We start from the raw sequence: 57,130 nt of genomic DNA on the forward strand, positions 1-57,130 counted from the left end.
ATGAATTCCCTGACCGGTGCCGTGTCGCTTCCGATGATCGGGCATCCTGTCGCCATGGCTTCGCGCAAAGACCAGGACGCGACGAACGGATAAGTCAGATACAGATGGGCCTCCGACCGCCGCAGCAAAGCCCGGAAATCATCGTACTCGACCTTGCCGACAAAATGGACGCGATCGAGATCCAGCTTGCCTTCCAGTTCGCGCAGCATAAACTCGCGCCAGCTTCCGCCGCCGGGAGGAAGCGTGCCGTAGCTGACCTTGTCGCCGCCCACGAGAATGATCTGCGCGTCTTTGCGTTCGGCCAGAATGCGGGGCAGCGCACGCATGACCACATGAAAACCACGATAAGGCTCAAGATCACGGGCGACATAGGTGACGAGCGCGTCTTTCGGCGTGATCCGCACCCCGTTGATGACAAGATTGCGCCGTCTGGCCTGCGGCTCGGGAGAGCAGAGGTCCAGATTGACGCCTTCCCGCAGCAGCGAGATCTTTTCCTGCGCCCATGCCGGATAAGTGCCGAGCTGAAACTGCGTCGGGCTCTGGCCGTATCCGTTTTTCAGACAAAGAGCCTGCAGATTAATTGAATTCTTGACCCTTACCGCGGCCGCCAGTTCCGGCGAAGGCGGGAATTCGGGATCGAAACCCACGTCATTCTGATCCGCGTGGTAGAAAAACTCGAAATATCCGAGGATCGGGCAGTCAGGAAAAACGTCGCCCAGATTGAGCAGTTCGCCCCAGCCGTGATGTCCGACGATGATATCCGGCTCATAGCCCAGCCCCTTGAGCGTACGCGCCGCGGTTGCGACGGCTTCGGCACGGAGCAGGCCATATTCGAACTCCCTCAGATGAGGGTGCGTCTCCATCGAAGGCAGACGCGGCACGCGGTAGATGGCGCGTCTGACGCCGGGAATATGGTTGTTGTTCGCCTCCGAAATGAAGACGATCTCATGATCCTGCGCGAGAAGATGCCGGACAAAATGCAGGAACTGTCCCGGGAAATTCTGATGGACGAAGAGATAGCGCACGACGTCTCCGGAGCGACTGAAAGCCTCCGTGAAGTCCTGTTCGCGCACGGAGAAGACAGCAGATGGCGGCAGTTTTCAAAAAATCCGGGAAAGAAAATCTTCTTCCCCGGTCACTGTGTCAGACCTGAACGGATCAGGAGGCTTTGACGGATTTGCGCTTTCTGGGCGTGGCAGGTTTGGCCGGAGCATCAGCCGCTTTTGCAACGCGGGGCTTGGGCGCAGCCTTGGTGGGGGCCGTCGGTGCTGGTGCCTCTTCTCCTGCGGGCACGATCTCCAGCAGAAAGGCTTCCAGAGGGGCGAGGCTTTCAGCTTCCAGCGCTTCGGTTCCATCCACGGGGCCAAGACGCGTCCCGTCGATGAAAGATGCGGTAAGACGGATCTTGGACGTCTTTGCGGACTCGCCCTTCAGACGGACGCGCAGTCCAAGGATCGGCAGAGCCATGCCGCGCGATCCACAATACTGACCACCTTCAGCCCAGGGAGACAGCCAACCTTTGCCCAGAACGGCCTGATATTCGATGTCCGACGCAGGAACGCCCGTCTCGGGAGCAATGCTGAAGCCCTCGATCCAACCCTGACTGCCCGGAACGCCCATCCAGTGTCCGATACCGCTCGTTACGTCACCACGACGCTGGATATGCGCGGAAATGTCTTTCGAAGCGGCGGCTTCGACAGGAGCGGCCACAGGCTCGGCCACGGCTTCCGATGCCTTCGGCACTGGGGACACAGGTGCAGAAGACACAGGCGCAGCTTCCGAGACAGCCGACTGCGCCGGGGATGCGGTGACGGGGCCAGCCAGTTGTGCAACCTGCAGGCGTGGGGCGGCATGTGTGCTGCCCGGTTCCTGATAGGTCGTTACAAGAACGGCGGCCGGGCCGCGCATAACCCGGACGAGCGCCGCGCCGTTCGAACCGCCGATCCAGCCATCCTCTTCAAAGGTGCTGACGGTCACGATCCCCGGGGGTGTTCCCGGCGCACGGGAAATTCTGACGCCGGGCAGTCCGGCGGGGCCGGCAGGAGCCTGACCGGCTGCATGGAAAATGCAGAAAATCCCTGCATCCAGCACCATCATATGCGCACCGGCCTTAAGGTCGATGACCCGGTTCTGTCGTGATGCTTCGGCGGCGTTAGACATTCCCTACTCCCAATTGCGTCCGTTCTTGCGGGCAATAATACTGGCATGTTCCATGAACTGTCACGAATGGTCGTCACAGTTATGAGCGGTATCCCGACGATGTGTTACAACAGTCTTCGACAAATACCGGTTCCTGTTCAAACAGCATAATGGACTGTTTCGTTAGAAAAGGTAAACCACCCCTCACCGCGCATCTCCCCAGCGTCTGAGCAGCAGCATGGCAAGCTGAAATGGCGGCATTCCAAGCGGTACGGCCAACCCGGTCCCGCTGCGATTGACCCGTTCTCCCTGCGCGCCCAGATCGAAGCAGACAGCCTCCAGACCGCTGCGCCAGATCTGTCCCAGGGCGTAGCACCAGGTCTCGGGCGCAATGGAAGGAATCAGCCCGACATCCGGCTGCTGCTGGCGGATGAGAGCCTGCACCTCGTCTTCGCGATATTCCCCCGTCACCCGCACCCCGAGCGCCATCAGAGCATCGTCGTCACGTGTGTGCCCGACCAGTGAGAGTTCAATTGGCAGGCGGTGTGTCTGGATTTCCGTCGCCAGTGCGAGCAGTGCGTCATACCCCTTCCACTGGCTGATCCCGCCCACCACACACACACGGAGCGGCTGTGCACTGACAGAGTGACGGCCTGTCCGAATGAACTTACGGAGCGCGCTGTCATCTTCCAGCGCGACAGCCTCGATCGCCAGGCCGGGAAAATGCCTCCGAATCCGTCGCACGGTGTCCTCACACGGTGCCATGAGCCGACGGGCGCGGGACAATTCCCGCCCTGAACGGGCTACAAGATCGGGGACCGAAATGTCTTCCCCAAGATAACCGCCCCAACGTGTCACACACTGTTCACATCCGGCGATGTCAGGTTCACCGCAATAACGACCGTCTCCATCACAAAGCGAAATACGCGGGCAGAACCAGACGTGATCGTGAATGAACACGTCATACGGGACACCTAGCCGTTCATGCAGCATTCTGATGCAGGGCGCATGACCGATCAGATGATGCCACTCGACGGCTTCAACATGCACGTCCCGGAGCACGTCCAGCAAAAGCGGCAATTCGTCGGGAAGGCGAAATTTAAGGTTGGGGAAGCGCTTGCTGTCCAGAGCATCTTCCAGTCGGCAGCCCTGTTCATGGGGACGCAATGCCAGCGCAAATCCACCCTCGGATCCGAACGCTTTCGAGCGCTCACGCACCACGCGCCCCACGCCGCCTCCGGCGTCATGCTGCACCATCAACATCGTAGCCCTGCCCTGAGCCACACGGATCAGACGGGCAATATCCAGCCTGCGTCGCGTGTCGTGCAGCGGATCGGCCTCAATGAAGCGCTGCACCAGCCGGTCATAACCGGGATGCAAAGCATTGAGAATCTTCAGGTTGCGAGCGCCAAGAGACTTCCGTGCCGTTCCGAACGACGCCGACCCGACATGCGCGACAAACAGTTCAGGCGCAGCGACATGCCGAAAACCGCTCGCAGACGCGCGAAGGCAGAAATCGTTTTCCTCGCCATAGCCCTGCGCGAACAGATCTTCCCGGAACAGGCCGACCTCGGCCAGACACTCCGCAGAAATCGCCATACAGAATCCGTGAGCCGTCGGCAGCTCCAGCCCGTCGCGGGATGCCGCATCATCGTACCTGAACGTCGCCTGACACAGCCGGTCCAGAGCCCGCATCTCCACAAGCGACGGGACAGGATTGGGACGGTCCACAGCGGGATAAGACAGGATCGTCGCATCATTGGAGAAGGGAGTGACTGTCCCGACATCCGTAAAGGCCAGCCTCGCCCGCAATCGCTCGACCCAGCCTGCGGGAACGAGCGTATCGCTGTTGAGAAGGAGAATATCCCGCCCCTCAGCCGCCCTCATGCCGTCATTGGCGGACATCGGAAAGCCGCAGTTCCGGGAGTGACGGATCAGAGTAATCCGACCCTGCTCAGCCAGTTGGTCGAGCTCTCGCGCCAGAAGGGGTTCTGGAGTGGCGTCATCTACGACAATTACCGGGACATCGACCGAGCATGTCGCCAGCACGGTGCGCAGACAATCCATCGTTCGGCGCAGATCTGCATAAACCGGGATCACGATCGCGCAACCGGGGCTGGCACAGGGCCGATGCGGGCGTATCTTCCACGCTCTGACCTTTGTGGGACGTAACCGGACGGGAAGAGTGTCAGTAAGCCCTGAAACCAGTTGCCCCACGCGCGGATCGACGGGGGCACCCGTCAGAAGACGTCCGTTCTCGTCACGCAGTTCCAGAAGACCCGTGCCCTCTTCGGGGAGGCGGCTGGCCGGAACATGAAAGGCCCTCGTGCGCGCAAGAGGAATATCGCTGTCCACGTCCTCCGAAAACGCCTCAGCCCCCACAGTGGAGCCATCCCAAAGCAGGATACGAGGACTATATTCAGGTTCAGCGGGCGTCCAGATCCAGCCTCTCAGTCCGTCAGTGGCAGCTTCAACAAAGGATTCACACCGCGTCAGGGCGGCAATATCCAGTGGACTGCCCAGAACATGCCGACGTCCCACCCTGATTTCCAAAGAACGGGCTGAGCGCCAGCCTTGCGGCAGGTCATATGTGCCGCTGCCCGCGCCCTGAAGATGCTCCTGCCCATCCAGAAATAACCTGAACGTTCGGGCAGTCTCGACAAAGACGGTGCCTGTATTGGACGCCGTCATCCAACCCGGACGCCCTGCCGCAGACGCGATCTGTCCTGCCAGCGGATATGTCTGCAGTGTAGCGTGAAAGCGCGAGAGGGCCGCCTGCGTCCTGCGTGCGGCGTCCTCCATCCGCTGAAGTCGTACGAGACAGATGACTTCCAGAAATGCCGCTTCCCGCAGATCGAAATCCTGTCGCAATTCCTCCATTCGCATGAGGCAATCAAAGACGCGCCCCGCAGACAGGCAAGCCAGACCGACAGACCATTTCAGATTGGGATTATGCCGGGACATTCTCTCGGCGCGCTCAAGCCAGAACAGGCCGAGGGATGTATTGCCGGCCTGAAGTGCCGCCTGTCCCCGGGCGAAAGCATCCTGTGCCCGGCGGCTCATGGCTTCCCGCCACCGGCGCCGGTCTTCTGCACTGACAATCCGGCCAAAACCCGCGAAGGATGCGTCCGGTTTGCGTCCGCTGGACGCGGGAGGATCAGAAGACACGCAGATCAGTCATCGTCGTCAGGCTGCGCTTCGTCCAGAAGGGCCAGTTCCGCTTCGGCATCCTTGATGTTCTGCGCTTTCGCCCGTTCCAGCCAGATGCGTCCCTCCACCGGGTCCGTCACGCCTGCCAGCCCGCGGCAGAGATAACGACCCAGCATCATCTGAGCCAGACCGTTGCCGCGCTGGGCGGCCTTACGAAACCATATCTGTGCCTGAGGCCGGTTCTCGGGAACATCATGACCGCCGCCGTAAAGCGCAGCCAGCGAGAACATGGCATCCACATTGCCGCTTTCCGCCGCCCTGCGATACAGTGTCAGGGCTTTTTCATGGTCCCGGCGCCCATTGATGTTTCCATCAACCAGTAGCCCGGCAACCATAACCTGAGCTTCAGCCATGCCGGCATCCGCCGCTTTTTCCATCCAGTACAAGGCCTGTGTCGGATCCGGCTGAACGTCACGACCTTCCAGCAGCATCCTGCCATACCAATACTGGGCATTGACCACACCATCCGCGGCCTTCTGCATCCAGCGCGCAGCCTCACGGCCATTCTGCTCGCCAGTAACACCTTCGGCGTAGCAGACGCCGAGATTGTAAGCTCCGATCAGATCACCTTTTTCCGCTGCTTTCTCAAACCGGGTGTGCAGAGCCTGCTTCTCGTCAGGGGTCGCGGATGCGCCTGCAAGGATCAGGTTTCCAAAATCGGCATCGGCATGCGCATCGCCTGACTCGGATGCAATTTTGAACCAGTGCGCTGCGACATCCGGGTCCTGATGCACCCCGTTCCCCGTCAGATACAGCAGCCCCAGAGCCCGTGCCGCGCCCGCATGTTTCTGTTCGGCTGCCAGGCGATACCACTTGGCCGCTTCAACAAGATTGGGCGGCAGGTCGCCCCCGTTGGCACACAAATCGCCAAGGAGGGCCGCAGATTGCGTATCACCATTCGTCGCAGCGCGCTTCAGCCAGGTTTCCGCACGCCCGTAATGTCGGCGGATCCCGGTCCCTTCCAGAAGCATCAAACCGTAGCGGGCCTGCGCGGTGACGATATTGCGCTCGGCCGCTTCATGGAAATATGTGGCGGCCTTGCCAAGATCACGCGGCACGCCCGAACCCGACTCATACATCCGGCCAAGAATGTCGAACGCTGTTCCAAGACCGCCTTTCGTCGCTTCCGTCAGATGTTGGGCAGCAGACGCAAGCGCCTCACCTGTCCGCGCATCATCGAGAATGGAAAGCGCTACTCCCAGATGACCCTGCGAACATCCGGCGGCGGCAGAACGGTCATACCAGGAACGGGCCTGTGAAAGATCGCGCAGATCGTCTGGCCCGTTCGTCAGGATATAGCCCAGCAGCGCCTGTGCGTCGGGCGATCCGGCCTCCGCAGCGATCCGGGCCCAGTGAAGGCCAAGATGAAAATCCGGGCGTCTGGGGCCTGCTGAGGGAACGTGAGAGAGATCAAGCCCTGCCTGGGCAGGCCGGATTTCAAATCCTTCCGGCAGCCCGACCGTATAGAGCGTTGCCAGAACGAAGGCTGCTTCGATATGCCCCGCCTGTGCCGCCTGATAGATCCAGCGTGCCCCTTCTTCCAAGCTGGGAGGCACCCCAATCCCATCCAGATAGGCCCGCCCGACACGAAATGATGCCTCCGCGTCGCCTGCCGCGGCCAGACGGCTGAGAAGAGCAAATCCCTGAACAGCCTTGCCGGTTTCCGTCAGACGGATGGCATGATCCAGCTTCCCTTTCGAAGAAAACAGGGCAGCAAGGCGAGATTTGAACGACATGGGCAGCGCGGATCCTGAATGACTGTCGTGCTGGAACGCCTGGACTTTAGCAGGCGTTCCCCTTGAGCGTTTTTAGGAACGCTCCATGTCTTTGTTATGGCTCCCTCATGCCATTGGTGAGCGCGGGCGTAATCTTGTTGAACAGATACTGCAGCACAGTCCGTTTTCCGACATCGATATCGGCAGTCAGGGACATACCCGGCATCGGATGGAAGAACGAAGGCTGACCGTGCAGCGTGTAACGATCAATCCGCAGACGCACACGATAGATACCCGACGCCGTGGAATCTTCGGAAGACTGGCTTGCATTACCACCAGCGCCATTGCCCCCCTGCGATGAAGGCGTGAAGGCATCGGCACTGATGATACGAACTGTCGCTTCCGCACCACCATACTGGTCATAGGGGAATGTCGCGAACTTCAGGAGCGCATGGTCTCCGACCTGAACGAAACCCACGTCCTGCGACCGCATTACGGCTTCCATCTCCAGCCCATATCCCGTGGGAACAAGGGTGATGAACTGACCCGCTGACTGCAGCACAGACCCAACCGAGCCCTGCCCGATGGTCAGGACGATACCGTCTTCCGGCGCCCGCAGGAGAACGAGATCCTGACGCAGACGGGCTTTTTCAAACGAGCTGCGATACTCCGCCAGATGGTGCCCGGCCTCCGTCAGTTCCGAATAGATCTTGGCCTGCCAGTTACCGATATAGCCTTCGCGTTCGGCCTTCATGGCGGCCAGCTTTTTTTCGGCCGAGTTGGCGCTCTGCTGGGCAGCGATTTCCGAACGCTCGGCTTCCATCAGATCGGTCTGGGCCCCGAGGGTCGACAGGCGGGAACCAACCTGATCAGCCTGTTCGCGCTGACGCATCTGCAGGACTTCGGACGCAACGCGCATCTTGCTGCCATACATGGCCGCATTGGCGCGATAACCCTGAATATCACTTTCAAGACCTGCGATCTGCTGATCGTAATTGTCGACATGGCCCTGATATTCCGCCTTGCGGCGCAGGAAAGCAGCGCCCTGCTCCACGGATGCCGGATCGTTCAAATTGACTTTGTACTCCTGCCCGGCAGCTTCCGCTTTCAGACGGTCATATTCAGCCTGATAGGCATCGCGCTGCACCCGCATGTTCGTGATGTCGGCTTCGGTCACGGTCGGATCGAGATGAGCAAGCACCTGACCCTTCTTCACGAAATCGCCAACCCTGACGTCAATCGAGCGGATGATCGCCGTCTCAAGTGGCTGCACGACGATGGTCGGCTGTGTGGAAATCAGGCGACCGGGCGTTGAGACAACACGGTTGATCGGAAAGAACGCCATGGCGGCCAGGGACGCCATAAACAGCCCCCCGATCAGCAGGATGATGTAACGCGCCGAGGGTGTGGCCGGAAGATTGACCAGTCCTGCCGTTGGTGAATGGAATTCCAGCAGCGCCAGCGGAGTATCATCAGGCGCGAAGGGGTCCGTGGCAGAGCGGGGAATGTGCTGGTTGAAGTCTTCGTCGGACTGCCGGGGCCCCCGGTCATCCTTCGGAATCATGTCGGAAGAGCTCATGATTACTCTCCTTCAGTCAGTTGCCCGGCAGAGCCAGGAACGTCGTTATCTGTCATGTGCCGGTTCTGCTGGAGCCAGAGCATCCGGTAGATCTCGCAGCGTTCGAGCAGAACCCGGTGCGGTGCGATATCGATCAGCTTGCCCTTGTCCATCACGGCGATCTGATGACAGTTCACAAGCGAGGACAGACGATGGGAGACAATCACCATCGTTCGACCCTTGCCGATCCGCTGCAGGTTGGCATTCACGAGCGCTTCGGATTCCGGATCCAGAGCCGAAGTCGCCTCGTCAAGGATCATGAGCTTCGGATCGCTGATGACCGCACGGGCGATTGCGAGCCGCTGCCGTTGTCCGCCCGAGATATTGGTCGAACCTTCTTCAATCCATGTATCGTAACCGGCAGGCATGCGCTCGATGAACTCTTCGGCCCCCGCAAGACGCGCAGCCCGGATAGCGTCATCGATCGTCAGTCCCGGACGCCCTGCCGTAATATTGTCGCGGATTGTGCCACGAAACAGGAAGTTGTCCTGAAGCACCACACCAAACGAACGACGCAGATGCGTCAGGTTGATTTCCCGCAGATCCACACCGTCAAGACGCAGATAGCCGGTATAGTTGCGGCTCACACCCTGCAGGAGGCGGGTAATCGTCGACTTGCCAGACCCTGAACGTCCCACAAGGCCGAGCATCGTGCCCGCCGGGATATCGAACGTCACATCATTCAGGGCTTTGCTGGTCGATCCCGGATATGTGAAATCAACATTCATGAAAGATAGAGCCCCTTTAATAACGGGGCGCATGCCGGTTGTCAGGGCCTTGGTTTCCGTTGGCTGGTTCAGCACCAGACCGGCCTCGCCAAGGGAAACACTAACTTCGTTGAAGGCTTCCATCAGCCTGGCGAGATTGACCAGAGGACTGGCGACACGGCCACCCAGCATCATAAAGCCCATCAGCGCACCCGCCTGAATCGAACTTGCGTTCGTCAAAATCAGGTAGGCGCCGATCAAAATAATGCCGCGATTGATGAAGATTTCGAACGGCATGGCAAGGGTCTGCGGCCAACTGGCCATGCGTCCGGCAGCCAGTTTCCAGCGCACCACTTCGGCTGTCCGCTCATCCCATATTTCACGCCGCGTGGCTTCCAGAGCAAGCGTTTTGACCGTCCGGATACCAGCGACCGTCTCGTAGAGGACGGAGCCACGCTTCATGTCCGCAACAACCTGTCGGCCCATGACACGCGTCACAGGGGGCAGGAAAATCACCACGATAAGGCCGATGCAACCGGCGGCAGCCAGCGTCATCCAGGCCAGCGTAGAGCTGATCACGAACAGCACGGGAAGAATTACGACAAGCGTGAAAAGATCCAGCAGGGTTGTCATCAGCTGGCCGGTCAGAAAATCCCTGACCTTGAAGACGGACATGAACCGCCCCAGAATCTCACCCGTCTGCTCGCGTTCGTAGAATTCGAGCGGAAGAGCAAGCAGTCTGTTGAAGGCATGCAGCGAAATTCTGGCGTCCAGACGCGTAGACAGGATCAGGGACAGTTCGCGCCGGGCATAAGTCAGCAGGATTTCGTAAAACGAAAGAATGATAACAAAGCCACTCAGCGAGATGAGGGTCGCCATGGAATGGTAGTTCACCACCCGGTCAATAACCTGCATCACAATCAATGGTGGAAAAATCTGAAGAATACTCAGCACCATCGACCCGAAGGCGATGTCGCGCATGATCTTCTTTTCGCGCAACACCATCTTGACGAACCACAGCAGGTCGAACTTGGCGTCAGCCTCGGACTCATCACGACGGCGTTTGACCAGCAGGACATCACCAGTCCAGACCTGCATGAGCCGGAGTTCATCGACCGGAACCGGCGCGTCTCCATCGCCACCCATCGGGTCACGCAGCCAGACCACGCCTTTTTCAGCATCGGCGCGGACCATAAGCCCAGCCGATCCATCCTTGAACATCAGAACAACAGGCGGGGCATTGCGGATTTTGACCAGATAACGCCAGCGAAGACGCATGCCTTTGGCGACAGCGCCCTGGTCCGTCAGCCATCTTGCCAAAGTGGCAGGGGACGGTGAATCCTCCCCCGGCTCGGCCGCAAAATCGCGGATATCCAGTTCCAGACCGTGATAACGGGCTGCGGCCAGCACGGCATAAAGCCGGATGACGGTCGGACTGACTCTTCCGCCCGGGCCTGACAAGCTCTGGGTATGCTCCACGAAATGTCCTCTATGCTGTTGTCGCGCCAAAGGCGGACCAAAGGGCGGCACCAAAGGCAGGAACGCCAGTTCGTCTTCTCATGAATAGAGAAGACTCTCTTTTCCGTCACCACCCCTACAGGCCGGAACGGAAAAATACCTGATGCCAGCATAGTCCAGAAGGATCAAAAACTCATTAACAGCTTCAGGAACAGTCCCGGCATTGCAGGCGTATTTTTCGTACGCCTGCAATGCCGGGAACCCATTACTTCGTCGTATAGCCACCATTGACCAGAATGGTTTGGCCGGTCATCCACCAGCCATCCGACACCAGACAGCGAACGATCGGGACGATGTCTTCGATATCGGTCAGGCCGGTCCGGCTTAACGACGACAGCGCGGCTGCGGTTTTGTGATAGGCCACCGCCTCAGGCGCTTCCTGACCATAAAAGAACGGCGTGTCCATCGGGCCCGGTCCAATGGCGTTGACGGAAATGCCGCGGCTTCCAAACTCCTTCGACGCCGCGCGCGTCACATGTTCGACGGCAGCCTTGGACCCGGCATAGGTTGAATAAAACGGTGTGTAGGCACCCAGCAGGGACGTGACGATCGTGAGCAGTTTGCCGTTGTCGTTCAGATGACGTCCGGCTTCCTTGATAAAGAAATAAGCCGCCTTTGCATTGACCGCGAACATCTCGTCATACTCGTCCTCAGATGTCTCAAGGATCGGCTTCTTGAGAACTTTTCCGGCCGTGTTAATGGCAATATCCGGCTTTCCAAAAGCCGCGACAACCGCTTCGAACAGTCGGGAATTCGCTCCGGCAGTCGTCAGATCGCCCTGAAACGCCTGTGCCTGAACACCGAGCTTCGTAAGCGCCGCCACTGTTGCGTCCGCCTCCGTTTTCGTGGCAGCGCTGTTGTAGTGAATGGCGATGGCAGCCGCGCCCTGAGCGGCGAGATCCAGAGCAATCAGCCTACCGAGATTTTTGGCCCCTCCCGTGATGAGAGCGGTTTTTCCCTTGATGCTGTGACCGGCCATGAGAGGATGTCCTCGCAATGATGGATGATGACAGGGACTATGATTTGTCGATAAATCCGGAAAAAGTCTGAAATTCTGACATCATCCGTCAGATTTTCCGAACAAAACACGGAAGACATCATGGACCGGATCGACCTGCTTCGTATTTTCATCCGGGTTGCGGAAAGCGGCAGTTTTACGCATGCGGCCGATACGCTCCAGATGCCCCGTTCCACGGTTTCGACAGCCATTCAGGAACTGGAAAACCGGCTTGGCACACAGTTGCTGGCGCGGACGACGCGTTCCGTACGGCTCACCGATGACGGACAGAGGTTTCAGCAGACAGCCCTGCGGCTTCTGGGGGATTTCGAGGAAGCCGAGAACCAGTTCCGGCTTCACAGTTCGGAAACGCGCGGTCATGTGCGGGTCAACCTGCCCAGCCGGATCGGGCGACTGGTGGTGGCTCCTGCTCTGCCCGCGTTTCTGGAGCAGTATCCGGGGCTCGATATCGAGCTCGGCATGACGGATCGCAGTATCAATCTGGCCGAAGATGGAACCGACTGCGTGCTCCGGGTCGGCCCCTTGCAGGATTCCAGCCTGATCGGACGCAGGCTCGGACTGCTGCCCGTTTTCAATGTCGCGAGCCCGGCCTATCTGGAACGTTTCGGCATTCCCCTGACGCCTGATGACCTGTCAGCCCATCAGGCCGTTCTCTATGCCTCCCCCTCCACAGGACGGATCGAGGCATGGGAATGGGAACGGGACGGGCGGGAAGAAAGCCGCGCGGTTCAGGGGCGTGTGACGGTGAATAGTGCGGAAGGATCGGTCGCCTGCTGCCTGGCCGGGCTCGGCCTCGCGCAACTGCCAGCCTATGACGTCCTGCCCCATCTCCGTTGTGGAGAACTGGTGAATGTTCTGCCGCAATGGCGAGCCGCGTCCTTGCCGATGACACTGCTCTTCCCACACAGAAAGCATCTCTCCCGCCGGCTCGAAGTCTTTACGGAGTGGCTGAGGGGGCTTCTGGAACAACACTGCTTTCCCCATGAACTCCGGGGCTGAACAAAGAAGAGAGGTCTTTCCTTTTGGTCTTTAGTGAGCCATCTAAAGACAGACTTTTCCAGTCCTGATTGGATCTCCGATGCAGCTTTCCCGCATCTATGCGTCCCTGCCCGAGCAGTTTTCCGCCCCCCTCACCCCGACGCCGCTCCGCAATCCGCAGATCGTGGCATTGAACGAGCCTCTGGCGCGGGAACTGGGGCTGGACCCGGACTGGCTCCGCAGCCCGGCGGGACTGGCATTTCTGAGTCAGGGAAGCCGACCGGATGGCACATCTCCAGTGGCAATGGCCTATGCGGGGCATCAGTTCGGGCATTTCGTTCCAAGCCTTGGCGACGGCCGGGCGATGCTGGTCGGAGAAGTCACGGATCGGGTGCGACGGCTTCGGGACATCCATCTCAAAGGCTCCGGGCCGACGCCGTTTTCACGACGCGGGGACGGACGGGCGGCTCTGGGGCCGGTTCTGCGGGAATATGTGGTGAGCGAGGCTATGCACGCGCTCGGCATTCCGACCACGCGCGCATTGGCCGCCCTGACAACGGGCGAGAGCGTGATGCGCGAGACGATGCAGCCCGGCGGCGTCATTGTGCGGATTGCGTCCAGCCATGTGCGGGTCGGGACGTTCCAGTATTTCGCGGCGCAGGGCGACACACAGAGCGTCCGCATTCTCGCGGATCACGTCATCGGGCGTCTGTACCCGGAGTTATCGGACACCGAAAACCCCTATCTGGCGCTGCTTGAAGCCGTCACGGCACGTCAGGCAGAACTGGTGGCGCGCTGGATGCTGGTCGGGTTCATTCATGGCGTCATGAACACGGACAACATGTCCATTGCGGGCGAAACCATTGATTTCGGCCCCTGTGCTTTCCTTGATGCCTATGATCCGGCAAAGGTTTTCAGCTTCATTGATCAGAACGGCCGCTATGCCTACGGGAACCAGCCCGACATGGCTCTGTGGAATCTCGGCCGACTGGCGGAAACCCTCCTGCCGCTCTTGGACTCCAACCATGAACGGGCGGTTGAACAGGCCAAAAGCGCGCTGATGCGCTTTGATGGCGTCTTCAACGAGGCCTATCTCGGTGGCTGGCGCAGAAAGCTGGGGCTGGCTCTGGAAGAAGACGGAGATGCCCGACTGGCGGGGCGTCTTCTGACAGCCATGCATCGCGGAGAGGCGGATTTCACGCTCACATTCCGCAGGCTTGGGGACGCTGTTCAGAGCGGACGGACTGAGGACGTCGTGTCGCTGTTCGGGCCGGGGTCGAAGATTGAAGACTGGATCGGGGACTGGAAGGCGCGGCTGGATCGGGAAGAGCGCTCCGCAGAGGCCTGTCATACCGACATGCAGGCCACGAATCCGCGCATCATTCCGCGCAATCACCGGATCGAGGAAATGATCCGTTCAGCCGTAGCAGGCGATTATACGCCGTTCCATCGTCTGACCGAGGCGCTGTCGCGTACGTTTGAAGGTGGAACTGACGGGTTCGAAGCCCCGCCGACTGCTCATGAACAGGTAAAAAACACCTTCTGCGGCACCTGATGCGCCGCAAAAACAGGATCAGGCTGGCTGCGGCGTCAGCATACGGCTGCGGTTGAACAGGCTTTTGACCTGGGCATAAAGCGCGCCAAAGTCGGACATGCAGGCATTGTGCAACGCGCGCACACTCTCATGCGTCGCATAGAACCGCAGGGTATTCAGGCTTCCCGTCATGATGGCTGTCCCCAGAAAGACGCCATCGACATGAATGACCTTGGAACTCAGCATTGGTCTTCAACCTCGTCAGAGCTCCCACACCGGGAGCACAGAATGTTTCCACGTTCTTTTAGGAACGCGTCACTAACGGGGCTCATGCCACATCGTTGCCTGACAAAACGTGACCCTTTTATGATACGGCGTCCCGCCTGCGGAACGATCCCGCCTTTCTCTATGACGTCACAGGAGACAGGGGGATGGACTCACCCCAAACCATGCGGGAAAACGCAAACCATGCCTCGCACCCCTCATATCGCCGCTGACTTCCCCCATCTGTGGCTGCCCTACACGCAGATGCAGACAGCCCCTTTCCCTGTGAAAGCCGTCCGCACATCCGGCAGCCGGATCACCCTCGCGGACGGTCGCGAACTTGTGGACGGCGTGGCGGCGTGGTGGACGGCCTGTCACGGCTACAGCCACCCACATATTCACGAAGCATTGGTCCGTCAGGCCACGCAGATGCCGCATGTGATGTTCGGCGGGATGGTGCATGAACCGGCGATCCGTCTGGCTGCACGGCTGGCGGAGATACTGCCGGGGGATCTGGAGCGCGTGTTCTTCACCGATTCCGGGTCGGTCGCGATGGAAGTCGCGATCAAGATGGCCGTGCAGTACCACATCAACCGCGGAACCACAGGCCGGACGAAAATCCTGTCCTTCCGCGGCGGCTATCACGGGGACACGCTGGGCATGATGTCCATCTGCGATCCCGAGGAAGGCATGCACAGCCTGTTCGCAGGCGTGTTGCCCGAGCAGGTTCTGGCCGATCTGCCTGTGGATGCGGACAGTCTGGCGCGGCTTGAAGCCCTGCTGACGGAACGCGGCGGCAGCATCGCAGCGATGGTCACGGAGCCTCTTGTTCAGGGCGCGGGCGGGATGCTGTTCCATGACCCGGAAGTCCTGCGCCGTCTACGCGACCTGTGCGACCGGCATGGAATCCTGCTGATCCTCGACGAAATCTTCACCGGCTTCGGCCGTACGGGAACAATGTTCGCCTGCGAAAAGGCCGGGATCGTGCCGGATATCGTGGCGCTCTCCAAAGCCCTGACAGGCGGCACCATGGCGCTGGCCGCTACCGTGGCCCAGCGCGGCGTTTTCGAGGCGTTTCTGTCCGACAGCGCCGGGCACGCCCTGATGCACGGGCCGACTTTCATGGCCAATCCACTGGCCTGCGCGGTCGCCAACGCCTCGCTGGACCTGTTCGAGTCCGAGCCGCGCCTGGAGCAGGTCGCAGCGATCTCGGCCCAGCTCGCGCGGGAACTGGAGCCCTGCCGCGCGCTGCCAGGCGTCAAGGACGTGCGCGTTCTCGGCGCCATCGGCGTCGTGGAACTTGAGACACTGGACAATCCGGACGCGCTGCGTCGCGCCTTTGTGGAGCGCGGCGTCTGGATCCGGCCCTTCCGCAACATCGTCTATCTGACGCCCGCCTTCACCATCACTCCCGACGAACTCACGCGCCTGACGACAGCCATCGCGGACGTGTTGCGGGAGGGCGCATGAGCCTGTTCGACTGCCATTTCACGGCCACCCTGAGCGAGCGCGAAACCGCCGGAACGCGCCGGACCCTACGTCCGGTAGTCCGGCAGGGCGGCATGATCGTTCGCGACGGACGGCGGATGCTGGATGTGTCGTCCAACGACTATCTGGGGCTGGCGGATCACCCGCTACTGCGCGAACGCGCTGCCGACTGGGCACTGCGTTTCGGCACCGGGGCGCGGGCCTCGCGACTGGTCAGCGGAACGCTGGACCTGCACCGGCAGGTCGAGACGAAAATGGCAGCGTTCAAAGGCTGTGAGGACGCGATCCTGTTCGCCTCGGGCTGGCAGGCCAACGCATCCGTCATGCCTGCTTTGTGCGCCCTGTCCGTCGCGCGGACGGGCGTACCGATGCTGGTGTTTTCGGATCGTCTGAACCATGCCAGCCTGCATCACGGCTGCGCGGCGGCAGGTATACGACAGATCCGCTTCCGGCATAACGACCTGTCCCATCTGGAAAGCCTGCTGAACCGCGAGGCCGAAAAACCCGGCCTGCGGATGATCGTGACGGAGAGCGTATTCTCCATGGACGGAGACCGGGCGGACGTTCCGGCGCTGCGCGCGCTGGCGGACGGGGCGGGCGCGTTCCTTTATATAGACGAGGCCCATGCGACCGGCGTTCTGGGTCCGAAAGGGCGCGGCCTGTCCTGTGGGATGGCCGATCTGACGATGGGCACCTGCAGCAAGGCGCTGGGCGGGATGGGTGCCTATGTCGCGGGCTCTAAAGCGCTTTGCGACTATCTGGCGAACCATGCATCAGGCTTCATCTACAGCACAGCGCTCCCCCCTGCGGTTCTGGGCGCGATCGATGCGGCACTGGATGTCACACCCGGTCTGGACGCAGAACGCGCCCGGCTGCTCGGACAGGCGGAACGGCTTCGGGTCATGCTGCATGGCGCGGGGCTGGCTACGGCGGACTCCACGACCCAGATCGTGCCCGTGCTGATCGGGGAGTCCGAACGCGCAATGACGGTGGCTGCCCGACTTGAGGACGCCGGGTTCCTGACCGTGGCCATTCGCCCGCCGACGGTCCCCGCAGGAACCGCAAGGCTGCGGCTGGCACTCCATGCCGGGCTGGACGATGCTGCGATCGACCGCCTCGGGCAGGCCGTCATCGCTTTGACAAGAGATGTTGCATGACACGCGCGCTCTATCTCGTGCATGGCTGGGGCTTTGATGCGTCCTTCTGGGAGCCGCTGCTGGGGCATCTGCCGGATGTGAACGCGCAGGTCGTGGATTGCGGGTATTTCGGCTCCGAACATCGTCCTGCGCTGCCCGACACGCGTTATCTGGCGATCGGGCATTCCGCCGGATCGCTGGCGTTGCTAGGGCAGGATCTGCCGGGATGTGACGGGCTGGTATTTTTCAACGGCTTCCCGCGCTTTACTGCCGCACTGGACTTCCCGAACGGCACACCCGAACGGGTTCTGACGCGGATGCGCGCACGCCTGAAACGCGATCCAGCCGCCGTACTGCACGATTTCCGCGCTCTTTGTGGAACGGAAGCGCCCCTGCCCCATACGCCGAATGTAGACGCACTAGATCACGGGCTTGAGGCGCTTCAGCAGCAGGACCATCGGGCGCAGGCAGCCGACTGGGGAAAGAGGCTGCACTGGATGACGGGCACGGACGATCCGTTCGGGGCCGCACAGGTCGGGTTTGCATCACCGGGAGAACGGGTCGCGGGCGGGCATCTCCTGCCCCTCACTCACCCCGGACTCTGCGCGGACTTCGTGCGACGGAGGCTCGATGACGCAGGCTGACGATATCCTGCGCCGCAACAGCATCGCCGCACGCTTCGACGCAGCCGAGAGCTATGACGCCGCCGCCCATATCCAGCGCCGCTGCGTCACGGCACTGATGGAGCGCATCCGGCAAGAAATGGCGGAGCAGACACCCGCCTCCATTCTGGAATTCGGCTGTGGAACGGGCTTCCTGACGACCCAGCTTGCTGGACATTTTCCGCAGGCCAGCCTGCTGGCGAGCGATCTGGCCCCCGGCATGATCGCACGGGCCAAGCAGCACTTTGCCGAAAAAACCATCGGCTTTCACGTCATGGACGCCGAACATCCGGACATATCCGGGCCGTTCGACCTGATCGCCTCCAGCCTATGTCTGCAATGGTTTTCCAACAGGACCGAGGGATTACGCAGGCTTTGCGACCTCCTCGCGCCACAGGGGCGGCTGATGGTCGCGACCCTCCTGCAAGGCAGTCTGGACGAGTGGAAACAGGCCTGTCTGGTGGAAGGCGCGCCCTGCGGCGTGCCGGATTATCCGTCCGTCCCGACCGTGGAAGCGGAATGGCCCAGCAGCGGTGCCGGATCGTGGGAGGTGCTGACGCTACATGATCCTGTCAGCAGCGCGCGGGAGTTCCTGCGCGGTCTGAGGCAGATCGGGGCGTCCCTGCCCCGTCAGGACAGCCCCCCCGCCAGCAGCGCGGCCCTGCGCCGGGCCATGCGACATTTTGACCGCACAAGTTCCGACGTGACCTATCAGATCGGTATCGGGATGTTTGTGAAATCCGGAGAAGGACCATAATTATGAGCTCTCAACGCGGCGTCTTCGTCACGGGAACGGATACCGGCATCGGCAAGACTCTCGTCAGCGCCATTCTGTGCCGTGCCTGGCACGCCACCTACTGGAAGCCGCTTCAGACCGGCCTCGCGGACGAGGACGGCGACACGCCGACCGTGCGCGATCTGGCCGGTCTGGACCCGTCCCGCATCATTCCCCCGGCTTATGCGTTTCAGGCCCCGCTCGCGCCACTCGCGGCAGGGGATCTGGAAAACGTGACGGTCAATCCGGGGCGGCTCGTCCTGCCACAGGTGCCGGAGACACTTGTCGTAGAAGGCGCGGGCGGACTGATGGTGCCGGTGCGTGAGGACATGATGATCGTGGACCTGATCGAGCGTCTGAACCTGCCCGTCGTTCTGGTCACGCGCAGCGGACTGGGGACGATCAACCACACGCTTCTGAGCCTTGAGGCTTTGCGACGACGCGGTGTTCCGGTTCTGGGCGTGGTTCCGGTCGGACCGCCCAATCCCGGAAATGAACGCGACATTGCACACTTCGGAAAAACGCATATCCTGTTCAGGGTTCCGCAGTTTGACGCGATAACGAAAATGGTCGTCTCTGAATTATCGGGTCACGTTCCGTCACTTGATGTCTTGCAGCAACAGATTTCACAATAATGTGTCATCTTGGACGCATGCCATAAAAAGGCCGCGTCAACCCTTGTGAAATAACGTCCTCGTCATAGAAGGGCTCTTCGCAACGCAAGGCTTCCGGCGTATCGCTGGAACATCGGGCTTCGTTGCGGAGATGCCGACAGAAACAGGGATATTGGGAAAAGTATGAGTATCCTGCGCCGTGATCTGGTCAAGCTTGGGGCCGGACTGACCCTTCTAGGAACAGCCTCCCGTATGGCCCATGCCCAGTCCACTGCTCCTCTGGCTGCCACCAAGCCCGTTACACCCCCTGCACCGCAGGCGACCCCGTTTGACGATGGCACAGTTCGGCTGGTAGCGCAGCGCCTGTCGAAAAAGGCTTATTCCCCCCCGTCCCAGACGCTTCCCAGTGCCATTGCGAACATGGATTTCGACCAGTTCCGCAGCATTGCCTTCAATCCTGATAAAGCCCTGTGGCACGGCCAGAATCTGGCGTTCGACGTGGAGTTCTTCCCACGCGGCTTTCTGTACAAGCCGCGGATCGGCATGAACGAAGTCACGGGCGGACAGTCCACCCCCATTCCCTACGACCCCGACGCCTTCACCTATGCCAACCCCGTTCTGCGCGTCACGGACGATCTCGGCTATTCCGGCCTGCGTCTGCGCTATGCCATCAATACGGCAGGCATGATGGAAGAATGTGCTGTCTTCCTTGGCGCATCCTATTTCCGGGCCGTGGCCAAGGGTCAGAATTACGGTCTGTCGGCCCGCGCTTTCGCAAACGGCACCGGCAACCCCAAAGGCGAAGAATTCGCGTTATTCCGGGAGTTCTGGATCGAAAAACCGGAACCGGGCGTGGAGTCCATCGTCATTCACGCGCTGCTCGACAGCCCGTCCCTGACCGGTGCGTTCCGCTTCACCATCCGTCCGGGCGATACCACGGTCTTTGACGTCCAGTCTTCACTGTTCCCGCGTCAGGACATTACGGAATCCGGCATCGCTCCCCTGACGGGCATGTTCTATTTCGATGCGAACGCCCGCAATCACGTCGATGACTGGCGCCCCGCCGCGCATGACAGCGAGGCCCTCCAGATCTGGACGGGCGCTGGACAGCAGCTCTATCGCCCCCTCACCAACCCGACCGACCTCCAGTTCTCGGCCTTCGCAGACAGCAGCCCGCATGGTTTCGGTCTGATGCAGCGCAAGCGCTCGTTCCATGATTACGAGGATCTGGCGCTCAACTATCAGAAGCGCCCGTCTCTCTGGATCGAACCGATCGGCAACTGGGGCGACGGCGCCGTCGATCTGGTGGAGATCCCGACCCCCAACGAGGTGAACGACAACATCGTCTCGTTCTGGCGTCCCAAACAGCCCATGAAGGGCGGTCAGGAATACAGCTACATCTACAGAATGTACTGGGGCTGGGACACGCCGTGGCCGACCCAGATGGCGCGCGTTGCCGCAACGCGGATCGGAAGCGTGACCGATCATCCGGACGCCCGTTTCTTCGCGATCGACTTCACAGGCGCGCCCTTCCAGAACGTGCCGCCGGGTACGAATTTCCATCTGATCACACAGGCCAGCCCCGGCACGATCCGTAATGTCGTCGTGGAACCGAACCCGGAAATCCAGGGCTGGCGCGCGACCTTTGAATTCGTGCCGGGCGATGCGAAGAGCTGCGAACTTCAGGCCCAGCTCGCCAATGATCAAGGTCCGGTTTCAGAAAAATGGATGTATCGTTGGACGCCGTGACCGAATTGTCTTCTCACGCCACTCCGGAAGCCGCCCCCTTCCTGCCGCCTGAAGCGCCGCTGGCAATGAAGCCGCAGAACCTTCAACAGCAGCCGGACCGTCATGGCCGGCCCTTCGATCCGCTGCCGACGACGCCTTCGTTCCTCTGGGCACGCCGTCTGTTCGTCTTCGGTGGCGCGATGCTGCTGACGGGCTATGGCATTTACAGGATCAATCAGGTTTTCAACTCACTGGGCGTCTCGGCGCTCGGTGTCATCATCCTGATCCTGTTCGCCATTCTCGCCTTCTGGATCGCCCTGTCCTTCATGTCCTGCCTCGGCGGCTTCGTGTCGCTGATCCGGCGGGGCGGTCTTGGGCTTGGCATTCACCGCACAGGGCCGCTGCCGGAACTGAAAAACCGCACCGCCGTCCTGATGCCGACCTATAACGAGGACCCGACGCGCGTTCTCGCGGGTCTGCGCGCCATTCATGACAGCATTCTGGCGACGGGACAGATCGACGCCTTCGATTTCTTCATCCTGTCCGACACGACCAATCCGGACGTCTGGGTGCAGGAAGAGCGCGCCTTCCTTGAGTTCCGCAAAGCCACGAACGGCGAAAAGCGCGTCTTCTATCGCCGCCGCCACAAGAATACGGACCGCAAAGCGGGCAATCTGGGCGACTGGGTGACGCGGTTCGGCGCCTCCTACCAGCAGATGCTCACCCTCGATGCAGACAGCGTGATGGATGGCAGCCTGATCGTCCGGATCACGGCGGCCATGGAACAGCATGAGGGCGTGGGACTGATCCAGACGCTTCCGGTCATCGTCGGTGGTCGTACGCTTTTTGCCCGGATGCAGCAGTTTGCAGGCCGTGTTTACGGGCCACTGATCGCGCATGGCATTGCGTGGTGGCACGGCTCGGAAGGCAATTACTGGGGTCATAACGCCATCATCCGCACACAGGCCTTCGCCGAACAGGCCGGTCTGCCGCATCTGAAGGGCCGCCCGCCCTTCGGAGGGCACATTCTGAGCCATGACTTCGTGGAAGCCGCCCTCATGCGCCGTGGCGGCTGGGCCATTCACATGGTGCCGGGACTGTTCGGCTCCTATGAAGAAAGCCCGCCATCGCTGACGGACGTCGCCATCCGGGACCGCCGCTGGTGTCAGGGCAATCTGCAGCACAGCAAGATCCTCGGTACGAAAGGCATGCACTGGGTCAGCCGCGTTCATATGCTGACGGGCATCGGGTCCTACATCATGTCCCCGCTCTGGCTGCTGTTCCTGCTGTTCGGCATCCTGATTTCGCTCCAGTCTCATTTCTACCATCCCGAATATTTCGGCTCGACCCCGACGCTCTATCCGCACTGGCCGCGCGTTGATCCCGTACAGGCCAAGCTCGTCTTCATTGGGACCATGGGCATTCTGCTCGCACCGAAAGCTCTGGCCTTCATTGCCATGATGTTCGATCGCGCGGCCCTGAAGGGTTCTGGCGGCGTTTTCCGGCTTGCGGTGTCTATCGTGCTCGAAACCCTGATCGGCGGCCTGATTGCGCCGATTGCCATGCTGATCCAGACGTCCGGCGTTATTTCGATCCTTCTAGGCCGGGATTCTGGATGGAACGCGCAGAACCGCGATGATGGCCGGGTTTCGCTGAAGGACGTGGCGCATGGCTACTGGATCTACACCGTGTTCGGCCTGCTTCTGGCCGTGGCGGCATGGTCGGTCTCACAGGCGCTGTTCCTATGGATGACGCCGGTGCTGCTCGGACTGGTGCTCGCCATCCCGCTGGCCGCACTGACGGCGAGCCGCGATGTCGGGCTGGGGCTGCGTCGGGCCGGGCTTCTGCTGATCGAGGAGGAAACCGCTCCTCCGCCGATCCTCCAGCTTGCCGCCGCAAATGATGCTGCGCGTGAACGCGCTGCCCATGCCCCCGATGCGCCGCCGGAAGAAGCCTTTGCCGCCCTCCGCCAGAACGCGGCCCTTCTCAACGCCCATGAAGGCGCGCTGCCCCCGGCCCGCAGCCCCGGCAGTCCGATCGACGCGCATCTTCTGGTCGGCCTGCTCAAACTACGGGAGGCTCCGTCGCTCCAGATCGCGCTGGAACGCCTCTCCCGTCAGGAAAAGGCCGCAGTTCTGGGAAGCGCCGAAGGTCTGGCTCTCATGGAAAAGCTCGCGGCCTGAAGAACTACAGGACGTCACGACACAAAAAACGCCCCGGCCATCATAGCCGGGGCGTTTTTCATTGCAGACCTGTAAGCCGGAGCAATTATTTGAAAGACTGGGCCTTCTTAACAAGGTCGTTACACGTCGTGACGCGCTTGTCCTTGGAGAGGGTGCCGATATCGAAGACGTTTCCGTCCGTCATCTGAAGCAGACCCTTACCGCCCAGCGAGTAGAACTCGTCACTGTGGACATCCGGGCGCTTGGCGATTTTGCGGGCCGCCACGATCGGCGATGTTCCGAGCACCAGCTTGTGATGCGTACAGTAATAAGTCAGACCGGCAATATTGCCAGCCTGCGCGCCCTCGATGGACGGGAGGCCATCAGCACCCAGAACGCCCGGTGACGCAGCACTCAGAACATTCTTGCCACCTGCGACAGCCTGAACATGAGCGCCGGGCAGTCGGGCCTGCGTTCCGGCGGGGATGGTTACCACAGGGCTGCTCTGCGGAACCTGCGGGACGGTCTGGGCGACGGCAGCACCGGAAATGCTCAGGCCAGCAGCGGCAAGAACAGCAAAATACTTGCTTGAAATCATGATACTCTTCTTTCCACATCACAGGATGTTCTGTTTGCACCCCAAAAGGAGAAACAGAATTCATCCGGTCTGGAGCATCTTTGAGAACGCTCCGTTGCCCTGAATAACACTTGAGAGCAGTTACAGTTTCTTGGGAGGCTTCTTTTCCAGTCAAAGTCCGATTGAATGCCGGGCGTTTCTGCGTCACAGTTTGGTCATGTCACAGCGCCCCGATGCCCCCTCCGCCGCACCCGTTCCTCCCGTTACCCGTCGTGAGCCACTGAGCACCACGCAGCTTGGCCGCACGCGCACGGATTCCTATGCCTGGATGAAGGACGAGAACTGGCAGCAGGTCCTGCGGGACCCGTCCGTTCTGCGCGACGATATCGCCACGCATCTGAAGGAGGAAAACGCCTATGCGGAGGCCGTTCTGGCCGGGATGGAGCCACTGCGCGAAACGCTGCTTCAGGAAATGATCGGCCGTATTCCGCCTGCGGAATCCTCGGTCCCGGTTCCCGACGGCCCATGGGAATATTCCGTGCGCTTCGAAGACGGTGCCCAGCATCCACTGCGGGTGCGTTGCCCACGCGGGGGCGGAGCGGAGCAGGTTCTGCTCGATGCCGATGCGCTGGCCAAACAGCATGACTATTATGCGCTCTCACAGACGGACCACTCGCCCGATCACCGCTATTTCGTCTACGCGGAAGACATTCAGGGCTCCGAGGTCTATCGTATTCAGGTCGCGGATCTGGAAACAGAAACGCTCTGCGCCGAACCCGTCCCCAGCACGACGGGCAGCTTCGCCATTTCACCGGACAGCCAGTGGCTGTTCTGGATCTATCGCGACGATAATGGCCGCCCTTCGAAGATCTATCGCCGCCCGCTGACGGGGGGCGAGGATGTTCTGGTGTTCGACGAAACCGATCCGGGCTTCTTCCTGAGCATCGGCGTCAGCGCGTCGCGCAAATGGATCGTCATCGAGCGCGGTGACCACGATACGAACGAAACGCTGCTCATTCCGGCTTCCGATCCGACAGCCCTGCCTGTTGTGGCGGCCCCCTTGGTGCGGGGTGAGCGCTATTCCCTGACGCACTGGAATGACCGCTTCATCATCCTGACCAATGCCGGTGGCGCCGTGGACTTCCAGTTCATGCAGACGCCAGACACGGCCACAGGGCGCGAGAACTGGACGCCCTTCGTGCCGTACCGCGAGGGCCACTATCTGCTGGGCGCCAATGCCTCGCGCGGGCATCTCGCCTGGGCCGAGCGGCGGGACGGAAATATCCATATTCTCGTGGTCCCCGAAGGCACGCAGGGCGATGTCCGGGCGCAGGCGAAAGCCATCGGAATGGACGAAGCCGCCTATGACCTGACGATGCTGGGCACGCTGGAATATGACGTGCCGGTCCTGCGCTACATCTACCAGTCCCCCACCAATCCCGCGCACTGGTACGATTACGACATGGCCAGCGGCGCGCGCACCCTCCGCAAGATCCGCGAGGTTCCGTCCGGCCATGATGCGAGCCGCTACGAAACGCGTCGCCTGTTCGCAACATCGCCCGACGGAGCGCAGGTTCCGATTACGGTCCTGATGCGCAAAGGTCAGGCTCTGGACGGCTCCGCACCGCTGCTTCTGTATGGCTACGGCTCCTACGGCATCGCCATGGACGCGGATTTTTCCACAACCGTGTTCAGTCTGGTGGACAGGGGCTGGATTCACGCCATCGCCCATGTCCGCGGCGGCTCCGAAAAAGGCTGGAACTGGTTTCTGGACGGCCGCGGGACAAAGAAGCCCAACACCTTCATCGACTTCATCGCCTGCGCCCGACATCTCGTCTCGGAAGGCTACGGCTCAGCCGGACGCATCGTCGCGCAGGGCGGCTCGGCCGGTGGTCTGCTGATGGGAGCGATCACGAACATGGCGCCCAAGCTGTTCGCGGGCATTGCCGCGCAGGTGCCGTTCGTGGACATGCTCAACACCATGTCCGACGTCTCCCTGCCGCTGACACCGCCGGAATGGCCGGAATGGGGCAACCCGCTGGAAGACCCGGACGCGTATGACCTGATCGCCAGCTACTCGCCCTATGACAACATCACCGCCAAAACCTATCCGCCGGTTCTGGCAATGGGAGGCCTGTCCGACCCGCGCGTAACGTACTGGGAACCTGCGAAATGGATTGCCAAACTGCGAGAAGTCACGTCCGGCGGCCCGTTCCTGTGCCGTATCAACATGGAAGCCGGACATGGCGGTTCGTCAGGCCGTTTCAAACGTCTGGAAGAAGTCGCCCTCGTTCAGGCCTTCGCCATCTGGGCCATCGACCGGGCCTGAAAAGACCCTACGAATAAAAGTTTTTGGGTTCCGCCTTTTTACAAAAAGGCGGAGAACGCCGAAGCTTTTTGTAAAAAGCTTTACCAAAAACTTTTATCCCAAAATCCTTATCGATGCCCGAACAGATGCCGGATGTCGTCGCCGAAATGCTGAAAGGCGGCGTGGGTGGAGCGGTGGCGGCGGTTGCCTTCTTCTGACACCACGGTCACAGTCGCCGTCATACCTGCGGCCAGCGTCAGGTCATCCGGGATCTTGTCGATCTTCACGCGCACTGGAATACGCTGCGCCAGCCGCACCCAAGTATAGACCGGGTCCACTTCCGGCAAACCCTGCTTGTTCACCTGCGCGTTATTGCTGGCAATACCGCGCGTGATGCTTTCGACATGCCCGAACAGCGGATCGTGATACCCCATCAGATCCATGCGAACGAGATCGCCCTCATCAAGATCATGGACCTTGGTTTCTTCGAAATAACCGTCCACCCAGTAGGAACTGGTGTCGATGATGTGGATGTTGACCACACCGGCGGTGGCGAAATCGCCGGGTCGCATGATGAGGTTGGTCACAATGCCGTCGATGGAACTGCGGACCTGCGTTCGCTCAAGATTGATTTCGGCCTGATGCTCCGCGGCTTCGGCTGCGGCGTACTGGGCCTGCATCTGCTGCGAAAGCGCTTCGTACTGCCGTTTTTCTTCGACTGAAACGGCGGTTCCGGGGATGGCCTTGCGCCACTGGGACTGCACGAGGCGAAATTCCAGATCAGCTTTGCGCTCGGCCACATGGGCCTTGGCCGTCTCCAGCGCCACCTTGAAATCGAACGGGTCGATGACGTAGAGCACCTCACCCTTGTGGACGAACTGGTTGTCCTTCACCAGAACCTCGATGATCTGTCCCGAAACGCGCGGCGCGATATTGGCGACCTGCGCACGCACCTGTCCGTTCCGCGTCCAGGGCGAGGCGGTGTAGTAATCCCACAGAATGACGACCACGAGCGCCGCCACTGCAAGAATGCAGAGCGTGATGGTCAGGCGGATCAGGCGATGGGCACTGGAAAGCACGGGACGGTCACCTTGGGTTCGGTTCGAAACAGGAAAAGGTCAGAGGATCAGGGTGTAAAGGCCGATCAGACAGATCAGGATGCCGAACTGGGCCAGAGGCGGATCCCAGACGAAACGCCACAGATCGAACCAGGCCAGAATCCAGCGCAGAACGGCCAGTGTCAGCAGGGCCAGCGCCAGATTGATGACGAAAGCCGACACCAGCACGCCATCAAGGTCAACGACCTGTGTCGTCACCATCGCTTGCGTCCTATTCCATAATGATGCACGGCCGAGCGGTTCAGACGCACCATGGTCCGCACCGATTCCAGACCGCCGATACAGTTGATGATCATGGACTGCTCCTCGCGGATGCCGTCTGAAAGCCGCTCGTAAAACATGGCCTGAAGCTCGGGGATTTCAGCTTCCAGAAGACCGAGCCTGTCATGCGCCAGCAGACGCCGCACATGGCGGACCATGGGTTTGAGGCCGGGAAGATGCCCGGCTTGATCCAGATAATTCCGGACGCGGGCAATGGTGCTGGAAAAATCCTCCAACGCGACGAAACGGTTGAAAACCCGACGGGAACGCAGCCCCGGATCGTGCAGCCGGTCCGTCCACATCAGGAACTGGCTGAGGCGTTCGTATTTCCGGCTCAGAAGCGGCGGCCCCATCCGCTCGCCGTGCCCGGCAAGCTGCAGTTCCAGATCATGGGCGATGGAGACCGCCAACCGGAATCGGTGCCGTCGCGCGGTCGGTGGCCAGAGCAACACCAGCAATACGAAAGAAAGCACGGCCGCCAGCGCATAGAACGTGTTGCGCGTGATGAAGGCCAGCGGATCGTAGTTGTGATGGTTGCCGAGCGCGATGAACACCAGAAAGAACACGCCATAATTAAAGCCAATGGCGCTGGTTTTCGGGTTCATCAGCAGCAGACAGGAAATCACGGTCTGCGGCAGCAGCACCAGCGCAAGGCTCAGCATGCTGCCCACATGCGGCAGGATCATGAAATCCAGCCCCGCCGCCACGAGAATACCTGCGGGCATCCCGATAATAGCGCCCTTGCCGAACTCCGCCGTGTCGATCGCGGTGGAGGCCAGCGTCAGGACCAGCGCCGTCTGGGACAGGGAGGTCACGGAGGCCGGAATGCTGGAGGCCAGACACAGAGCGGCCGCAACGCTAAAGCCCAGCAGCACGCGCATGGCGTTGATGAAGGCCGTCACGTAATCCGGATTGCTCGCAAGATGCGCCAGCTTAAGCGCATCGCCCGCCGGTGTGGCGCGCAGAAGCGTGTTCATGCCGGTGCGGATATGCAGACGGTTGCTGAGAAGCGTCGAACACCGCTCCAGAAACCATGCTTCGCGGGCGGAGGGCACGAAATCCGGGTCTTCCGCACGGATTTTATCCAGAATCGTATCCATCGTCTCAAGACGGGTCGTGCCGTCCTCGGAGCGCTCGTGCCAGGCCCGAACGTGACGGATCAGCAGGTCGGAAATGCCGCCGGTCTCCAGCAGCCATGCAATCGCACGGCTCGTGGTCAGAACCGTGAGCATGCCAATAATGCCCAGCCGCGCGCCCGCCATCCGCAAACGCCCGCGCTCGACTTCCGTTCTGGCGTAGGAAATCTGGGTCATGAGCGCGAGGATTTCGCCGCTCAACCCGATCATTTCCTCAGGCGTGGCAATCGGATCGCCCATAATGGCGGACTTGCCGGTCTGTCTCACGCGATGCGACAGCGTCTCCATGGCTTTCGAAAGCCTGCGCCAGGCTTCGGGGGACCCGGAGAGAATGTTCACAACCGCAATAGACGCAACGCCGATGGCGATATCAGACGCGCGGGCGATGCTGACGGGATAGATGTTCTGCGGATCATCCATCGTCGGGAGCGCCACCAGTGCGACGGTATACCCCGCCAGCAGCGCGCCGTAGGAGCGGAAATCACGCTCAAGCGACCCCACGAACGCGCAGGCCGCAATCCACAGGGCCGCGCCGCCGAGAAACAGGGCGCGCTCCTGATTGAACATCGCGACGAGAATGATGGAAACGCCGACACCAAGCACAGTCCCGGCCAGACGGTAAAACGCCTTGGACAGCGCCTGTCCCCGCAGAGGCTGCGCGAGGATCATGACCGTCACGCCCGCACTGGCGGGTGAATCAAGCTGGGACCAGAAGGCCGTTCCCAGCGCCAGCACAAGTGCAGACCATGTTCTGAGACTGAACTGGACCCATCCGGGGCGGAAGACTGACTGTAGTGCAGCGGTCAAGAGCGGTACTCCCCACCCGACACAGACTTCATCAGAAACAGTCCCACGGCCCTCATTACCAGAATCAGACTTCCGACCTTAAGAGCAGCGGGCCGGAAAAGTTAGTCCTCGAATCTTCTGGACATGTTTTGACAGACGGCACGGATCTCTCTGCCAGAGCGCGCCAGTCAGTCTTCTTCGGCAGGCAGGGCGTTGCAGGCCGCTGTCAGCTTGGGGTCCGGATGATCGGTGGCCTTGCGGCAGTAGGTCCGTGCATCGGCACCACACATATTCGTGACATCCTCCATTTCAGAGGACAAGACATCGCGCGCAACGCCAATATCCTGATTGTGTTCGGGGTCGATGCCCTCTTCCTTGCCCAGAGCCGTCTGGGCCTGATGCATTTCCTTGAGCGCGTTGATACAGGAGTCGCCCGCGGCATCCGGATTGGTCTGAAGCACCCGGAGGATCTTGTTGATGGCGAAACCCTGCTGGTTGATCGTCGGATCGTCGTCGTTGGTCTTGGCTTCTCCGTCATCCGCTCTTGCGGCCACGGGCGCGGCAAGGGCGACGGCGAGAGGAAGAAGAGCCAGCAGCAGGGCGGGGCGGGAATGGCGCTTGATCATGAAACTGACGTTAGGAGAAAATCCCGGCCGGACAAAGACCCTGAACGACGACGCTGTTGCAGGTTGTTGCAAATCGGCAGCATCAAGGAATTCCGCCACACGGATGGCTTGTCAGCTTGACTCTACAGGGCGGGATGGGTAATCGGGGCCATTCTTTCGCGGGCGTTTTGGCCCGCTGTCCGGTCCGCAAGGGCCTTACCCGTCGAGAGCCTGCAACCATGAAGATCCGCAACAGCCTGAAGTCCGCCAAGGTCCGCGACAAGGACTGCCGCGTTGTCCGCCGCCGCGGCCGCGTTTACATCATCAACAAGAAGAACCCGCGCATGAAGGCTCGCCAGGGCTGAACCCCTTGGTCTGCCGGATGACGGACAAACGGCGCTGGCTGATGGCTGGCGCCGTTCTGCTTTGTAGCCCGGCCCTGACTTTTCTGCCAGTTCAGGCCGCACCCGCCGCAAATCCTGCCGCGCCCGGCCCCGCAGTCTCTCCGACTGCCAAACCGCCCGCCTCCGCGCCCCGCCCACCGCGCAAAACGCTTCATGACCGCCTCATGGACGCGGAAAAAGCGCTCGCCATGGCCGGGAACGAAAAACAGGCTGGCGAGATTTCCGAACGTGCCGAAGGCCTCCGCAGCCGCGCCCTGACCGGCAGCGTGCAGATGCTCATTACCGATTCGCACGATGCGCTGGAAAAACATGATTTCCAGCAGGCTCAGGACGACCTGACCGCCGCCATCACCATCCAGCCCGACCAGCCCATCCTCTACCGTCAGCGTGCGGCCATCCGGCTGGCGGCGGGCGACAATAATGGCGCAATCACCGATCTGGGCGTCACCCTTCAGGCCGATCCCGGCGATCCCACGGCATGGGGGATGCTCGCGGAAGCCGAACATGACCGGCACGAACCCGAAGCCGCCCTGCGCGCCTTCCACCAGATGCTGCTTCTGAACCCGAAATCGCCCGATTCCGACACGCAGCTTAAAACACTGGAAAAGGCCCGCGACGGTCAGCAGGACTGACGCCTCCGCGCCCTTCTCTTCCACGAGTTGCTCTGGCAACCCCTTGTAATGTGATGTGTTGATCCCCTGATTCCATTTTTCAGGAGATCCCGTATGACCAAGCCATCCCCCGCCGCCGAAACCGCCATCGCAGACGTCAGCTCCAAGAAAAGCTGCTGCTCCAAAATGAAGACCTGCTGTCAGAAGGCTACGCGCGCCCGTGAAATCGGCCTTGCTGGCATGACGGCCATGGCGACGTTCGGACCTAAGCGTTTCCGCCCGTATTTTCAGCAGATCCTGGCTGTCATCGCAGTCGTGACCGCCACGGTCGAGTTCTTCCGCAAGCGTAAGGGCTGATTTTTCCAGCCCTAAAGGAAGGAAATGGGGTCGATATCGATATCGACCTTTGCTCCGCCCGTGGGTTTGATATCTCCCAGCCACTGACGCAGGATCGGCTGTACGGCAATGCCCCGCATCGTCCGTAGCAGCAGTCTGCGCCGGTGTCGTCCACGCAAGACGGCGAGCGGGGCGGGAGCAGGTCCCAGAACCTGCACTCCTTCCCGCTCCGGCGCGGAGAGCGCAATCTCCCGCGCCAATGCGTCCGCCGCGTCCGCACTGGGCGCGCTCACGATCAGCGCCGCAAGTCGTCCGTAAGGCGGCCAAAAAGACGGGCGCCTCTGCTCCGCTTCCTGTTCCATGAAGGTCTGGAAATCGTTAGAGACCAGCGCCGTCATGACCGGATGCTCGCCCACATAGCTCTGAAGCAGCACGCGCCCGCGATGCTCCGCACGGCCCGCACGGCCCGCCACCTGATGCAGAAGCTGCACCGTCCGCTCCGCCGCGCGCAGATCCCCGCCGCCCAAACCAAGATCGGCATCCACGACGCCCACGAGTGTCAGTTTCGGGAAATGCCAGCCCTTGGCCACGATCTGCGTGCCAATGATGAGATTAACCTCTCCGTCCGAAATTTTCCGCACCGCCTCCGCCGTGGCGGCCGGGGAGCCGAGCGTATCGGACGACATCACCAGCAGTTTTGCTTCCGGGAACCGTAGTTTTGCTTCTTCCGTAATGCGCTCGATTCCCGGCCCGATGGGCACGAGCGAATTCTCGGCGTGACATTCCGGGCAGTCTTTGGGAATCCGCTCGTTATGCCCGCAGTGATGACAGGTCAGAATACCCCGCGCCCGATGTTCCACCAGCCAGGCCGAACAGTTCGGACACTGCATCCGATGCCCGCACGCCCGACACAGCGTCAACGGCGCATAGCCGCGCCGGTTGAGGAACAGCATGGCCTGCTCCCCTTTTTCCAGCGTCTCGTCGATGGCGGTGCAGATTTTGGGCGACAGAAACAGGCCCCGCTCCGGTGGATCGGATCGCATATCCACCAGTGAAACATCCGGCAGGGTCGCCCCACCATGCCGTGCGGTCAGGAGTTCATGCCGATAGCGCCCGCTCTCCACATTCGCGAGCGTTTCAAGCGATGGCGTGGCGGAGACAAGAATGGCGGGTGCATCCGCCAGACGGGCGCGCACGACCGCCATATCCCGCCCATGATACATGACGCCTTCTTCCTGTTTGAAGGCGCTTTCATGCTCCTCGTCCACAACAACGAGGCCCAGATCAGCAAACGGCAGGAACAGAGCCGATCGCGCGCCCACCACAACGCGGGCGCTGCCTTCCGCCACGGCGCGCCAGGTCTCGCGCCGACGCTTGGCTCCGAGATCGGAATGCCAGACAGCAGGTTCTGCCCCGAAACGCCGGATGAACCGGTCCGTCCACTGGGCGGAGAGCGCGATTTCCGGCAGCAGAACCAGAACCTGCTTTCCCTTGGCCAAACAGGCGGCCACGGCCTCGAAATAGACCTCCGTCTTGCCCGATCCGGTCACACCTTCCAGCAGCGTAACCTGAAACCGCCCGGCCTCGACGGGGCTGCACAATTCCTGCGCGACCTCGGCCTGTTCTACGGAAAGCTTCGGCGCGCCATGCGCCGGGTCCGGCAGACCGAACGGAGCGGCCGGAGCAATGACGGCCTCCCGCAGCAAACCGGCCGTAGCGAGACCGCGAATGACGGCCGCACTCGCCCCGCTGCGATCCCCCAGTTCGGCAGTGCTCATGGGTGTGGACGACGCAAAATTCAGCACGGACCGGCGCGCGGGCGTAATGCGCAGATCGCCTTCCGGCGCTTCCGTCCGCACCCAGCCCAGAGTGGGTTTGGGTGCATCTTTCAGATGAATGCGCGTCGCCATCGCCAGAACCAGCCCCGGCGGCGTGAGCGTATAGGCCGCCATCCAGTCGATAAAACGGCGCAGGCTTTGCGGGAGCGGGCGCACATCCAGCTTCCCGACAACGGGACGCAGACGTTCGAGCGGGAGTTCACGCCCGACCGGCAACGCGAAATCGGCAGGCAGCGTGCGGTCAGTTTCCCACACGCAGCCCACGGTTTCGCGTCGGCCCAGCGGGACCGTCACGAGATCTCCCGGCTCAAGCGGCATGGGGGCCAGATAGTCGAGCGGCCCCGGAAACGGCAGCGGCACGAGCACCGAAACGCGCGTTCCGGTGGAAGGTGGCTTTCGCCGGGGATCAGGCTTGGATAGGCTGCTGGATGCCATGACCGTGTCTAACCTCCCCCGCTACGAAATGCCATGACCGCATCCCTAATGGCGCTCGATGCCCTGCGCGACTGGACCGAGTGGCTGACGCATGAAAAGCGCTCCAGCCCGCGCACGGTCGAAGCCTATCGCCACGACATCCTTCTGGCGCTGACGTTTTTCCAGCAGCATCTGGGCGGGGAGGTCACACTGGCCGATCTGGGAAAGCTGTCCCTCGCCGACCTGCGCGCCTGGCTCGCCCATGAAACGGCCCGCAGCGAAAAACCGACCCGCCGCGCCACCAGTGCCGACTCGCGAGCACGCTCGCGGGCGCGACATGTCTCGGCCCTGCGCTCCTTCTTCCGGTATCTGGCCCTGCGGCACGATCTGTCCAATCCCGCACCATCATTGCTCGCCACGCCACGCATGAAAAAGCGCCTGCCCCGTCCGTTGGGGCAGGAAGCGGCCCTTGCCGCGGCCGATGGCATTTCTGATGACGCCGAAACCAGTCAGGCCGCCCTGCGCGACCGGGCGCTGTTCACGCTGCTCTACGGCACGGGGCTGCGGATCGGCGAGGCGTTGTCGCTCGACATCCGGGACCTGACGAATGCGGGGCAGAACATGCTGCGCGTGGTCGGCAAAGGCGGCAAGGAACGGCTCGTACCCCTACTTCCGGCGGTGATCGAGGCGCTCGAAAGCTGGAAAGCGGCCCATCCTTCCCCCGCGCCGGATGCGCCGCTGTTCTGCGGCGTGCGGGGCGGGCGGCTCAATCCTGGTGTGGCCCAGCGCGCCATGCGGAACTGGCGCAAGGGCGAAGGCCTGCCCGATTCCGCAACACCCCATGCCCTGCGCCATTCCTTCGCCACGCATCTGATGGAAGGCGGGGCAGACTTGCGCACCATTCAGGAACTGATGGGCCACGCCAGCCTGTCCACGACGCAGGCCTATACGCTGGCGGACGAAAAACACCTGCTGGATGTGTGGCGCAAGGCCCATCCTCGCGCGGATCAGGAGTCATGAAACGCCTCCTGTCCGCTGCCCTGATTCTGGGTCTTTGCACGACGACCGCCCCGGCGGCCCCGGTCTGCGAGATGAGCCGCGCCGTCGTGCTGCCACTGCGCGATGATGGCGGCTATCTGAGCGTCCCGGTGACAGTGAACGGCCATGATGCCTCGATGATCGTCGATACGGGCTCCGAAGGCAGCCTCATGACTCCGAGGGGCGTCGCAGCCTTCCACCTACCGCCCGATCCCCAGCATCGGACAATGATGCAGGGCCCGAACGGTGCCCCGCGTGTCGTGCCGAACGTCCGGATACAGGATTTGAAACTCGGCACACCCCGTTCGGGAGAACTCGCGCTCGGGGCCGGAACGATGGCGGTTGGCGCTCTCCCCGGCTCTCCCATGATCACGCCGCCCGTTTTCGGGCTGCTCGGCGCGGATGTGCTGGCGGATTACGATCTGGAATTCGACGTCCCGCACCAGCGCCTGACATTATGGCGCGCCCGTCTGGGCTCCCATGTCTGCCAGCCCCCGCCTGTCTGGAGCGGTCACTGGACGAGCGTCCCTGTCCGCCGGATCTCAGGCCGCCTGACAGTGCCTTTCACGCTGGATGGATTGAGCGGAACGGCCCTTCTGGACAGCGGCGCACGCTCGCATATCGTCAGCACGGATTTCGCCCATCGCCTTGGCCTGACGGACGAGCAGCTCGCCCTTGATCCCGGCGGCATGACCTCGGGCGTGGATCTGCACGAACGCGCGTATCACTGGCACCATTTCAAACGCTTCGAACTGGGCGGTACCGTCTGGACCCGTCCCGTCCTGACCGTCGCCCCGGTCCACGATCAGGCCGACATGCTGCTGGGCTCCGACTGGTTCGCCCATCACGACATCTGGCTGTCCTACGCCAGTGGACAGTTGTTCTTTCGATAGTTTCTGCCGACGATATTAAGAGCCATTACCAGCTGGCGCAGAAGATCGCGCTGGCGGGTCTGAACTCTCGGGAGGCAAGGTCGATGTCAGAATAACTTCTGCCACAGGCCCGGAAATTCCATGAGCCGTGATGGAAAGCTGAAGATGCACAGCACCTTGTTCATAGGCAAAAATTTTCTGAGCCGCACCACGCTGCGGATCCTGCTGCTGCAGGAGAAGGTTGAGCGTGGCATGGCGGGCCAGAAGCTGATCCCGCAATTCCGTTTGAACGTTCGCGACGTTTCCCTGCCGCATCACGACCTGACAATACCCTTTGTCGAGCGACACAAGAGCCATCTGTCCATAGACCGTACTGGCCACATAAACACGTCCCTGATTGCCGTGCAGAAACCCCTCCCGCGTCGGGGGCGGTCCTTCAGGAAGGTGATAGCGTGCAGCCCATTCCCGCAAACCGGAAGGGTTACCCGTAAAGGAAAGACAGCTCTGACCAAATAGACCCACAGCATTCGCCGCCCCCAAATCGCGGGCTGAGGCCGGAACGCAGAACAGAAGAGCGACAAGAACGGAGGTCGGCCCGATTATTCCGCAAAATCTTAATGTCATGGTCCCTCTTTCTTTCCTTCACCACTGACCGACATGTTACACTCCGAAACTGTTCACCAGAAACCCGGAAAACCTTGCGGAAATTCCATAAATCAGCTGGGCATGCCTTGAACTGACCCTCAGAAATAAAAAAAAGCTCCTCCCGCAAAGGAGGAGCTTTCAGGCCGATAAGGCTCGACTAAGGTGTCAGATCATTCGCCCTTGAGGCGGGAATTGCACTGCGACCAGTAGCCGCCGCCTTTCTGGATCCATTTCAGCGACCCATTGCCGCCATTCGCCTTATTGGCGTTGTACTGGGCGACGCAGGTCTTCTGGCGGGCGCGGCCGGCGGAGAGTTTGCTGAACTCGGGGGAAATGGCGGTCGGGAACACGACATTACCCGAGGACGCAACGGCAGCCTTCGGAGCGATCGGGGCTTTCGTACCAGCCGGAGACGAGTCCGCAGGGGCGGCGCTTGCAGGAGCGGCTGGGGCCGTCGTGGTCGGAGCCGTTGTCGGGGCAGCAGCGGCAGGCGTTGTGCTGGCTGCAGCAGCCGGAGCAGCGGTCTTGGCCGTATCGCCACAGGAAGCGGCCTTGAATGCCTTGTAGGACTGGCCGTTCAGGGAGCCGTTCTGCTTGGCCGTCTTGAACGCGGCATGGCATTCCTTGGCGGTCAGGGCGTGCGCAGGTGCAACGCTCAGACCTGCGGCCAGCAGGGCGGCGAGGGAGAGGCCGGAAAAGGCTTTTGTAAACGTCATGCAGAAAGAACCTTCATTCTGAAATCGGCGGGAGATAAAAGCCCCCCGCAGCTTGAGCGTCAGAGAAGCGCGATCAGTTGATGCGCTCACCGTGCAGAACCATGTCGAGACCTTCACGCTCTTCGTCCGGCGACACCCTCAGGCCCATCGCCAGATCCAGAACCTTCAGAATCACGGTTGTCATGATAACACACCAGACAATCGTCACCCCTACGGCCTCGGCCTGCGCGATGACCTGATGGACACTAGCAACCGTTCCAGCCGGGTTGGACGCCGTGGCCGAGAGCGGACCATAGGCAAACGCACCCGTCAGAATGGCGCCGATGATGCCGCCCGTGCCATGAACGCCGAACGCATCGAGGCTGTCATCGTAGCCAAAACGATGCTTGAGCCATGTGGCGCTCCAGAAGCATCCCGCCCCGGCAATCAGGCCGATGACGACCGCACTTCCCGGTAGTACGAAACCCGCCGCAGGGGTGATGGCGACCAGACCGGCCACCGCGCCCGAAATGATGCCCAGAGCCGTCGGCTTGCCCGTCCGCGCCCATTCGACAACCATCCACGCCACACCACCCGCAGCCGCCGCGACCTGCGTCGTCAGCATCGCCATACCCGCACGGCCATTGGCGCCCAGAGCAGACCCGGCATTGAAGCCGAACCAGCCCACCCAGAGCAGGGACGCGCCGATAATGGCGTAGGTCAGATTAAAGGGCGAAAAATCTTCATGCCCCAGCCCCTTGCGACGCCCAAGAATGATGGCACAGACCAGACCGGCCACACCGGAATTGATGTGCACGACCGTCCCGCCCGCAAAGTCCACCGCACCAAGCCCCGCGACCCAGCCGGTCGGGCTCCACACCCAGTGCGCGACCGGGGCATAAACGAGCAGAAGCCACGCCACGCTAAACAGGCACATGGCGGAGAACTTCATACGATCCGCATAGCCGCCCGTAATCAGCGCCGGGGTGATGACGGCAAACGTCATTTGGAACATCATGAAGACGCTCTCGGGGATCGTCATCGTCACGGCGGCGGGGGTTCCGGCGCCCAGCGTGAAGGCGGAATCGACGCCTGCGCGGAAATTATCCGCCACGCCATGCAGCATGACGCGCGACAGATCCCCGATCCACGGCGAGCCGGTCGAGAACGCAAGGCTATAGCCCGCGACCATCCAGACGAGGCTGGCAATGCAGCAGATCATGAAAGACTGGATCAGCGTCGCCAGCACGTTTTTCTTGCGAACCATGCCGCCATAGAACAGCGCCAGACCGGGAATGGTCATCATCAGCACGAAAGCCGTACTGACGAGCATCCAGGCCGTATCGCCCGTATCGATGGGCGCGCGCATCAGAGCGCGCCCTCGCCGGTTTCTCCCGTACGGATACGGATGAGCTGGTCGAGGCTGGAGACCATGATCTTGCCGTCACCGATCTTGCCGGTACGGGCTGCGGTCATGATGGCTTCGATCACGTCCTCAACGATCGCGTTGGAAACGGCGACCTCGATCTTGAGCTTGGGCAGGAAGCTGACGTGATACTCGGCGCCACGATAGATTTCGGTCTGGCCTTTCTGGCGACCGAAACCTTTGACTTCGGTAACTGTCAGACCCTGAACACCCAGCGGGGTCAGGGCTTCGCGGACGTCATCAAGCTTGAAGGGTTTGATGATGGCAGTAACGAGCTTCACGAACGGCATATCCTCGTTGCGATCGGGTAATCTTTGTCAGAGTATGCCTCAGATCATGCCAGTCTCATAATGATATTGGCAGCCTGATCATGCCGTTCGTGTTGAAATTCCCATGACGCGTTGCCTGAACGCTTCGCCTCAGGCACGTCCCGGCATTGCGGCGGGTGGCGAGCCCGGCATATCGGGGCCGCGATAGGGACCATCCTGCGGCCGGTTGACCGGCGGGGCGACCAGAGCATCCGGCCAGGCGTTCTGATCCGGCGCACCCGAGACGATGGCCGTGCGACCACGCGGCAGACATTCCGGCATTTCCAGACGCAGGCGACGCAACATGCGCTCGCGGATGTCGCAGGCCAGATTCCACATCGAGTCCGCATCGGGTGCCCCTGCGATCAAACGGATGGACATGACCTGCGCATTGCTGTCCGCGATCTGACAACCGATGGAGGTCTTGTCCTGATCCCAGTCCGGACATTTGGCCAGTTCCTCGAAATACATCTCCCGCAGGCGATCAACCGGCGTCTGGTAGTCCAGCCACAGGAACAGCGAGGCGATCAGGGACGGCGAACTGTGCGTCCAGTTCTGGAATGGATTTTCAAGGAAATACGAGATCGGCACGATATAGCGGCGGCGATCCCACGTCCGCAGAACAACATAGGTCGCGTTGATTTCCTCCACCCACGCCCAGTCTCCGTTGAGGATCAGCATGTCTTCCATGCGGATGGGCTGGGTGACGGCAATCTGGATGCCCGCGATCAGATTCGTCAGGGCCGGACGGGCCGACAGACCGACGATCAGGGATGCCGCACCAGCAGACGCAAACAGCGACACGCCGAATTTCTGCACCGAGTGAAACACCATCAACGAGGACGCGACCGTCAGCACACCGAAAGAAATCTCGATCAGACGGCGCAGAACTCGGATCTGCGTCTGGTGCGAGCGGACCGAGATATCATCCATATGCTCCTTGGCGCTGATTCGCGTCAGATACTGATCCGTCAGCAGGCGGAACGTCCGGATGATGCCAAAGCCAAGATTGAGAATGAAAAGGCAAATGAAGACCTGTTCCAGAAACGAGGTCGTTGCATCCGTAAAGCCGATCGTGGCCTGAAGGGCGGCACTGGCGGCAATGATCATCAGACCATTGCGGATAGGCGCCCGCAGCCGCGCAATAATGGCATGAATGAACTGGACACGTCGCAGCCCCGGCAGCCGCGGGAGGGCATCCGTAATGATGCGGCTGGACAGCAGCGCGATACCCGCCGCGAACACCAGAATCAGAATCGAGCCCAGCGGAGCCGGAAGCCAGTCCAGCAGATGCCCGATCCGTCTGATGGACCTGACGTAAGAGTTTTCAATCATGCGTTCTGCGGTTCCTTATCTTCTTGCTGTCTGGCGCGGGTCTCCGCAAGACAACATCATCCGCCGCAGATCGTTCCCGAATCGCGTACGCGGATTGAAATCATTCAGGAGCGTGGCTGTCGAATTCCCTTCGGTGAAAGCACAGAAGCCTCACATGGAGGACCACAACACCCATTTTTCACATGAAGAAGACAGTTTGACTATGGACCACAGATCCGTTTTCAGTCTGTCTTGAACGCTATAGTTCAGAAATTCAAGGATGCCTCCATGGGGTACAATCTAGAGATTACGCGTAACCCCATCTGGTCTGGCAGACCCGGCAAACCCCTGTTGCTGGAAGAGTGGTTCGACGTCATCCAGAAGGATGACGAACTCCAGTTCGCCGTATCGAGCCAGCCAAAAAAATATCCGACAAAGGACGCGGAATGGCTCAATCATCCCACCGCCTCCAAAAAGCCGGAAGACACATTGTTCTACTGGGCAGGAAACGCCATCAGCTGCAAATATCCCGATGAACCGCAGATGGCTAAAATGGTCCAGATCAGCCGTCGCCTCAAAGCCGTTGTCGTTGGCGACAATGGCGAACGCTACGATCTGGATCCGAACGGCAAGGTCGTGGTCGACGAGAAAGCGCCTGCGGACCTTCCGCGACCCATGGTTTACGGCGCAGGGGCGCGGTCCTGCGCGGATTTCACACAGGCCATCACCGACGCGGCATCCCCCAAAAGCGTCATATTCTACAACTGGTATCTCGGGGTAGTAACGGCCGTTAACGGCGCCCGCCACCAGGACGGAAGGAGCGTTATGACACTTGATCTAAACGCCGAAGTGGTGCGCGAGGATCAAACCTTTCTCGCCCAATACTGCCGGGAACACCCCGAACGCAGTTTCCATCAGGCTGCCCTCACGCTGCTTCAGATGCGTCTCGCCCGCTGCCCCCCATAAGGAAAGCGCCCCCTTCCGCTCAAACCCTCGCAGGAGTAGGACAGGGGCAGGGAGATGAGTACGATGAAAAAAACCCATTACGACCTCTGCATCAACGGCGCCGGCCCTGTGGGCGCTACGCTGGCGTGTCGTCTGGCGGCAGAGGGCGTGCGCGTCCTGCTCATCGACCGCAATGCCCTGCCCGGCATGGAAGATCCTGCTCTGGACGGGCGGGCCTATGCCATCGCGGAAGGCTCCCGCCGGATGCTCGCGGACGCAGGCATCTGGGACAATCTGCCCAACGTAGCCCAGCCGATCCACGAAATCCGTGTTGCGGACGGACGCCCGCATGAGGCCCCCTCCCCGCTGACATTGCATTTTGGCCCGGAAGACGCCCCCGAAGGCCAAAGCTTCGGCTGGATGGTCGAAGCGCGGGACCTGCGGCTTGCGATCAACCAGACGCTGAAGCAGTACGACACGCTTGATGTGCAGGCGCCGGATCTGGGAACCTTCACGTTCCATCCGGATCATGTCTCCATCCGTCTGGCCTCAGGCAACACCGTGACGGCAAAACTGGCCGTCGCTGCGGAAGGACGCCGTTCCCCGCTGCGTCGTCAGGCACGGATCGGCCTGACCAAGATTCCGTATAACGAGTACGGTATCGTCGCGACGATCGCGCATGAAAAGCCGCATCATGGCGTGGCGCTCGAACATTTCCTGCCGGAAGGTCCGTTCGCACGCCTGCCCATGCCCGGCACCGCCGAACATCCGCACCGTTCCGCCATCGTCTGGGCCGAAGGCGAAGGCCGCGCCCAGCGCTTCCACGATTTGCCGAACGAGATTTTCGCCCGCGAAATCAAGGCCCGCATGGCGGACGAGGATCTGGGCGAGATCACCCCGACCGGCCGTCGCTGGATCTATCCGCTCTCGGCACAGTATGCCCACAGCTATATCGGTCCGCGCCTCGCTCTGGCCGGTGACGCCGCGCACGGCATCCATCCGATCGCAGGGCAAGGCCTGAATATCGGGTTCCGGGACGTGATCTCGCTCGCAGACCTGCTGATCGAGGCACATCGCAATCGCAAGGACATGGGCAGCCGCGAGCTTCTCGTCCGGTATCAGCGCAACACGCGCCCCGGCAACATGGCAATGCTGGCCGCCACGGACGCGCTCGAACGCCTATTCGGCAACGACAATCCGGTCCTGCGCCGCCTGCGCGATATCGGCATCGCGAGCGTCCAGCGTTTCCCCGCCCTGCGCCGGGCCTTCGTCCGAAAGGCCATGGGCGTATGACGGAAGCCATCATCGAAACGCCCTTCGAAAGAACATCGGACCTCACAGCCTTCTGGCACGACATGCAGTCGCAGGCCTGCAGTTGCCATGACCCGCTGATTCAGGACGTGTTTTCCACCAATATCGGAGACCATCCGGATTTTGCATCCGCACTGGCCTCCCTGCTGGGCACAAAACTTGCGGACCGCTCCATCCCGGCCACGACGATCACCCGTCTCGTCGCCTCGATCCTAAGTGCCGATCCCGATATCGCCGAAGCAGCGGCAGCAGACATTCTCGCGACCTATGACCGCGACCCGGCCTGCCCGGACCTCGTCACGCCCTTCCTGTTCTTCAAGGGATGGCAGGCGCTTCAGGCCTACCGGATCTCGCATCATCTCTGGACGAAGGGCCGTCAGCATCTGGCCCATCATTTCCAGAGCCGGATCAACGAGCTTTTCGCCATCGATATTCACCCCGCGGCCCGTCTGGGGCGACGGCTGAGCATCGACCACGGCACGGGGATCGTCATTGGCGAAACCTGCATCGTCGAAGATGACGTCTCGCTGTTTCAGGATGTCACGCTGGGCGGCACGGGCAAGCTGAGCGGCAACCGTCACCCCATCGTGCGGCGCGGTGCCATGATCGGCGCTGGAGCCAGAATCCTCGGGCGTCTCGTGATCGGAGAATATGCCAGGATCGGCGCGGCTTCGGTGGTGCTTGAAGATATCCCGGCCTATTCCACCGCCGTCGGCAATCCGGCACGGATCGTGGGCACCACACCCCGCCCGGCATAAAGCATTCAGGGTCCGGAGCCTGCGCCCCGGACCCCGAAGTCTTTTACTTGTTCGAGAACTTGAAAATCGTCGTGTAATCGAACGTCTGGCCCGGCTTGAGTTCAGTCGTCGGGAAAGACGGATGGTTCGGGCTGTCGGGGTAATGCTCAGCCTCGAACGCAATCGCGTCGCCCTGACGATAGGCATGACCGGACACCCCGGCATAACCGCCATCCAGCGAGTTGGACGTATAAACCTGAAGCCCCGGCTGGTTCGTCAGGATTTCCATGCTGCGGCCCGAACGCGGATCATAGACCTTGCCCGCCAGACGCGGCGCCTGACCGGACGGCCCGTTGACGACCCAGTTCATGTCATAACCACGCGCATACATCATCTGCTGGTCGTTGCTGCGCAGACGATCGCCGATGACGGTCGGCTTGCTGAAATCGAGCGGCGTCCCGGCGACAGGCGCAATCTGGCCGGTCGGGATGGATGTGCTGTCGGTCGGCGTGAAGCCATCCGCGTTGATCTGAAGGATTTCCGGCTCGATGGAGCCCGAACCTTCACCGTTCAGATTCCAGTAGCTGTGATTCGTCAGGTTCAGAACCGTCGGCGCATCGGTCGTGGCGACATAGTGCAGCAACAGGGCGTTGTCCGTACCCAGCGTATAGGTCACATGCGTCGTCAGCTTGCCGGGAAAGCCCTGATCGCCGTCCGGGCTGACCAGCTTGAGCGTCACATACGCGCCATTGTCGTTGGTGCCGGTCTTCTCGATCGTCCAGACGTTCTTGTCGAAGCCCTTCTTACCGCCATGCAGGGCATTCGGCGGAGCCGTCACATCCGTATGGTAAATCTTGCCGTCCACGGGAAAGCTGCCGCCTGCCAGACGATTTGCGTAACGACCGATGATGGCGCCGAAGAACAGACCGCCCTTCGCGCTATCAACCGTGTAGCCCTTCAGATTGTCGAACCCGAGAACCACGTCCTGAATATGCCCTTCGCGATCCGGTGTCTCGACGGACTGAATGATGCCGCCATAGGTGATGATGCGGGCCGTGGTGCCGAGACCGTTCTTCAGGGTCACGATCCGCACGGGCTTGCCATCCGGCGTGTTGCCCCAGGGCTGATTGGCCACGGTAGGGTGTGCCTGCGCCACACCGGCACTCAGAGCCAGAGCTGCGACAGTGGCGAGAAACGTACCCTTCGAGCCGAAGAATCTGGACATTGGAAACCTCCCGGGTGTTGAGTTGAGGCCACACTGATCCCAAAAATCCCGAAGGGTCAAAGCCCGGAAAGCAGCCAGAAAGCATCTGGATCGTTAAAGCATCTGGCCTCTTCAAACGCGCAGCATTTGCAGACATACAGGGATGCACGCTATCGGAGGATACGTTATGACTACGCCCCTCCGCAGTTTTCCGCGACGGATGGCGCGTGGCCGATCGGGGTTCATGGAGTCCTTCAGGGAACGGATTACGAAAATTTCCGTTTTCCGGTGACTTCTTCGTGAGCACTGGGCCGGGAAGGGTATTTTGGGGATGGTTATGGACTTTCGGCAGGACGACAACGCAATCCGGGAGACGCGCTCACGCCGTGTGTCACGTCGCAGCAGAGCTCTTGCAGGTACGCTCGCCCTGCTGGCACTGGGCGCCTGTGGCTCACTCCGCCAGCCGCCCCCGACAGATCCGGATGATCTCGCGGATTACAAGGCCGCAAACGATCCCTACGAGCCCCTGAACCGCAAGATGTACAACGTCCAGATGTGGGCCTATCACAAGGTCCTGCGTCCGGTCGGCAAGGCATGGATCTGGGCCATTCCCAAGCCCGTGCGTCACTCCATTGCGAACATCAACGAAACCTGGCGCGAGCCTGCGGTCTTCTTTTCCGACGTTGGTGCAGGCAAGCCGCGCCGCGCGGGCGATGCCTTCATGCGCTTTGCAATCAACATGAGCGCAGGCGTTGGTGGTTTCTTCGATGTCGCAGGACTTGTCGGCTACAACCAGCATGAAACCGATCCGGGCCTGACAATGGGCACCTGGGGTGTGGAGAGCGGGCCTTACCTGTTCATCCCGTTCGTCGGTCCGTCCAATTTCCGTGATGGTGCCGGTTACGGCATCGGCCAGGGCCTGACGCCGATCAACTATGTGCCGCGCGGCTATGATCTGCTAACTTTCAACTGGGCTTATAACGTGGCCGGAACCATGGAAGGCTATGCCAGCTCCATCGACCAGATCGACCATGTCGAACAGGACAGTCTGGACCCGTACTCCTATATCCGGAGTGCATGGCAGCAGAACCGCCAGAGCCAGATCGACACGATCAAGAACGACGACCGCGCCACGACCCCCGACTGGTACAACTGAGGACAACGACATGTTCAACGTATTTTCGCGCCGCACCATTCTCGGGGCCGTTGTCTCCCTCGCCGTCGCCACCGGAGCTGCACACGCCAACCCGGCGACGGACTTCGTAAACTCTTTCGGGGGCCGTCTGGCAGGCGTGGTCAACTCCAAGGAGCCGCTTGAGCAGAAGAAGAAGGAAGTTCTTCCCCTGCTCAAGGAGAATGTCGATATCGCCGGGATTGGCCGCTACTGCCTCGGCAAATACTGGCGGACCGCAACGCAGGCCCAGCGTGACAAGTACCTCTCCCTGTTCGATCAGGTCTTGGTCAACACCATCACGGACCAGATCGGCAGCTATCAGGGCGTGAGCTTCCGCGTTACATCCACGACGACCACGCCCGAAGGCGAACGCGTCAACGCGCTGATCGACCGTCCGGGCCAACCGGAAGTCAACATGCAGCTGGTCATCGGCGGTAACCCGCCCAAGGTCATGGACATGTATGGCGAAGGTGCCAGCCTGCGCATGAACCAGCGCGGCGACTACAGCTCCTATCTCGCGCGCCATAACGGTGACGTCGATGCCCTGAATGCCGCTCTCGAACGACAGCTCTCAGCCCACAAGTAAGACATAAGGCAGGGCCGCCCGACACGGGGCCGGTCCTGCCGGTGCGGCTCAGCGCACGAGGCGCTGCACCGTGACATGATAACGATAGATCGTATCCCGACCTGTAAACAGGACGTCTGTCCGCCCTTCCCGTCGTCCCATGATTTCCGCGACCTGATGGGACACGAGATTGATACTCAGAATATCCGGAAGCGGCGTCGAGGCTGACTGAACGTTTGGGGGAAGCGCCACAATCTCGCTCGCACCCGCCTGAAGCGTGATGGTCCGGTCCATGATATGCACGCCATTGACCACGCTCTCAACGGGCTTTGAGATCTCGGCAGAGGCCTGAGAAGCAAAAATCAGGACGACAAGTCCCAGACCTCGTGTGCAGACATTCATAAATCTCACGACAAAACTCCTGCCCCAATTGTAACAAAATTTTTCGATTTGTTATGGATAGGCAGGAGCATCTGAAAACACAACGGCCGCTTTGGCCGTCCGGAAAAATCGGTGCAGGTTTGTCAGTCCGCCGTAATTTCGTAGAGAAACATCGTATCGCCATCGCGGTCGAAAGTGGCCGTATGACGCAGTCCCAGACTGCCGAGCACTGTGCGAGACGCCAGATTGTCTTCCCTAGCCACGGCCACGATGCGCTTCTCGCCCGTATCCAGCACATAGCGCAGGGCCGCAGCCGCGGCTTCGCGGGCAATGCCGCGCCCGGCAGCCCACGGAAAAATGGAAAATCTCAGGCCCAGACCACGGCCATCAGGGCGCTCGTGAACGCCGGTAATGCCGACGAAGCGGCCATTTTCGCGAATGGCAAAAATTCCCACACCGCACCGTGCCCAGAAACTGACGTCTTCCGCCATTTCCTGTTCGGTCATGGTCCGGTTGCGTACGCCGCCCAACATTTTGGCGAAGGCACCGGCATCGCCCTTGAGCTTGATCATGTCTTCAAGATCCGGCCAGTTGACCGGAGTCAGGACAAGACGGGCGGTTCGGATTTCACGCCCCAGCACGCAGCTCTCCCCAGACCATCAGCAGAAACCTTCAGCGGACAGGGGTGTCCCGTCCACTGAAGGGAAAACGCCGGATCAGCGGGCCAGCGGACGATACTTGATGCGACCCGGCTCGGTCGCATCCGGACCCAGACGACGGCGCTTGTCGGCTTCGTAGTCCTGGAAGTTGCCCTCGAACCACTCGACATGGCTGTCACCCTCGAACGCGAGGATATGCGTGGCCAGACGGTCAAGGAACCAGCGATCATGGGTGATGATCACGGCGCAACCGGCGAATTCCGCCAGAGCGTCTTCCAGAGCACGCAGCGTATCGACGTCAAGATCGTTGGTCGGTTCGTCGAGCAGGATGACGTTACTGTCCTGCTTGAGCATCTTCGCGAGATGAACACGGTTGCGCTCACCACCCGACAGAATGCCCACGCGCTTCTGCTGGTCCGCACCCTTGAAGTTGAACGCCCCCACATAGGCCCGCGACGGCACCGTGCGCTTGCCAAGCTGGATGACGTCCGTACCGCCGGAAATTTCTTCCCAGACCGTCTTGTTGTCATCGAGCGTGTTGCGGGACTGATCGACGTATCCCAGCTTCACCGTCTCGCCGATCTTGAGCGACCCGCCATCCGGCGCATCATCGCCCGTGATCATTTTGAACAGCGTGGACTTACCCGCACCGTTCGGTCCGATCACGCCCACGATGCCGCCCGGCGGCAGCTTGAAGCTGAGATTGTCGATCAGAAGACGATCGCCAAAGCCCTTGCTGAGATTTTCGGCTTCAATAACCGTGCCACCCAGACGCGGGCCCGGCGTAATCACGATATCCGCCGTGCCGCCTGCCTTTTCAGCATTGGCGGCCAGCATTTCCTCATACTTCGTGATACGCGCCTTGCTCTTGGCCTGACGGGCCTTGGGCGAGCTGGAAATCCATTCCTGCTCGGCAGCAAGAGCGCGCTGGCGGGAGCTTTCTTCCTTCTCTTCCTGCGCCAGACGCTTGCGCTTCTGAACGAGCCAGGAGGAGTAATTGCCTTCGAACGGATAGCCACGGCCACGCTCGAGTTCGAGAATCCAGTTTGTGACGTTGTCGAGGAAGTAACGGTCATGGGTGATGACCATGACGGTGCCCTGATAGTCCCGCAGCGTCTTTTCGAGCCAGCTCACGCTTTCGGCGTCGAGATGGTTGGTCGGTTCGTCAAGCAGCAGGATGTCGGGCTTTTCGAGCAGCAAGCGGCACAGCGCCACGCGGCGGCGTTCACCACCCGAAAGCTTCGTGACCGGACTGTCGGCGGGCGGGCAACGCAGTGCATCAAGCGCGATTTCCAGCTTGCGGTCCAGTTCCCAGCCATCGCCAGCGTCGATCTTTTCCTGAAGATCAGCCTGCTCGGCGAGCAGCGCAGTCATTTCGTCGTCCGACATCGGCTCGGCGAACTTCATCGAAATTTCGTTGAAGCGGTCCACGGCCTTTTTCAGGTCCCCGAAGCCCTGCGCGACGTTCTCGCCGACCGTCATGCTCTCGTCGAGCTTGGGCTCCTGTTCGAGATAGCCGATGCGGACGCCCTCGGCGGCCCAGGCCTCGCCGCCATATTCCTTTTCAATGCCCGCCATGACCTTGAGCAGCGTGGACTTACCCGCGCCGTTCACACCCAGCACACCGATCTTGACGCCCGGCAGGAAGGACAGCGTGATGCCCTTGAAGACTTCGCGCCCACCCGGATAGGCCTTCGTAAGGTCCTTCATGACATAGACGTACTGGTAGGCGGCCATGGGAGGTCTCCTCAATCGGTGGATGGGCGGGGAAAAGCGGAACATCTGTCCCGCGAAAATCAGATCGGCACACCGTGCGCCCGGAGGGACTCGAACCCCCAACCAAGCCGTTATGAGCGGCCGGCTCTAACCAATTGAGCTACAGGCGCGCGGGTGCAGTCCGCAATCGCCCAACTCGGGTCTTTTTGCAAGGGCTGACATGGTGGAATGTGTCTTTTTAAGTTAGTGTGTCACGCCTTCCCGTTCCCTAAAGGCCGTTCAGGCGACCTTTGCTGCCGTTGCGAGATGGCCTCACTGGTCCGTATTGCCCGAAGGGATGTCCGATGCCTGCAAATATCGCGAAAATACCCAGTAGTACTCCGCAGACATGATACAGGCCGGGCCGGTCGCGCTTATCCGCAAACTGCGCTGGCTCTACGCTCCCGATCCGGTCATGGCCGGATATGCGCTCCGGACGACGTTCACCTCGCTGCTCGCACTCGGAATCGCGCTGCGGATGGAACTTGGCAGCCCGCAATGGGCCGCGCTGACCGTCTGGATGGTCGCACAGGGCACACGCGGACGCAGCCTCGCGAAAGCCAAATGGCATCTGTTCGGCATGGTGGTGGGCGTCATCAGCGGCATTATTCTGGTTGCGTCCTTTCCGCAGTCGCCGCTGATGTTCATTCTCCTGCTGGCAGGCGGAATCGGCGCGTTCTGCATGATCGGCACCTTCATGCCTGGCCCGGCGTCCATGACGAACTACCGCATCCACGGTATGCGGGCCTCGGGCTTCACTTACGCCATCGTCTCGCTCGACGGCATCGCGGACCCGCACCACATCTTCGCCATCGCCATGGCGCGCGCCACCTACATTCTGCTGGGCATCGTGCTGGAAGCCTCGATTTCCGGACTGTTCCAGCTCGGTCTGACCAAACGCACGCGCCATCAACTCGCCAGCACGTTCGAAGACACGCTCAAACCCGCCCTGACCGCCATCGCGGACATTCTGATCGGCAAGGAAGGGGCAATGCAGAACGTGCAAGGTATCTTCACCCAGATCACGACGCTCGGCGATCAGGTGGAGTTCGCGGAAGTCGAGCTTGGCCGGCGCGACCATGCCGGAGACCATGCCCGCGCGGCGCTGGCGGATATTGCGGTCCTTCTCGCCCGCGCCCTCGATCTGGCGACCCTCATGCGCCTGCCACTCAGTCAGGACGACATGTTCCATCAGGAAGCCGAAGCCATCCGGGACGTGTTTCTCAAACTCCCCGCCCGACTGGAAGGGACGGAGAATATGAGCGCCATTCTGGCCGATCTGCTAACCCTGCGCCGTCAGTGCCGCCAGAAGGTGGTGATCGATTTCAACACCGCCCAGCCGGACGATGCCGCGCGCGAAGCCGTCCTTCGCCACGGCATGCTTCAGCAGGCCCTCGTCGAACTGATCGACGCACTCCGCATGGCGTTAAGCCAGTTCGAGGCCAGCCGACACCCCAAAGCGCACGACCATTTCCATGCGCCAATCCGCTCCTACCGCGACTGGCAGCAGGCCATTACCAACAGCCTGCGCTCCTCCGTCACGGTCTTCGGAGCAGGCCTGATCTGGATCTGCACCGCCTGGCCCAGCGGACTGACCTTCATCATGTTCGTCTGCATCGTGTGCAGCCTGTTCTCAACTCTGGAACGCCCGGCACTGGCCACGCAGGCCTTCCTGCGCGGAGCCTGCTGCGCGGTCGTCGCGGCGGGCATCCTGAATCTGGCCCTGATGGGCAAATCGACGACGTTTGAAATGCTGGGCATGTGGTCGGGCCTTGCCATGATGATCGGTGGACTGGCCTTTGCCTACCCGCCCCTGACCCTCCCGGCCGTGTCGTACAACCTCTTCCTGCCCATTCTGATCGGCCCGTCCAATCAAGCCAAAACCGACGAAATCACCTATTTCAACACGGCCCTGCCGCTCGTTCTGGGCCTGCTCTACGCCTCGTGGATGTATCGCGTTTTTCTGCCCTACGACCCCGCCCATCAACGCTGGACCATGCGCGAAAACATCCTGCGTGACCTGCATCGCATCGCGGATGGTAGCACCCGCGAAACAGTGGACAGCGTGGTCTCGCGCAATGTGGACCGCTTCGTGCGGCTCATGACCAATTCGGGCTCAACCCCCTCGCCCGTTATTCAGGCCTATCTGACGGGAATTCTGTCGGGCATGCGTGTCATGCTCAATCTTCTGCGTCTTCAGGCCATTCGCCGCGATACGCGGCTTGTCGGGGATGCCAGCAAGGCGCTTTCCCTCGTCATGGGGCGCATGAGCCATTTCAGCGGACGCTATCACGGACATTACGGCCGTACTCTGCGGGCAACAAAGCTCGCGATCCTGCATCTGCGGACATGCGAGCGCAACGAGTCCCGCCCCCGCGAGCGCTTCATCCTGATCGCCGCCCTGACCAGTCTGGACGTCATCGCCACGGAACTGGACACAAACCGCGTTTTCTTCGACGCGAACAGCCCGTATCTCGACCCGTCCGTCCGCTCCGAGGAACTGGAATCGACTGGCTGACACAATTCTCACGAACCGATCACGAAGAAATGTTCTGAAACACACTTCCCTTTTCCGGGAAACGGGGGAATTGTTCGTTTTCAGCCGCGGGATACCGCGGACGACAGGTTTAAGACCTACTGGGTTTCAGAACTAAGGATACCGTGATGTTTCGTCGTATCGTGCCCGTCCTCGGCCTCGCCCTCGGGCTCGGTCTGGCTTCCCAGGCCGCCATGGCACAGGAACAGTCCCCCCCGCCCCCGCCAGCCGTTCAGGGCACGCCGAGCAAGGACTTCACGGGCGTTTCGCCCGCCAACCTCGCTGGCATCATGAACTACTGCGTCGAACAGCAGTATGTGTCCTATGACGAAGGCAACCCGGTTCTTTACGGGCTGAGCGAGAAGTACAAGGCAACCGAACAGACGGTCGGCAATTTCGACTACGCGCTCGGCACCGCCGGTTACTTCGACAGCAACGGCAAGCGCTTCTATCTCGTGGCCTACACGAACGAAGACGACCGCCGCGCAGCCTGTCACGCCGCCGTCAAGGCCGCACAGCCGATGCTCTGAGCCCTGCCCGCAGGACCCGGATTTCGCAAAAACTCCCCTGCCCTACGGCACGGGGAGTTTTTTTATGCCCACTTCCCGCCGCCAGACCCGACTTCACCCCTTTCCGCTCTGGGCAGGGGCCACAGGCGCCGGTAATATCCCCGCCTCTCCAAACAGTTCAGGACATGAACATCATGGACGTTTCCAAGATCTCGCCCGGCAAAGACCTGCCCAACGACATCAACGTCGTCATCGAAATCCCGCAGGGATCGCAGGTGAAGTACGAAGTGGACAAGGACAGCGGCGCCCTCGTCGTTGACCGTTTCCTCTTCACGCCGATGGCCTATCCGGCTGCCTACGGCTTCATTCCGGGCACGCTGGCCGCCGATGGCGATCCGGCTGACGCCCTTGTCCTGACGCCGTCCGCCGTCGTGCCGGGTGCCGTGATCCGTGCGCGCCCGATCGGCATGCTGAAGATGGAAGACGAAAGCGGCCAGGACGAAAAGATCATCTGCGTCCCGCACGACAAGGTCCACCCGCAGTTCACGAACGTCCATTCCGTGGACGACCTGCCGGAAATCACGAAGAAGGCGATCACGCATTTCTTCGAGCGCTACAAGGATCTGGAACCCAACAAGTGGGTCAAGGTCACGGGCTGGGCTGACAAGGCCGCCGCAGGCGAAGTGATCATGGCTTCGGTCGAAGCCGCCAAGTAAGCCCCCGGCTTCCGTCGGAGGAACGCCCATAGCGTGCTCCCGACGGACACCCTGATGGGTACGCTTTCAAAACCCCCTGCTTCCCCCGGAGGCAGGGGGTTTTTGTTCGATATCACATATATTTGTGGGAATTTATGATATAAGTAACATTATATTATGTTCTTTACCGGTAAATATATGTTACCTCCGAGATGCTAACCTGCTTTTCCAAGGAATCAGCGGATTGTCTCGAGTTCATCTCCACGCAGCGTTCTGCCTGGCCACAATTCTTCCGTCCTGCGTCATGGCCCAGAGTGCTGGGACCCAGAACACCTCAGGGACCTCCTCAACACCCAGCACGGGATCCGCTTCAGACCGGACGCTCTCGACCTTTCAGGCCTATAGCCCGGACGCAAAAGTCACACAGATCAAGGTCACAGCCCCGCAGCAGGGAATTCCGCCCGTCATCTGGCCGTCCGAAAACTCGGAACTCCCCAGCGAACGCGTCAATACGCCTCTGAACCAGATCTATTTCGGCAATGAATGGGTTCCTCCCCTTCCAAAACCCGAAGCTCTTCTGACGAACCCGTTCGGCTGGAATACCTGGCTGCGCGATCGCGGCATCGCGTTAACGATGGACACCACCAACGAGTTTTCCGGCGCCATCACCAGCCCGACACCGGGCTATGGTCTGAAACAGGGCAGCAGCAACGCTGGCCAGTACAGCCTTGAGAACGATATCGACTGGGAAAAGCTCGCCAATGTCCGCGGCTTCTCAACCCATGCACTTGTCGTGGGCCGGTACGGTATCCCCGGCAGCCGCATGTTTGGCGATAACCTCAACCCCAGCTCCGAAATCTACGGCGCAGGCGGCAACGTGGTCGTCCATCTCGTCTATGCCTATGCCGAAGAGACAATCGCCAAGGGCCGCGTGGACCTTGCGGCCGGTCGTATCCCGTTCCTGAACGATTTCTCGTCCAATCCGCTGTATTGCACCTTCCAGAACAATGCGTTCTGCGGAAACCCGAAAGCATCGTCAGACAACACGACCCATTCGTCCTACCCGGATGCGGGCTGGGCTTTCCGCGCCCGGACCCGGCCAACCGTCAGCACCTACATCCAGACCGGCGTTTATTTCGCGCAGGCCGGAATTTACGGCAACGTGCAATACCGTACGGGCTTCAAGTTCAATGGCGGTGACATCCACGGCGAGGCAATCCCCGTTGAAGCCGGCTGGGAACCGCTGTTCGGCAAGGACAAGCTCCCCGGCCACTACAAGGTTGGCTACGCCATCGACAACGCGCCCCACAAAGACAACTACTATGACATGAACGGACAACCCTATGTCATCAGCGGCCTGCCCGCCCGGACAGTGAACTATTCATGGTCTGCCTGGGTTCTGGCTGATCAGATGGTGCTGCGCCATCATGTCAAGGGCAATGCCGATGCTGGCCTGATCCTGCTGGGCGGTATGTACGCCAACAGCCCGCGCACCCAGCTTCGTGGCCAGCAATATTTCGCGGGCCTGATCGATACCGGATTCTGGGCCTCACGCCCGCTGGATACGATCGGTATCAACTTCTCCTATGTCCGCGTTTCCAAGAACGCGACCGCAACGGAACGGCTTCAGGCCCTGTACGGTGTGCCGCTCATGGCAGGCTCCCTGACGCCCCAGACATTTGGCGAAGTTCTGGAAGCCACATACCGCATCCATGTGATGCGCGGCGTCACCTTCGCGCCTGACTTCCAGTACTATTTCCGTCCGGGCGCACAGAAAGCCCTCAAGGACGCCGCAATGCTTGGCTTCAAAAGCCACATCCAGTTCTTCTAAGCCCCTGTCCGGGAAGGACGCCCTCACAGGCGCCTTTCCGGATAAACCGCCTGCTCTCGCAGCGTTTTTTTCAGACCATCCTGAGTTTCGAACAGTGTTCGAAAATGCAGCGGAAATTCCCCGCCCGCACCGCGGAAGGGACTGGTTGATCACTTCAATATGCTGGATTTTTTCTGGAGCGGGCGATGGGATTCGAACCCACGACCCCAACCTTGGCAAGGTTGTGCTCTACCCCTGAGCTACACCCGCACTCCGTGGAGGGGCTTATGGCCGAATCAGCAGAACCGCGCAAGAGGGATTTTTCGATTCTGATGCAATATCTGCTTCCCTCCCCCTCCGACAGGGTGTGGACTTGCACCACAGGCACACACATCCGATCTTTCAGGGAAATTGTTTTCCCAACGAACGGTCCCCGCCCCCATGAGCAGCACATTCGACGAACACCTGATCGGCCAATCCCCCAAAACACCCCCGGCAGGCGCAGGCGCAACCGCCACCATCATCGACGCCGATCAGTCCAGCTTCATGGCGGACGTGGTGGACGCCAGCAGCACGATTCCGGTTCTGGTCGATTTCTGGGCGCCGTGGTGTGGCCCATGTAGACAGCTGACGCCCGTTCTGGAAAAAATCGTCCGCGCGGCCGGAGGGCGGGTCAAACTCGTCAAGGTGGACGTGGAAGCCAACAAGGCCCTCGCCGCACAGCTCGAACAACTCGGCCTGCCGCTTCAATCCATTCCCGTCGTCGTGGCTTTCTGGAAAGGGCAGGTGCTGGACCTTTTTCAGGGTGCCCAGCCGGAAAGCGAAATCCGCCGCTTTGTGGAGTCCCTGCTCAAACTGGCCGGAGATGTCATGCCCGCCACGGAAATTCTGACAGCCGCCCGTCAGGCGCTGTCAGATGGCCATGCGGATCAGGCGGCCGGTCTGTTCTCGCAGCTTCTGGAAGCGGAGCCGGAAAGTCCCGAAGGCTGGGGCGGCATGATCCGCGCGCTGATTGCCCTGAACGAGCCGGAAGCCGCCGAAGATGCCTCCTCGCAGGTTCCGACCAAACTGGACACCCATCCTGAAATCACAGGCGCCCGCGCCGCGCTGGCGTTGCATGTAGAAGGCACCAAAGCCGCCTCGGAACTCGACACGCTACGTCAGCAGAGCGCCGCAGAACCCGATAATTTCGATCTGCGCATCAAACTGGCCGCCGCCCTTAATGGAGCCGGTCAGCGGGCACAGGCCGCCGATACACTGCTGGACATTCTCCGTACCGACCGGGACTGGAACGACGGCGCAGCGAAAACAGAGCTTCTGCGCTTTTTTGAGGCGTGGGGACATACGGATCCTGATACGCTGGCCGCAAGACGCAAACTCTCTTCCCTTCTGTTCTCGTGAGCCGATGACCGAAACCCCCGATCTCCCGCCTGACGACGTATCGAACGAGCCCGCCCGACGCGCTCCGCCTCTGACGGAACTGACGCTGGCCGATATTCCGCCCCGCGTCGGCTTGTTTCCGTTGTCAGGCGCGTTGCTGCTGCCCGGCGGCCATTTGCCCCTGTTGGTCTTTGAAGCGCCCTATGTGGCGCTGCTGGAAGATGCGTTGGCCGGACGCAGGATGATCGGCGTCATCCAACCCCTCATGGACCCCGATACGGACGAGCACCCCCTCCTCTACCGGACCGGAACGCTGGGCCGCATCACGGAATTTGCCGAACATACGGATGGCACCTTCACCGTCACCCTGCTCGGAATTTCCCGCTTCCGCCTGATCCGTGAAACCCCGACCGAGCACGGATGGCGCGAAGGCATCATTGATGCCACCCCATTCGCCGCCGATCTGGTCGAAGAAGATCCGATGCCGATCAATCGCGATCTGCTGCTGGAGGGTCTGAAAACCTATCTCGAATCCCGCGATCTTCAGGCAAGCTGGCCGCTGATCGAGGATATGGACGATGAGACGCTACTGGTTGTCCTGCCGATGCTCGTACCGTTCACACCGGTGGAAAAGCAGTCTCTGCTGGAAGCCATGACACTGGACGAACGCGCCGGGCTCTTGCTGGATCTGCTTGAGAGGGGCATGGAATAGTCATGACGACTGAACTTGATCCCCGCCTCCTCTCCCTTCTGGTCTGTCCTCTGACCAAGGGGCCGCTGACCTATGACCGCGAGACCCAGGAGCTGATCAGCCCCCGGGCCAAGCTCGCCTTCCCGATCCGGGATGGGATTCCGGTCATGCTGGCTGACGAAGCCCGTTCGATCGAGACCTGAAGTCAGGCTTTTTCCCGGATGCCGTTCTGGGACGGCATTTTTGGCGCGGAGGGTAGTCCTCCTCGTTGTGACGGGCGGGACTGGGCTTTGCGGACCTTGAAGTTCCGCACGACGCGCGTCAGCTCCCCGGCGTCGCCCACCAGTTTCTGGCTGGCGCTGCTGGTCTGATGGACGATCGCGGCGTTGCTCTTGGTCACGCCCTCAAGCTGCGTTGTGCTGGCGTTGATATCCATGATGCGCTGGGCCTGCGCTTCAGCGCCCGAGGCAATCTGCCCCACAGCCGTTCCCAGACGCTCAACCGACGTGCTGATGTTGCCGAGGGCCGTACCGGTTTCGTCGACCATCTGCACACCACGCTGCACATCCTGCATACTGCTGGCGATCAGTGACTTGATTTCCTTGGCGGCCGTGGCGGAGCGCTGCGCCAGCGCCCGGATTTCCTGCGCGACGACGGCAAAACCACGCCCTGCATCCCCGGCATGGGCGGCTTCCACACCCGCATTGAGCGCCAGAAGATTGGTCTGGAACGCGATTTCGTCGATGACGCCGATGATCTGGACGATCCGGTTGGAGGACGACGAAATCTTGGCCATCGCCTCGACGGTCTTGCCGACAAT

General features: G+C 61.0%; 51 protein-coding genes and 2 tRNA genes (2 of these 53 only partly in view). 27 read left to right on the top strand and 26 right to left on the bottom strand.

Annotated elements, in window-relative coordinates; translation table 11 throughout:
• The 7 genes from HKD28_RS03395 to HKD28_RS03425 form a co-directional block, all read right to left on the bottom strand.
• Nucleotides 1-1,025, bottom strand: partial view of a glycosyltransferase family 4 protein gene (locus HKD28_RS03395; protein ID WP_194266880.1) — the 5' portion only. It extends 223 nt beyond the left edge of the window; only the first 1,025 of its 1,248 coding nucleotides appear in the window; it begins with the start codon at nt 1,023-1,025; its stop codon lies off the left edge, out of view.
• A 133-nt stretch (nt 1,026-1,158) separates the two neighbouring features.
• Nucleotides 1,159-2,160, bottom strand: coding sequence for a hypothetical protein (locus tag HKD28_RS03400; RefSeq protein ID WP_194266881.1), 1,002 nt, complete (start codon nt 2,158-2,160; stop codon nt 1,159-1,161).
• A gap of 183 nt (nt 2,161-2,343) precedes the next feature.
• Entirely contained in the window at nt 2,344-5,307 is a 2,964-nt protein-coding gene (locus tag HKD28_RS03405; protein ID WP_328748948.1) for a glycosyltransferase, read from the bottom strand.
• Nucleotides 5,308-5,312: 5 nt separating this feature from the next.
• Nucleotides 5,313-7,085 (bottom strand): tetratricopeptide repeat protein, encoded by a 1,773-nt coding sequence (locus HKD28_RS03410; protein ID WP_194266882.1) that lies wholly within the window; start codon nt 7,083-7,085, stop codon nt 5,313-5,315.
• 94 nt (nt 7,086-7,179) lie between these two features.
• A complete protein-coding gene (locus tag HKD28_RS03415) occupies nt 7,180-8,643 on the bottom strand; it encodes an HlyD family type I secretion periplasmic adaptor subunit (protein ID WP_194261246.1) in 1,464 nt (487 codons plus the stop codon).
• Between the two features lie 2 nt (nt 8,644-8,645).
• Nucleotides 8,646-10,796, bottom strand: a complete 2,151-nt coding sequence (locus tag HKD28_RS03420) for a peptidase domain-containing ABC transporter (protein ID WP_194261348.1) — start codon at nt 10,794-10,796, stop codon at nt 8,646-8,648.
• 316 nt (nt 10,797-11,112) lie between these two features.
• Nucleotides 11,113-11,886 carry an SDR family oxidoreductase gene (locus tag HKD28_RS03425; RefSeq protein ID WP_194266883.1) on the bottom strand — a complete coding sequence of 258 codons (774 nt, stop codon included), beginning with the start codon at nt 11,884-11,886 and terminating at the stop codon, nt 11,113-11,115.
• A 120-nt stretch (nt 11,887-12,006) separates the two neighbouring features.
• Between HKD28_RS03425 and HKD28_RS03430 the strand changes: the two genes are divergently transcribed.
• Together HKD28_RS03430 and HKD28_RS03435 are read left to right on the top strand one after the other, a co-directional pair.
• Nucleotides 12,007-12,924 carry a LysR family transcriptional regulator gene (locus HKD28_RS03430; RefSeq protein ID WP_194266884.1) on the top strand — a complete coding sequence of 306 codons (918 nt, stop codon included), beginning with the start codon at nt 12,007-12,009 and terminating at the stop codon, nt 12,922-12,924.
• Between the two features lie 79 nt (nt 12,925-13,003).
• Nucleotides 13,004-14,458: a protein adenylyltransferase SelO gene (locus HKD28_RS03435; RefSeq protein ID WP_194266885.1), complete on the top strand. Its 1,455-nt coding sequence runs from the start codon at nt 13,004-13,006 to the stop codon at nt 14,456-14,458.
• An 18-nt stretch (nt 14,459-14,476) separates the two neighbouring features.
• Here the strand turns inward: HKD28_RS03435 and HKD28_RS03440 are convergent, their stop codons facing one another.
• Complete coding sequence (locus HKD28_RS03440) at nt 14,477-14,683, bottom strand: hypothetical protein (protein WP_099285674.1); 207 nt, start codon at nt 14,681-14,683, stop codon at nt 14,477-14,479.
• Nucleotides 14,684-14,905: 222 nt separating this feature from the next.
• Between HKD28_RS03440 and HKD28_RS03445 the strand changes: the two genes are divergently transcribed.
• The 7 genes from HKD28_RS03445 to mdoH all read left to right on the top strand — a co-directional run bounded on the left by HKD28_RS03445 (nt 14,906) and on the right by mdoH (nt 23,287).
• Nucleotides 14,906-16,171, top strand: coding sequence for an adenosylmethionine--8-amino-7-oxononanoate transaminase (locus tag HKD28_RS03445; protein WP_194266886.1), 1,266 nt, complete (start codon nt 14,906-14,908; stop codon nt 16,169-16,171).
• Nucleotides 16,168-17,346 carry an aminotransferase class I/II-fold pyridoxal phosphate-dependent enzyme gene (locus tag HKD28_RS03450; RefSeq protein ID WP_194266887.1) on the top strand — a complete coding sequence of 393 codons (1,179 nt, stop codon included), beginning with the start codon at nt 16,168-16,170 and terminating at the stop codon, nt 17,344-17,346. The genes HKD28_RS03445 and HKD28_RS03450 overlap by 4 nt, the downstream gene beginning before the upstream one ends.
• On the top strand, nt 17,343-17,969 hold the full coding sequence (locus tag HKD28_RS03455; RefSeq protein WP_194266888.1) for an alpha/beta hydrolase family protein: 627 nt from the start codon (nt 17,343-17,345) through the stop codon (nt 17,967-17,969). Before HKD28_RS03450 ends, HKD28_RS03455 begins: the two co-directional genes overlap by 4 nt.
• A complete protein-coding gene (locus tag HKD28_RS03460; RefSeq protein WP_194266889.1) occupies nt 17,956-18,744 on the top strand; it encodes a methyltransferase domain-containing protein in 789 nt (262 codons plus the stop codon). Before HKD28_RS03455 ends, HKD28_RS03460 begins: the two co-directional genes overlap by 14 nt.
• Nucleotides 18,745-18,746: 2 nt before the next feature.
• Entirely contained in the window at nt 18,747-19,397 is a 651-nt protein-coding gene (bioD, locus tag HKD28_RS03465) for a dethiobiotin synthase (RefSeq protein ID WP_194266891.1), read from the top strand.
• 162 nt (nt 19,398-19,559) lie between these two features.
• Nucleotides 19,560-21,125 carry a glucan biosynthesis protein gene (locus HKD28_RS03470; protein ID WP_194266893.1) on the top strand — a complete coding sequence of 522 codons (1,566 nt, stop codon included), beginning with the start codon at nt 19,560-19,562 and terminating at the stop codon, nt 21,123-21,125.
• Nucleotides 21,101-23,287, top strand: a complete 2,187-nt coding sequence (mdoH, locus tag HKD28_RS03475; protein ID WP_194266896.1) for a glucans biosynthesis glucosyltransferase MdoH — start codon at nt 21,101-21,103, stop codon at nt 23,285-23,287. The genes HKD28_RS03470 and mdoH overlap by 25 nt, the downstream gene beginning before the upstream one ends.
• Before the next feature lie 85 nt (nt 23,288-23,372).
• Here the strand turns inward: mdoH and HKD28_RS03480 are convergent, their stop codons facing one another.
• Complete coding sequence (locus HKD28_RS03480; RefSeq protein ID WP_194266898.1) at nt 23,373-23,864, bottom strand: DUF2501 domain-containing protein; 492 nt, start codon at nt 23,862-23,864, stop codon at nt 23,373-23,375.
• Nucleotides 23,865-24,060: 196 nt separating this feature from the next.
• On the opposite strand from HKD28_RS03480, the gene HKD28_RS03485 reads away from it, so the two are divergent.
• Nucleotides 24,061-26,172, top strand: coding sequence for a S9 family peptidase (locus HKD28_RS03485; RefSeq protein WP_194266901.1), 2,112 nt, complete (start codon nt 24,061-24,063; stop codon nt 26,170-26,172).
• A gap of 107 nt (nt 26,173-26,279) precedes the next feature.
• On the opposite strand, the gene HKD28_RS03490 is transcribed toward HKD28_RS03485, so the two are convergent.
• The 4 genes from HKD28_RS03490 to HKD28_RS03505 form a co-directional block, all read right to left on the bottom strand.
• Complete coding sequence (locus HKD28_RS03490; protein WP_062027419.1) at nt 26,280-27,230, bottom strand: efflux RND transporter periplasmic adaptor subunit; 951 nt, start codon at nt 27,228-27,230, stop codon at nt 26,280-26,282.
• Nucleotides 27,231-27,269: 39 nt separating this feature from the next.
• Entirely contained in the window at nt 27,270-27,470 is a 201-nt protein-coding gene (locus tag HKD28_RS03495) for a DUF1656 domain-containing protein (RefSeq protein WP_062027417.1), read from the bottom strand.
• Entirely contained in the window at nt 27,464-29,473 is a 2,010-nt protein-coding gene (locus tag HKD28_RS03500) for an FUSC family protein (RefSeq protein WP_194266903.1), read from the bottom strand. The genes HKD28_RS03495 and HKD28_RS03500 overlap by 7 nt, the downstream gene beginning before the upstream one ends.
• Nucleotides 29,474-29,640: 167 nt before the next feature.
• On the bottom strand, nt 29,641-30,078 hold the full coding sequence (locus tag HKD28_RS03505; protein ID WP_194266906.1) for a hypothetical protein: 438 nt from the start codon (nt 30,076-30,078) through the stop codon (nt 29,641-29,643).
• Between the two features lie 218 nt (nt 30,079-30,296).
• Between HKD28_RS03505 and ykgO the strand changes: the two genes are divergently transcribed.
• The 3 genes from ykgO (at nt 30,297) to HKD28_RS03520 (ending at nt 31,429) form a co-directional block, all read left to right on the top strand.
• Nucleotides 30,297-30,422, top strand: a complete 126-nt coding sequence (gene ykgO, locus HKD28_RS03510) for a type B 50S ribosomal protein L36 (RefSeq protein ID WP_007281615.1) — start codon at nt 30,297-30,299, stop codon at nt 30,420-30,422.
• A 17-nt stretch (nt 30,423-30,439) separates the two neighbouring features.
• Nucleotides 30,440-31,093, top strand: a complete 654-nt coding sequence (locus HKD28_RS03515; protein ID WP_235993281.1) for a tetratricopeptide repeat protein — start codon at nt 30,440-30,442, stop codon at nt 31,091-31,093.
• A 93-nt stretch (nt 31,094-31,186) separates the two neighbouring features.
• Nucleotides 31,187-31,429: a hypothetical protein gene (locus HKD28_RS03520; RefSeq protein WP_194266908.1), complete on the top strand. Its 243-nt coding sequence runs from the start codon at nt 31,187-31,189 to the stop codon at nt 31,427-31,429.
• 11 nt (nt 31,430-31,440) lie between these two features.
• On the opposite strand, the gene HKD28_RS03525 is transcribed toward HKD28_RS03520, so the two are convergent.
• Entirely contained in the window at nt 31,441-33,681 is a 2,241-nt protein-coding gene (locus tag HKD28_RS03525) for a primosomal protein N' (RefSeq protein ID WP_194266911.1), read from the bottom strand.
• A 33-nt stretch (nt 33,682-33,714) separates the two neighbouring features.
• On the opposite strand from HKD28_RS03525, the gene HKD28_RS03530 reads away from it, so the two are divergent.
• Both HKD28_RS03530 and HKD28_RS03535 read left to right on the top strand, forming a co-directional pair.
• Complete coding sequence (locus HKD28_RS03530) at nt 33,715-34,680, top strand: tyrosine recombinase XerC (protein ID WP_194266913.1); 966 nt, start codon at nt 33,715-33,717, stop codon at nt 34,678-34,680.
• Nucleotides 34,677-35,591, top strand: coding sequence for a retroviral-like aspartic protease family protein (locus tag HKD28_RS03535; RefSeq protein ID WP_194266915.1), 915 nt, complete (start codon nt 34,677-34,679; stop codon nt 35,589-35,591). The genes HKD28_RS03530 and HKD28_RS03535 overlap by 4 nt, the downstream gene beginning before the upstream one ends.
• Before the next feature lie 15 nt (nt 35,592-35,606).
• Here HKD28_RS03535 and HKD28_RS03540 read toward each other — a convergent pair whose 3' ends face one another.
• The 5 genes from HKD28_RS03540 to HKD28_RS03560 form a co-directional block, all read right to left on the bottom strand.
• Entirely contained in the window at nt 35,607-36,194 is a 588-nt protein-coding gene (locus HKD28_RS03540) for an NMCC_0638 family (lipo)protein (protein WP_194266917.1), read from the bottom strand.
• 191 nt (nt 36,195-36,385) lie between these two features.
• Nucleotides 36,386-36,931 carry a hypothetical protein gene (locus tag HKD28_RS03545; RefSeq protein ID WP_194266920.1) on the bottom strand — a complete coding sequence of 182 codons (546 nt, stop codon included), beginning with the start codon at nt 36,929-36,931 and terminating at the stop codon, nt 36,386-36,388.
• 73 nt (nt 36,932-37,004) lie between these two features.
• Nucleotides 37,005-38,279 (bottom strand): ammonium transporter, encoded by a 1,275-nt coding sequence (locus HKD28_RS03550; protein WP_194266923.1) that lies wholly within the window; start codon nt 38,277-38,279, stop codon nt 37,005-37,007.
• On the bottom strand, nt 38,279-38,617 hold the full coding sequence (locus HKD28_RS03555) for a P-II family nitrogen regulator (protein ID WP_174694216.1): 339 nt from the start codon (nt 38,615-38,617) through the stop codon (nt 38,279-38,281). The genes HKD28_RS03550 and HKD28_RS03555 overlap by 1 nt, the downstream gene beginning before the upstream one ends.
• Nucleotides 38,618-38,755: 138 nt before the next feature.
• Nucleotides 38,756-39,979 (bottom strand): mechanosensitive ion channel family protein, encoded by a 1,224-nt coding sequence (locus HKD28_RS03560; RefSeq protein ID WP_194261225.1) that lies wholly within the window; start codon nt 39,977-39,979, stop codon nt 38,756-38,758.
• Between the two features lie 267 nt (nt 39,980-40,246).
• On the opposite strand from HKD28_RS03560, the gene HKD28_RS03565 reads away from it, so the two are divergent.
• From HKD28_RS03565 to cysE, 3 genes are read left to right on the top strand one after another with little or no spacing between them, the layout of a single operon-like run.
• Nucleotides 40,247-40,924 (top strand): hypothetical protein, encoded by a 678-nt coding sequence (locus tag HKD28_RS03565; protein WP_194266926.1) that lies wholly within the window; start codon nt 40,247-40,249, stop codon nt 40,922-40,924.
• 54 nt (nt 40,925-40,978) lie between these two features.
• On the top strand, nt 40,979-42,196 hold the full coding sequence (locus HKD28_RS03570) for a UbiH/UbiF/VisC/COQ6 family ubiquinone biosynthesis hydroxylase (RefSeq protein WP_194266928.1): 1,218 nt from the start codon (nt 40,979-40,981) through the stop codon (nt 42,194-42,196).
• Nucleotides 42,193-42,972, top strand: a complete 780-nt coding sequence (cysE, locus tag HKD28_RS03575; protein ID WP_407925762.1) for a serine O-acetyltransferase — start codon at nt 42,193-42,195, stop codon at nt 42,970-42,972. The genes HKD28_RS03570 and cysE overlap by 4 nt, the downstream gene beginning before the upstream one ends.
• Nucleotides 42,973-43,015: 43 nt before the next feature.
• Here cysE and HKD28_RS03580 read toward each other — a convergent pair whose 3' ends face one another.
• On the bottom strand, nt 43,016-44,176 hold the full coding sequence (locus HKD28_RS03580; RefSeq protein ID WP_194266931.1) for an aldose epimerase family protein: 1,161 nt from the start codon (nt 44,174-44,176) through the stop codon (nt 43,016-43,018).
• A gap of 316 nt (nt 44,177-44,492) precedes the next feature.
• On the opposite strand from HKD28_RS03580, the gene HKD28_RS03585 reads away from it, so the two are divergent.
• Together HKD28_RS03585 and HKD28_RS03590 are read left to right on the top strand one after the other, a co-directional pair.
• The gene (locus tag HKD28_RS03585) at nt 44,493-45,311 is read left to right on the top strand and encodes an MlaA family lipoprotein (RefSeq protein ID WP_194266934.1); all 819 of its coding nucleotides are present in this window, start codon (nt 44,493-44,495) and stop codon (nt 45,309-45,311) included.
• 10 nt (nt 45,312-45,321) lie between these two features.
• Nucleotides 45,322-45,915, top strand: coding sequence for an MlaC/ttg2D family ABC transporter substrate-binding protein (locus tag HKD28_RS03590; RefSeq protein ID WP_194261220.1), 594 nt, complete (start codon nt 45,322-45,324; stop codon nt 45,913-45,915).
• Between the two features lie 48 nt (nt 45,916-45,963).
• Here the strand turns inward: HKD28_RS03590 and HKD28_RS03595 are convergent, their stop codons facing one another.
• The 4 genes from HKD28_RS03595 to HKD28_RS03610 all read right to left on the bottom strand — a co-directional run bounded on the left by HKD28_RS03595 (nt 45,964) and on the right by HKD28_RS03610 (nt 48,820).
• Nucleotides 45,964-46,296 carry a pilus assembly protein N-terminal domain-containing protein gene (locus tag HKD28_RS03595; protein ID WP_194267450.1) on the bottom strand — a complete coding sequence of 111 codons (333 nt, stop codon included), beginning with the start codon at nt 46,294-46,296 and terminating at the stop codon, nt 45,964-45,966.
• Between the two features lie 122 nt (nt 46,297-46,418).
• Nucleotides 46,419-46,916, bottom strand: coding sequence for a GNAT family N-acetyltransferase (locus HKD28_RS03600; RefSeq protein ID WP_194261219.1), 498 nt, complete (start codon nt 46,914-46,916; stop codon nt 46,419-46,421).
• Nucleotides 46,917-46,991: 75 nt separating this feature from the next.
• Nucleotides 46,992-48,671: an energy-dependent translational throttle protein EttA gene (gene ettA, locus HKD28_RS03605; RefSeq protein WP_141350458.1), complete on the bottom strand. Its 1,680-nt coding sequence runs from the start codon at nt 48,669-48,671 to the stop codon at nt 46,992-46,994.
• 75 nt (nt 48,672-48,746) lie between these two features.
• Nucleotides 48,747-48,820, bottom strand: a tRNA-Ile gene (locus HKD28_RS03610).
• 218 nt (nt 48,821-49,038) lie between these two features.
• On the opposite strand from HKD28_RS03610, the gene HKD28_RS03615 reads away from it, so the two are divergent.
• The 4 genes from HKD28_RS03615 (at nt 49,039) to HKD28_RS03630 (ending at nt 54,260) form a co-directional block, all read left to right on the top strand.
• Complete coding sequence (locus HKD28_RS03615) at nt 49,039-51,207, top strand: FUSC family protein (protein ID WP_194266936.1); 2,169 nt, start codon at nt 49,039-49,041, stop codon at nt 51,205-51,207.
• Between the two features lie 146 nt (nt 51,208-51,353).
• Nucleotides 51,354-51,755 (top strand): alcohol dehydrogenase subunit III, encoded by a 402-nt coding sequence (adhS, locus tag HKD28_RS03620; protein WP_062030014.1) that lies wholly within the window; start codon nt 51,354-51,356, stop codon nt 51,753-51,755.
• Nucleotides 51,756-51,928: 173 nt separating this feature from the next.
• A complete protein-coding gene (gene ppa / locus HKD28_RS03625) occupies nt 51,929-52,450 on the top strand; it encodes an inorganic diphosphatase (RefSeq protein WP_194266939.1) in 522 nt (173 codons plus the stop codon).
• A gap of 223 nt (nt 52,451-52,673) precedes the next feature.
• Nucleotides 52,674-54,260 carry a carbohydrate porin gene (locus HKD28_RS03630; RefSeq protein ID WP_194266942.1) on the top strand — a complete coding sequence of 529 codons (1,587 nt, stop codon included), beginning with the start codon at nt 52,674-52,676 and terminating at the stop codon, nt 54,258-54,260.
• Between the two features lie 174 nt (nt 54,261-54,434).
• Here HKD28_RS03630 and HKD28_RS03635 read toward each other — a convergent pair.
• A tRNA-Gly gene (locus tag HKD28_RS03635) sits at nt 54,435-54,509 on the bottom strand.
• A 171-nt stretch (nt 54,510-54,680) separates the two neighbouring features.
• Here HKD28_RS03635 and HKD28_RS03640 point away from each other — a divergent pair.
• From HKD28_RS03640 to HKD28_RS03650, 3 genes are read left to right on the top strand one after another with little or no spacing between them, the layout of a single operon-like run.
• Complete coding sequence (locus HKD28_RS03640; protein ID WP_194266945.1) at nt 54,681-55,640, top strand: thioredoxin family protein; 960 nt, start codon at nt 54,681-54,683, stop codon at nt 55,638-55,640.
• 4 nt (nt 55,641-55,644) lie between these two features.
• Nucleotides 55,645-56,331 (top strand): LON peptidase substrate-binding domain-containing protein, encoded by a 687-nt coding sequence (locus HKD28_RS03645; protein WP_194261216.1) that lies wholly within the window; start codon nt 55,645-55,647, stop codon nt 56,329-56,331.
• 2 nt (nt 56,332-56,333) lie between these two features.
• A complete protein-coding gene (locus tag HKD28_RS03650; protein ID WP_194261215.1) occupies nt 56,334-56,513 on the top strand; it encodes a Trm112 family protein in 180 nt (59 codons plus the stop codon).
• Nucleotides 56,514-56,515: 2 nt separating this feature from the next.
• Here the strand turns inward: HKD28_RS03650 and HKD28_RS03655 are convergent, their stop codons facing one another.
• Nucleotides 56,516-57,130: the 3' portion of a globin-coupled sensor protein gene (locus tag HKD28_RS03655; protein ID WP_194266948.1), read on the bottom strand. Its footprint extends 954 nt past the window's final position; the window shows 615 of its 1,569 coding nt (coding positions 955-1,569); its start codon lies beyond the right edge, outside the window; the stop codon is at nt 56,516-56,518.

Source organism: Gluconobacter cadivus, from assembly GCF_015244745.1.
In the GTDB taxonomy this organism is placed as follows: domain Bacteria; phylum Pseudomonadota; class Alphaproteobacteria; order Acetobacterales; family Acetobacteraceae; genus Gluconobacter; species Gluconobacter cadivus.

What these genes read in the sequence shown, in the direction of transcription:
- HKD28_RS03400 (WP_194266881.1), bottom strand. Translation starts at nt 2,160, where the DNA reads ATGTCTAACGCCGCCGAAGCATCACGACAGAACCGGGTCATCGACCTT.
- HKD28_RS03410 (WP_194266882.1), bottom strand. Translation starts at nt 7,085, where the DNA reads ATGTCGTTCAAATCTCGCCTTGCTGCCCTGTTTTCTTCGAAAGGGAAG.
- HKD28_RS03415 (WP_194261246.1), bottom strand. Translation starts at nt 8,643, where the DNA reads ATGAGCTCTTCCGACATGATTCCGAAGGATGACCGGGGGCCCCGGCAG.
- HKD28_RS03425 (WP_194266883.1), bottom strand. Translation starts at nt 11,886, where the DNA reads ATGGCCGGTCACAGCATCAAGGGAAAAACCGCTCTCATCACGGGAGGG.
- HKD28_RS03430 (WP_194266884.1), top strand. Translation starts at nt 12,007, where the DNA reads ATGGACCGGATCGACCTGCTTCGTATTTTCATCCGGGTTGCGGAAAGC.
- HKD28_RS03435 (WP_194266885.1), top strand. Translation starts at nt 13,004, where the DNA reads ATGCAGCTTTCCCGCATCTATGCGTCCCTGCCCGAGCAGTTTTCCGCC.
- HKD28_RS03440 (WP_099285674.1), bottom strand. Translation starts at nt 14,683, where the DNA reads ATGCTGAGTTCCAAGGTCATTCATGTCGATGGCGTCTTTCTGGGGACA.
- HKD28_RS03445 (WP_194266886.1), top strand. Translation starts at nt 14,906, where the DNA reads ATGCCTCGCACCCCTCATATCGCCGCTGACTTCCCCCATCTGTGGCTG.
- HKD28_RS03450 (WP_194266887.1), top strand. Translation starts at nt 16,168, where the DNA reads ATGAGCCTGTTCGACTGCCATTTCACGGCCACCCTGAGCGAGCGCGAA.
- HKD28_RS03455 (WP_194266888.1), top strand. Translation starts at nt 17,343, where the DNA reads ATGACACGCGCGCTCTATCTCGTGCATGGCTGGGGCTTTGATGCGTCC.
- HKD28_RS03460 (WP_194266889.1), top strand. Translation starts at nt 17,956, where the DNA reads ATGACGCAGGCTGACGATATCCTGCGCCGCAACAGCATCGCCGCACGC.
- bioD (WP_194266891.1), top strand. Translation starts at nt 18,747, where the DNA reads ATGAGCTCTCAACGCGGCGTCTTCGTCACGGGAACGGATACCGGCATC.
- HKD28_RS03470 (WP_194266893.1), top strand. Translation starts at nt 19,560, where the DNA reads ATGAGTATCCTGCGCCGTGATCTGGTCAAGCTTGGGGCCGGACTGACC.
- mdoH (WP_194266896.1), top strand. Translation starts at nt 21,101, where the DNA reads ATGGATGTATCGTTGGACGCCGTGACCGAATTGTCTTCTCACGCCACT.
- HKD28_RS03480 (WP_194266898.1), bottom strand. Translation starts at nt 23,864, where the DNA reads ATGATTTCAAGCAAGTATTTTGCTGTTCTTGCCGCTGCTGGCCTGAGC.
- HKD28_RS03485 (WP_194266901.1), top strand. Translation starts at nt 24,061, where the DNA reads ATGTCACAGCGCCCCGATGCCCCCTCCGCCGCACCCGTTCCTCCCGTT.
- HKD28_RS03495 (WP_062027417.1), bottom strand. Translation starts at nt 27,470, where the DNA reads ATGGTGACGACACAGGTCGTTGACCTTGATGGCGTGCTGGTGTCGGCT.
- HKD28_RS03505 (WP_194266906.1), bottom strand. Translation starts at nt 30,078, where the DNA reads ATGATCAAGCGCCATTCCCGCCCCGCCCTGCTGCTGGCTCTTCTTCCT.
- ykgO (WP_007281615.1), top strand. Translation starts at nt 30,297, where the DNA reads ATGAAGATCCGCAACAGCCTGAAGTCCGCCAAGGTCCGCGACAAGGAC.
- HKD28_RS03515 (WP_235993281.1), top strand. Translation starts at nt 30,440, where the DNA reads ATGACGGACAAACGGCGCTGGCTGATGGCTGGCGCCGTTCTGCTTTGT.
- HKD28_RS03520 (WP_194266908.1), top strand. Translation starts at nt 31,187, where the DNA reads ATGACCAAGCCATCCCCCGCCGCCGAAACCGCCATCGCAGACGTCAGC.
- HKD28_RS03525 (WP_194266911.1), bottom strand. Translation starts at nt 33,681, where the DNA reads ATGGCATCCAGCAGCCTATCCAAGCCTGATCCCCGGCGAAAGCCACCT.
- HKD28_RS03530 (WP_194266913.1), top strand. Translation starts at nt 33,715, where the DNA reads ATGACCGCATCCCTAATGGCGCTCGATGCCCTGCGCGACTGGACCGAG.
- HKD28_RS03535 (WP_194266915.1), top strand. Translation starts at nt 34,677, where the DNA reads ATGAAACGCCTCCTGTCCGCTGCCCTGATTCTGGGTCTTTGCACGACG.
- HKD28_RS03540 (WP_194266917.1), bottom strand. Translation starts at nt 36,194, where the DNA reads ATGACATTAAGATTTTGCGGAATAATCGGGCCGACCTCCGTTCTTGTC.
- HKD28_RS03545 (WP_194266920.1), bottom strand. Translation starts at nt 36,931, where the DNA reads ATGACGTTTACAAAAGCCTTTTCCGGCCTCTCCCTCGCCGCCCTGCTG.
- HKD28_RS03550 (WP_194266923.1), bottom strand. Translation starts at nt 38,279, where the DNA reads ATGCGCGCGCCCATCGATACGGGCGATACGGCCTGGATGCTCGTCAGT.
- HKD28_RS03560 (WP_194261225.1), bottom strand. Translation starts at nt 39,979, where the DNA reads ATGATTGAAAACTCTTACGTCAGGTCCATCAGACGGATCGGGCATCTG.
- HKD28_RS03565 (WP_194266926.1), top strand. Translation starts at nt 40,247, where the DNA reads ATGGGGTACAATCTAGAGATTACGCGTAACCCCATCTGGTCTGGCAGA.
- HKD28_RS03570 (WP_194266928.1), top strand. Translation starts at nt 40,979, where the DNA reads ATGAGTACGATGAAAAAAACCCATTACGACCTCTGCATCAACGGCGCC.
- cysE (WP_407925762.1), top strand. Translation starts at nt 42,193, where the DNA reads ATGACGGAAGCCATCATCGAAACGCCCTTCGAAAGAACATCGGACCTC.
- HKD28_RS03580 (WP_194266931.1), bottom strand. Translation starts at nt 44,176, where the DNA reads ATGTCCAGATTCTTCGGCTCGAAGGGTACGTTTCTCGCCACTGTCGCA.
- HKD28_RS03585 (WP_194266934.1), top strand. Translation starts at nt 44,493, where the DNA reads ATGGACTTTCGGCAGGACGACAACGCAATCCGGGAGACGCGCTCACGC.
- HKD28_RS03590 (WP_194261220.1), top strand. Translation starts at nt 45,322, where the DNA reads ATGTTCAACGTATTTTCGCGCCGCACCATTCTCGGGGCCGTTGTCTCC.
- HKD28_RS03595 (WP_194267450.1), bottom strand. Translation starts at nt 46,296, where the DNA reads ATGAATGTCTGCACACGAGGTCTGGGACTTGTCGTCCTGATTTTTGCT.
- ettA (WP_141350458.1), bottom strand. Translation starts at nt 48,671, where the DNA reads ATGGCCGCCTACCAGTACGTCTATGTCATGAAGGACCTTACGAAGGCC.
- HKD28_RS03615 (WP_194266936.1), top strand. Translation starts at nt 49,039, where the DNA reads ATGATACAGGCCGGGCCGGTCGCGCTTATCCGCAAACTGCGCTGGCTC.
- adhS (WP_062030014.1), top strand. Translation starts at nt 51,354, where the DNA reads ATGTTTCGTCGTATCGTGCCCGTCCTCGGCCTCGCCCTCGGGCTCGGT.
- ppa (WP_194266939.1), top strand. Translation starts at nt 51,929, where the DNA reads ATGGACGTTTCCAAGATCTCGCCCGGCAAAGACCTGCCCAACGACATC.
- HKD28_RS03640 (WP_194266945.1), top strand. Translation starts at nt 54,681, where the DNA reads ATGAGCAGCACATTCGACGAACACCTGATCGGCCAATCCCCCAAAACA.
- HKD28_RS03645 (WP_194261216.1), top strand. Translation starts at nt 55,645, where the DNA reads ATGACCGAAACCCCCGATCTCCCGCCTGACGACGTATCGAACGAGCCC.
- HKD28_RS03650 (WP_194261215.1), top strand. Translation starts at nt 56,334, where the DNA reads ATGACGACTGAACTTGATCCCCGCCTCCTCTCCCTTCTGGTCTGTCCT.